This window comes from Wenzhouxiangella sp. XN24, from assembly GCF_011064545.1.
Classification (GTDB): Bacteria; Pseudomonadota; Gammaproteobacteria; order Steroidobacterales; family XN24; genus XN24.
The window spans coordinates 110,388-168,058 of the sequence record NZ_JAAMFG010000037.1 but is presented as its reverse complement, the minus strand read 5'-3'; the positions used below and the strand labels follow the sequence as shown (position 1 = coordinate 168,058).

51 protein-coding genes and 1 pseudogene (2 of these 52 cut by a window edge) are annotated in these 57,671 nt (G+C 66.4%); 34 read left to right on the top strand and 18 right to left on the bottom strand.

Annotated features, from left to right (window positions below):
• The 11 genes from G6032_RS15295 to G6032_RS15245 all read left to right on the top strand — a co-directional run.
• Positions 1–231 carry the end of a PAS domain-containing protein gene (locus G6032_RS15295; protein ID WP_165283031.1) on the top strand. The gene continues 1,959 nt to the left of window position 1, outside the view, so only the last 231 of its 2,190 coding nucleotides appear in the window; its start codon lies off the left edge, out of view; its stop codon occupies positions 229–231.
• A gap of 16 nt (positions 232–247) precedes the next feature.
• Complete coding sequence (locus G6032_RS15290) at positions 248–2,065, top strand: putative nucleotidyltransferase substrate binding domain-containing protein (protein ID WP_165283030.1); 1,818 nt, start codon at positions 248–250, stop codon at positions 2,063–2,065.
• Positions 2,066–2,085: 20 nt separating this feature from the next.
• Positions 2,086–3,591 (top strand): FKBP-type peptidyl-prolyl cis-trans isomerase, encoded by a 1,506-nt coding sequence (locus G6032_RS15285; protein WP_165283029.1) that lies wholly within the window; start codon positions 2,086–2,088, stop codon positions 3,589–3,591.
• A gap of 75 nt (positions 3,592–3,666) precedes the next feature.
• Positions 3,667–4,863, top strand: coding sequence for an OmpA family protein (locus G6032_RS15520; protein WP_206212019.1), 1,197 nt, complete (start codon positions 3,667–3,669; stop codon positions 4,861–4,863).
• A gap of 9 nt (positions 4,864–4,872) precedes the next feature.
• The gene (locus G6032_RS15275) at positions 4,873–5,715 is read left to right on the top strand and encodes an SDR family oxidoreductase (protein WP_165283028.1); all 843 of its coding nucleotides are present in this window, start codon (positions 4,873–4,875) and stop codon (positions 5,713–5,715) included.
• A 46-nt stretch (positions 5,716–5,761) separates the two neighbouring features.
• Positions 5,762–6,232 (top strand): DM13 domain-containing protein, encoded by a 471-nt coding sequence (locus G6032_RS15270; protein ID WP_165283027.1) that lies wholly within the window; start codon positions 5,762–5,764, stop codon positions 6,230–6,232.
• A 27-nt stretch (positions 6,233–6,259) separates the two neighbouring features.
• Entirely contained in the window at positions 6,260–7,333 is a 1,074-nt protein-coding gene (locus G6032_RS15265) for a calcium/sodium antiporter (protein ID WP_240902349.1), read from the top strand.
• A complete protein-coding gene (locus tag G6032_RS15260; protein ID WP_165283025.1) occupies positions 7,326–8,078 on the top strand; it encodes a class I SAM-dependent methyltransferase in 753 nt (250 codons plus the stop codon). Before G6032_RS15265 ends, G6032_RS15260 begins: the two co-directional genes overlap by 8 nt.
• 539 nt (positions 8,079–8,617) lie before the next feature.
• Complete coding sequence (locus tag G6032_RS15255; RefSeq protein ID WP_165283024.1) at positions 8,618–10,675, top strand: hypothetical protein; 2,058 nt, start codon at positions 8,618–8,620, stop codon at positions 10,673–10,675.
• Between the two features lie 240 nt (positions 10,676–10,915).
• Complete coding sequence (locus G6032_RS15250) at positions 10,916–11,848, top strand: glycosyltransferase (protein WP_165283023.1); 933 nt, start codon at positions 10,916–10,918, stop codon at positions 11,846–11,848.
• A 10-nt stretch (positions 11,849–11,858) separates the two neighbouring features.
• Entirely contained in the window at positions 11,859–12,548 is a 690-nt protein-coding gene (locus G6032_RS15245) for a sulfotransferase (RefSeq protein WP_165283022.1), read from the top strand.
• A gap of 57 nt (positions 12,549–12,605) precedes the next feature.
• On the opposite strand, the gene G6032_RS15240 is transcribed toward G6032_RS15245, so the two are convergent.
• The 3 genes from G6032_RS15240 to G6032_RS15230 form a co-directional block, all read right to left on the bottom strand.
• Positions 12,606–13,718, bottom strand: a complete 1,113-nt coding sequence (locus G6032_RS15240; RefSeq protein ID WP_165283021.1) for a polysialyltransferase family glycosyltransferase — start codon at positions 13,716–13,718, stop codon at positions 12,606–12,608.
• 205 nt (positions 13,719–13,923) lie between these two features.
• Positions 13,924–15,003, bottom strand: a complete 1,080-nt coding sequence (locus G6032_RS15235) for an SMP-30/gluconolactonase/LRE family protein (protein WP_165283020.1) — start codon at positions 15,001–15,003, stop codon at positions 13,924–13,926.
• 28 nt (positions 15,004–15,031) lie between these two features.
• Complete coding sequence (locus tag G6032_RS15230; protein ID WP_165283019.1) at positions 15,032–15,403, bottom strand: nuclear transport factor 2 family protein; 372 nt, start codon at positions 15,401–15,403, stop codon at positions 15,032–15,034.
• A 242-nt stretch (positions 15,404–15,645) separates the two neighbouring features.
• On the opposite strand from G6032_RS15230, the gene G6032_RS15225 reads away from it, so the two are divergent.
• The 12 genes from G6032_RS15225 to glmS all read left to right on the top strand — a co-directional run bounded on the left by G6032_RS15225 (position 15,646) and on the right by glmS (position 28,328).
• Positions 15,646–16,110, top strand: a complete 465-nt coding sequence (locus tag G6032_RS15225; RefSeq protein WP_165283018.1) for a cupin domain-containing protein — start codon at positions 15,646–15,648, stop codon at positions 16,108–16,110.
• Between the two features lie 94 nt (positions 16,111–16,204).
• Positions 16,205–16,528, top strand: a complete 324-nt coding sequence (locus G6032_RS15220) for a hypothetical protein (RefSeq protein WP_165283017.1) — start codon at positions 16,205–16,207, stop codon at positions 16,526–16,528.
• Positions 16,529–16,591: 63 nt separating this feature from the next.
• Entirely contained in the window at positions 16,592–19,135 is a 2,544-nt protein-coding gene (locus G6032_RS15215; protein ID WP_165283016.1) for a prolyl oligopeptidase family serine peptidase, read from the top strand.
• A gap of 57 nt (positions 19,136–19,192) precedes the next feature.
• The gene (locus G6032_RS15210; RefSeq protein ID WP_206212018.1) at positions 19,193–20,128 is read left to right on the top strand and encodes an alpha/beta hydrolase; all 936 of its coding nucleotides are present in this window, start codon (positions 19,193–19,195) and stop codon (positions 20,126–20,128) included.
• 18 nt (positions 20,129–20,146) lie between these two features.
• Positions 20,147–20,734, top strand: coding sequence for a class I SAM-dependent methyltransferase (locus G6032_RS15205; protein ID WP_165283015.1), 588 nt, complete (start codon positions 20,147–20,149; stop codon positions 20,732–20,734).
• Positions 20,735–20,764: 30 nt separating this feature from the next.
• On the top strand, positions 20,765–21,946 hold the full coding sequence (locus G6032_RS15200) for an NAD(P)/FAD-dependent oxidoreductase (RefSeq protein WP_165283014.1): 1,182 nt from the start codon (positions 20,765–20,767) through the stop codon (positions 21,944–21,946).
• Between the two features lie 80 nt (positions 21,947–22,026).
• Complete coding sequence (locus G6032_RS15195; RefSeq protein WP_165283013.1) at positions 22,027–23,220, top strand: erythromycin esterase family protein; 1,194 nt, start codon at positions 22,027–22,029, stop codon at positions 23,218–23,220.
• Positions 23,221–23,293: 73 nt separating this feature from the next.
• On the top strand, positions 23,294–23,449 hold the full coding sequence (locus G6032_RS15190) for a hypothetical protein (RefSeq protein ID WP_165283012.1): 156 nt from the start codon (positions 23,294–23,296) through the stop codon (positions 23,447–23,449).
• A gap of 39 nt (positions 23,450–23,488) precedes the next feature.
• Complete coding sequence (locus G6032_RS15185) at positions 23,489–24,502, top strand: YncE family protein (RefSeq protein ID WP_165283011.1); 1,014 nt, start codon at positions 23,489–23,491, stop codon at positions 24,500–24,502.
• Between the two features lie 7 nt (positions 24,503–24,509).
• Positions 24,510–24,953, top strand: coding sequence for a hypothetical protein (locus G6032_RS15180; protein ID WP_165283010.1), 444 nt, complete (start codon positions 24,510–24,512; stop codon positions 24,951–24,953).
• Positions 24,954–25,113: 160 nt separating this feature from the next.
• Positions 25,114–26,481 (top strand): bifunctional UDP-N-acetylglucosamine diphosphorylase/glucosamine-1-phosphate N-acetyltransferase GlmU, encoded by a 1,368-nt coding sequence (gene glmU / locus G6032_RS15175; RefSeq protein WP_206212016.1) that lies wholly within the window; start codon positions 25,114–25,116, stop codon positions 26,479–26,481.
• Positions 26,482–26,492: 11 nt separating this feature from the next.
• Positions 26,493–28,328, top strand: coding sequence for a glutamine--fructose-6-phosphate transaminase (isomerizing) (gene glmS / locus G6032_RS15170; RefSeq protein ID WP_165283009.1), 1,836 nt, complete (start codon positions 26,493–26,495; stop codon positions 28,326–28,328).
• 201 nt (positions 28,329–28,529) lie between these two features.
• Here the strand turns inward: glmS and G6032_RS15165 are convergent, their stop codons facing one another.
• The 8 genes and pseudogenes from G6032_RS15165 to G6032_RS15130 form a co-directional block, all read right to left on the bottom strand.
• Complete coding sequence (locus G6032_RS15165; RefSeq protein ID WP_165283008.1) at positions 28,530–28,784, bottom strand: type II toxin-antitoxin system ParD family antitoxin; 255 nt, start codon at positions 28,782–28,784, stop codon at positions 28,530–28,532.
• 126 nt (positions 28,785–28,910) lie between these two features.
• The gene (locus G6032_RS15160) at positions 28,911–29,144 is read right to left on the bottom strand and encodes a CopG family transcriptional regulator (RefSeq protein WP_165283007.1); all 234 of its coding nucleotides are present in this window, start codon (positions 29,142–29,144) and stop codon (positions 28,911–28,913) included.
• Complete coding sequence (locus G6032_RS15155; protein ID WP_165283006.1) at positions 29,134–29,397, bottom strand: BrnT family toxin; 264 nt, start codon at positions 29,395–29,397, stop codon at positions 29,134–29,136. The genes G6032_RS15160 and G6032_RS15155 overlap by 11 nt, the downstream gene beginning before the upstream one ends.
• Before the next feature lie 171 nt (positions 29,398–29,568).
• Positions 29,569–29,862 carry a type II toxin-antitoxin system RelE/ParE family toxin gene (locus G6032_RS15150; RefSeq protein ID WP_165283005.1) on the bottom strand — a complete coding sequence of 98 codons (294 nt, stop codon included), beginning with the start codon at positions 29,860–29,862 and terminating at the stop codon, positions 29,569–29,571.
• Positions 29,850–30,035 (bottom strand): hypothetical protein, encoded by a 186-nt coding sequence (locus tag G6032_RS15145; RefSeq protein WP_165283004.1) that lies wholly within the window; start codon positions 30,033–30,035, stop codon positions 29,850–29,852. The genes G6032_RS15150 and G6032_RS15145 overlap by 13 nt, the downstream gene beginning before the upstream one ends.
• A gap of 147 nt (positions 30,036–30,182) precedes the next feature.
• Positions 30,183–30,437, bottom strand: coding sequence for a BrnA antitoxin family protein (locus tag G6032_RS15140; protein ID WP_165283003.1), 255 nt, complete (start codon positions 30,435–30,437; stop codon positions 30,183–30,185).
• Positions 30,434–30,679: pseudogene (locus tag G6032_RS15135) on the bottom strand (BrnT family toxin); the annotation flags it as partial. The gene G6032_RS15140 and the pseudogene G6032_RS15135, both read right to left, overlap by 4 nt.
• 680 nt (positions 30,680–31,359) lie before the next feature.
• The gene (locus G6032_RS15130; protein ID WP_165283002.1) at positions 31,360–33,354 is read right to left on the bottom strand and encodes a tetratricopeptide repeat protein; all 1,995 of its coding nucleotides are present in this window, start codon (positions 33,352–33,354) and stop codon (positions 31,360–31,362) included.
• A 177-nt stretch (positions 33,355–33,531) separates the two neighbouring features.
• Between G6032_RS15130 and iadA the strand changes: the two genes are divergently transcribed.
• The 7 genes from iadA to G6032_RS15095 are packed head-to-tail and all read left to right on the top strand — an operon-like array spanning position 33,532 to position 43,572.
• Positions 33,532–34,668, top strand: coding sequence for a beta-aspartyl-peptidase (gene iadA, locus G6032_RS15125; protein ID WP_165283001.1), 1,137 nt, complete (start codon positions 33,532–33,534; stop codon positions 34,666–34,668).
• Positions 34,668–35,489, top strand: coding sequence for a cyanophycinase (locus tag G6032_RS15120; RefSeq protein ID WP_165283000.1), 822 nt, complete (start codon positions 34,668–34,670; stop codon positions 35,487–35,489). The genes iadA and G6032_RS15120 overlap by 1 nt, the downstream gene beginning before the upstream one ends.
• A gap of 4 nt (positions 35,490–35,493) precedes the next feature.
• The gene (gene cphA / locus G6032_RS15115; RefSeq protein WP_165282999.1) at positions 35,494–38,277 is read left to right on the top strand and encodes a cyanophycin synthetase; all 2,784 of its coding nucleotides are present in this window, start codon (positions 35,494–35,496) and stop codon (positions 38,275–38,277) included.
• A 15-nt stretch (positions 38,278–38,292) separates the two neighbouring features.
• Complete coding sequence (locus tag G6032_RS15110; RefSeq protein ID WP_165282998.1) at positions 38,293–40,044, top strand: Mur ligase family protein; 1,752 nt, start codon at positions 38,293–38,295, stop codon at positions 40,042–40,044.
• A complete protein-coding gene (locus G6032_RS15105; RefSeq protein ID WP_165282997.1) occupies positions 40,041–40,412 on the top strand; it encodes a Spx/MgsR family RNA polymerase-binding regulatory protein in 372 nt (123 codons plus the stop codon). Before G6032_RS15110 ends, G6032_RS15105 begins: the two co-directional genes overlap by 4 nt.
• 1 nt (position 40,413) lies before the next feature.
• Positions 40,414–40,974, top strand: coding sequence for an ECF-type sigma factor (locus G6032_RS15100; protein WP_165282996.1), 561 nt, complete (start codon positions 40,414–40,416; stop codon positions 40,972–40,974).
• A gap of 9 nt (positions 40,975–40,983) precedes the next feature.
• A complete protein-coding gene (locus G6032_RS15095; protein WP_165282995.1) occupies positions 40,984–43,572 on the top strand; it encodes a tetratricopeptide repeat protein in 2,589 nt (862 codons plus the stop codon).
• Between the two features lie 55 nt (positions 43,573–43,627).
• Here G6032_RS15095 and G6032_RS15090 read toward each other — a convergent pair whose 3' ends face one another.
• The 4 genes from G6032_RS15090 to G6032_RS15075 all read right to left on the bottom strand — a co-directional run bounded on the left by G6032_RS15090 (position 43,628) and on the right by G6032_RS15075 (position 49,571).
• A complete protein-coding gene (locus G6032_RS15090; protein WP_240902347.1) occupies positions 43,628–46,150 on the bottom strand; it encodes a putative Ig domain-containing protein in 2,523 nt (840 codons plus the stop codon).
• 215 nt (positions 46,151–46,365) lie between these two features.
• Positions 46,366–46,593 carry a hypothetical protein gene (locus tag G6032_RS15085; protein ID WP_165282993.1) on the bottom strand — a complete coding sequence of 76 codons (228 nt, stop codon included), beginning with the start codon at positions 46,591–46,593 and terminating at the stop codon, positions 46,366–46,368.
• Positions 46,594–46,724: 131 nt separating this feature from the next.
• Positions 46,725–48,617, bottom strand: coding sequence for a S9 family peptidase (locus G6032_RS15080; protein WP_165282992.1), 1,893 nt, complete (start codon positions 48,615–48,617; stop codon positions 46,725–46,727).
• A gap of 18 nt (positions 48,618–48,635) precedes the next feature.
• Complete coding sequence (locus tag G6032_RS15075) at positions 48,636–49,571, bottom strand: DMT family transporter (protein ID WP_165282991.1); 936 nt, start codon at positions 49,569–49,571, stop codon at positions 48,636–48,638.
• Positions 49,572–49,675: 104 nt separating this feature from the next.
• Here G6032_RS15075 and G6032_RS15070 point away from each other — a divergent pair, with 104 nt between their 5' ends.
• Both G6032_RS15070 and G6032_RS15065 read left to right on the top strand, forming a co-directional pair.
• A complete protein-coding gene (locus G6032_RS15070) occupies positions 49,676–50,506 on the top strand; it encodes a DUF6502 family protein (RefSeq protein ID WP_165282990.1) in 831 nt (276 codons plus the stop codon).
• Positions 50,503–52,074, top strand: a complete 1,572-nt coding sequence (locus tag G6032_RS15065; RefSeq protein ID WP_165282989.1) for a DUF5666 domain-containing protein — start codon at positions 50,503–50,505, stop codon at positions 52,072–52,074. The genes G6032_RS15070 and G6032_RS15065 overlap by 4 nt, the downstream gene beginning before the upstream one ends.
• 51 nt (positions 52,075–52,125) lie before the next feature.
• Here the strand turns inward: G6032_RS15065 and G6032_RS15060 are convergent, their stop codons facing one another.
• The 3 genes from G6032_RS15060 to G6032_RS15050 form a co-directional block, all read right to left on the bottom strand.
• Positions 52,126–53,163, bottom strand: a complete 1,038-nt coding sequence (locus tag G6032_RS15060; RefSeq protein WP_165282988.1) for a hypothetical protein — start codon at positions 53,161–53,163, stop codon at positions 52,126–52,128.
• Between the two features lie 139 nt (positions 53,164–53,302).
• Positions 53,303–54,073: an exodeoxyribonuclease III gene (gene xth, locus G6032_RS15055; RefSeq protein WP_165282987.1), complete on the bottom strand. Its 771-nt coding sequence runs from the start codon at positions 54,071–54,073 to the stop codon at positions 53,303–53,305.
• 4 nt (positions 54,074–54,077) lie between these two features.
• On the bottom strand, positions 54,078–56,114 hold the full coding sequence (locus tag G6032_RS15050) for a M3 family metallopeptidase (protein WP_165282986.1): 2,037 nt from the start codon (positions 56,112–56,114) through the stop codon (positions 54,078–54,080).
• 118 nt (positions 56,115–56,232) lie between these two features.
• On the opposite strand from G6032_RS15050, the gene gorA reads away from it, so the two are divergent.
• Entirely contained in the window at positions 56,233–57,597 is a 1,365-nt protein-coding gene (gorA, locus tag G6032_RS15045) for a glutathione-disulfide reductase (RefSeq protein WP_165282985.1), read from the top strand.
• A gap of 38 nt (positions 57,598–57,635) precedes the next feature.
• Positions 57,636–57,671 carry the start of a gamma carbonic anhydrase family protein gene (locus G6032_RS15040; protein ID WP_165283061.1) on the top strand. Its footprint extends 450 nt past the window's final position, so 36 of the gene's 486 nt are visible here — the first part of the coding sequence; the start codon lies at positions 57,636–57,638; the stop codon falls past the right edge of the window.

The following is a 57,671-nucleotide window of genomic DNA, read 5'->3' as shown; positions in this document are numbered from 1 at the left end:
CTGCTGCTGTCCGCCCTCGTCCACGAGAACCAGGACTCGCATCGCCTGGAAGCCATCGCCGAACGCTTCGGCCTGACGATCATCGGTCGCCATACCGCCATCGGCGACGCCATGGTGACCGCCGAAATCCTGGTCAAGCTCATCCCGCTGCTTGCCGAGAAAGGGATTCATACCCTGGGCCAGGCGCGTGCGGCGGCCCAGAAAACGTACTATGCCCGGGTCAATTACTGATATGGATACAAGCCCGATGCGGCCTGCAGATTCCTGTGCGTTCCTGGCCAATGTGGCCCCTTTTTCAGAGCTGCCAGGCGAAGAGATCGAGCGCCTGGTCGGCGCCGGCCAGGCCGTGAGCTTCCGCGCGGGCGAAGCCGTCGGTGAATTCAGCCAGCCGGGCGATCATGGGCTCTATGTCATCGTCGCAGGCGCGGCAGTGCTCAAGGCAGCCGACGGCCGTCCGCTGGAGCAGCGGGGGGAGGGCGAGTTGTTCGGCCACGCCGTGCGCTTCGACGGCGCAGCCTGCCACTACGCGGTCGAGGCCAGCGAAGACCTGGAGCTGCTCCACCTGCCCGCTGCCACGCTCGCCGACCTGGGACAGCGTCATCCCCGCTTCGCCAGGTTTTTCAGCGACGGGCCCGGCGCGCGCCTGCGCGAAGCCAGTGCTCATCGCCCGACCCGGCTGGGCGAGCTGCCCCTGCGCGCCCCGATCACCGGGGATCCGGGCGGCTCGATCAGCGAGACGGCCGCACTGATGAGCAGGCACCAGGTCAGCTGCGTGCCGCTGCTGCGAGACGGTGCCCTGGTCGGCATCGTCACCGACCGCGACCTGCGCAACCGGGTGCTGGGACGGGGCGTGGACCCCGCCCGACCGATCGCGGACGTGATGACTCCGGACCCGATCACGGTCATGACCAGCCACAGGATCGAGGACGCCCTGCTCGAGATGATGCGCCTGGGCATTCATCACCTGCCGGTGATCGGGGAAGATGGCCGGCTGGCCAGCGTGATCAGCTCCGGTGATCTCTTGCGCCAGCAGTCGCCGCACCCCTTGCGGCTGGTGCGCGACATCCAGCGCGCCGAAAGCGCCACGATGGTCGCCCAACTGGGCCGCCAGGGGCCCGGCATGCTCGCCGTCATGGCCCGCATGGGCAGCCAGGTGACCGAAGTCGGGCGGGTGGCCAGCATGATCACCGATGCCTGCACGCGCCGCCTGCTCGCGCTGGCCCAGGATCAACTGGGCGAGGCACCCATGGCCTGGACCTGGATGGCATTCGGCTCCCAGGCCCGGCTCGAGCAGGGCCTGGTCAGCGACCAGGACAACGGCCTGCTGCTGGCCGAATCTCCCGAAGGCGAGGCGGCCGAGTACTTCCGGAAACTGGCGGATTTCGTCTGCGACGGGCTCAATGAATGTGGTTATGTCTATTGCCCCGGCGGCGTGATGGCGAAGGGGGAATGGCGCATGGGTTACGCCGACTGGCGCAGGACGTTTTCGCGCTGGATATTGGAGCCGAAACCCAAGTCGGTGATGCAGTCGAGCATCTTTTTCGATATGCGCGGTGTGGCAGGTGACCTGGCCATGCCGCGACGCCTGCAATCCGAAGTCCTGCAGCAAGCCAGCCAGAGCAAGATATTCCGGCGCTTCCTGGCGGCCGAGTCCATGGGTCACCGACCCCCGCTGGGTCTTTTCCGGCAGTTCGTCCAGGAGCACGACGGCGAAAAAAGCCAGGGCCTGAACCTGAAGAAACGCGGCGTGATTCCAATCGTCGACCTGGCCCGGGTGCGCGCACTGGAGGGCGCGATCAGCGCGGTCCATACCGAGGAGCGCCTCCGCGCCGCCGGTGAGCAGGGCATCATGAACGAACGCGATGCGGATGACCTGATCCACGCCCTGCGCTTCATCGGCAACGTGCGCCTGCGCCACCAGGTCGCGCTTTACGATCGCGGCGAGAAGCCCAATCACCTTGTCGACCCGGACGAGCTGTCCGGCCTGCACCGGCGCTACCTGCGCTCGGCTTTCGGTATCGTGCGCACGGCCCAGGAAGCGCTTTCCAACCGTTACCAGGTCTGAATTTTTCAACAGGTAATCACATGGCTCTACGAAAAGCGCTTCTTGCACCGGCCTGCCTTGTTTTCCTGTGTCTTGGCTCGACCGGCACTGCACACGCGCAGCAACTGATCAGCACAGAATACGGTGACGTGCTGGTAATGACGTTCGAACAGTATCTGGACAAAGAGAATCGGCCTGTGTGCGCCAGTCTGCCGAGCGTCATCAGCTACAAGGCCTTCCAATCCCAGGACAACCAGAATTTCACCGAGCGGGAATATCGGATGCTCGCCGGTGATGCGCCGTTTCTTGCATTGCGGAGTCACAATTCCTGGTACAGCAGGGACCAGCGCAAGTACGTCAGCCTGGATGAGCTCTACGCGATCTACGGCTCTTTCGACAGCGGAAATTACGATCAGTTACCCGTGCTGTGCGGCGTTGTCACTGCTGAATCAAGGGTTGCATCGGCACGCGCAAATCCGGTCGCCAGCTGGAAGAACGGTGAGCGAAGCTGTAGTGGTGCCTTTTGCGGCCTGTCCGGAGGCGCCTATTTGCAGGCCATCTACGAAAACGACCTCGACATGATCAAGCGATTCGATGCATCCATCCAACGCACCCTCAGCCAGAAGCTCGGTGCGATCCTCTCGCTATCGGAGGACCTGGGAGAGAAACCCCAGGACTTCTCGCTGCTGCCCGCGTTGGCCAACGCCTACCTGGTCGGGTATGCCAAAGGTTTCGGCGCATCGTGCGGAGATGAACTGGTCAGGAAAGTCGTGACGAAGAAGACGCCGACCTACGACATGTTCGACCGCGACGGCCTCTATGAAGGGCAAGGCGGAGGCGAGGTCTATCGATTCACCTATGTCCTGAAGCCGGGCCTGGTTCCGCTTTGTGATGAGGTCTGCGACTCTCTCGGCGGCCGTGCCGAACGATCCGCCGTCAGGACTTTGAGTCATGGCGGCGCGACGAGGACGCTGAACGGCATAGACGAGCTCTTCTCGAGGCACGGATGTTCTTCCGAGGAAATCTCACGGTTCGAGCAGAACCTCGTTGCGATGACGCGACTTTACCTGGACGAGAAATACCGCTGGTTGCCGACACCTGCTGCGCCTGCGGTGGCTAAAGTCGCACCCGAAGACCCGGCCGTCGAGCGAAAGAAAGCGGCAGAGAATCGTGCGGCGGGGATGCGCTACCTCGAAGAGAACCGCGCGCTGGGCAACGTCTCGACGACATCGAGCGGGGTGCAGTACACCATCCTGGAGCGCGGCGAAGGCCGGCATCCGTCGCCGACGGACCGCGTGGTGTTGCGGGGTGTCGGGGAACTCATCGACGGCCGGCGCATGGATGACTCGTACACGGCAGGCACATCGGTCGACTCCATATCGAGCATGATGCCCGGCCTGCGAGAAGGACTGCAGTTGATCAAGCCAGGCGGAAAGATAAGGCTCGTCATTCCTCCGGAACTCGCCTTTGGCGACCGCGAAGTCGGGATGATCAAGCCGGGTTCAACCCTGGTGTACGAGCTCGAGCTCGTATCCATAGTCAAGTAAGGCCCGGTATCCTCGCGCGATATTGCGCAGCGAAGGGAGAACGGAATGAACCATATAGCGCGCCTTGGGGCTTGCTTGCTGTCCGTTGTCATCTCGACGCCATTGCCGGCTGTCGCGGACGAATCCGGGCAACGTGTCGACTACCTGGGCTTCGCCCAGGGCGCCCTTCCGGTCGCGCTGGAAAATGACGCCGCAGCGTTGAAGGTGGGCATGGAACAGGCACTGCTCGCCATCGACGGCAACGAAGGGGGCTACGGGTTGACGCCAAAGCCGGGGGATGCGGAGACGCGTATTTCCTTCGTTTACCAGCTCCCTGCCTCGACCACGTTCACGGAGTTCGCCGTCCCCAATGTGCTCGAGACGCCGAGTCCGTCGCAGACCTTCGTGAGGAACGTGGAGATCGCCGGCTCGGACAGCGGAGCCGAGGGAGATTTCGGTGTCCTGGCAACGGCGACACTGGAAACTCATGCTGCGAAAGGCCAGGTGACGTCCATCCCGGTTACTGACGAAAGGCCTGTCCGCTGGGTGCGAGTGACTTTGGCGGGCGGCATCGACATCCAGCGCGACAAGACCTTTCTCGAGTTCAGCGAAATCATCGGTTACGGGATGCAGGAAACCGTGCCGCAGTCCGATGCTTTCCATGGCAAATGGAAAGGCCGAGGCGTCCTGCTGGAACTCAAGCAAGAAGGTGCCCTTGTGTCCGGTTGCTACGACCGTGTCGGCGACCTGGAAGGCACGGTCAGCGGCAACCTGCTGCGCGCTACCGGCAAGACCCGCACGGGCGATATTCCGAGCACGTTCGTCCTGGCCGTGGGCGATAGCGGCAACATCAGCGGTGTCCGCTCCACCAACGGGGCGCCCTTCCGGCTCTACTCGGGTGACGCTGCGCCCGGCATCACGACCGAGTGCTCCGAGCAGGAGGTTCAGCCACTGGGTTGCGGCGCCATCATTCACGGCATCAATTTCGACTTCGACTCGGCGACCATCAGGCCGGAGTCAGAAGAACTCCTGGCGGCGCTGGCCACCGGGCTGAAGGACTCGGACGCGGCGGCGATCACCGTCATCGGTCACACCTCGAGCGAGGGTTCCGATACCTACAACGAAAAGCTGTCACAGAGGCGCGCCGAGGCGGTGGCGGCGGCGATCGTCGAGCGCGGCGTCGACGCCGGGAGTGTGTCGGCCGAGGGGCGCGGCGAGCAGCAGCCGATAGCGGACAATTCCACCGAGGCCGGACGTTCGCTCAACCGTCGCGTGGAAATCGGGTGCCGCTAGAGTTCGACCATGACTGATCCATCCGAAACCACAATCCTCGTCATCATCGGCCCCGGCTCGATGGGCACCGCGATCGCCCGGCGGGTCGGCGCCGGCAAGCACATCCTGGTCGCGGACCTGCGGGAGGAGAACGCGCAGGCCGCATCGCAGACGCTGCTGGACGCGGGGTTCCAGGTGAGCACGGCGACCGTGGACATCACGGACCCGCCGTCCGTGCGGGCGCTGGCGGAAAAGGCCGCCGGGATGGGTGCGGTCACCGGTCTGGTCCACGCGGCCGGCGCTTCGCCGTCGATGTCCCGCCCGGAGCTGGTCGTCCGCGTCGATCTCTACGGCACGGCCGTCGTCCTGGAAGCGTTCGGCGAAGTGGTGGCGCCGGGAGGCGCGGCGGTGGTCATCGCATCCCAGGCCGGGCACCGCCTGCCTGCGCTGACCCCCGAAGAGGACCAGGCCCTGGCCACGACGCCCGCCGAGGAGCTGTTGGGCCTTCCCCTGCTCCAGTCGGAGCGGCTCGGGGACACACTGCACGCTTACGAACTCTCCAACCATGGCAAGAGCCTGCGGGTCCAGGCCGAAGCGGTGCGCTGGGGGCTCCGAAGGGCGAGGGTCAACGCGATCAGCCCGGGTATCGTCATGACCCCGCTTTCCCGCGCCGAGCTGAGCGGTCCGCATGGCGACGGCTACCGGCGGATGATCGAGGGCTGTCCCGCCGGCCGTGCCGGCACCGCGGACGAGGTAGCCACCGTGGCGGCGCTGTTGATGGGGCCGGACGGGGCTTTCATCACGGGCAGCGATATCCTGATGGACGGCGGGGCCACGGCCGCTTTCTTTCATGGGGATCTGAACTTGCGTTGATCGTGCTGGTCTTCCTCATCCCGCAGCCGGAGTCTCCACATTGAAAATGCGCCATGTCATCTTGCTCCTCGCTTCACATGGTGCCGTCGCAGCGTTGGGTTTTGCTGCCGGCATCTATGCGCTGCCGATCCTTATCGCTCCGGATGCGCCGACCGTGGCGGAAGTGTCAACAGCGGCCCGGTCGGCGACCTACACTTCGGAGTTTCGCCGCGACCTGGAGGACAGTGACGCATTGCACTGGGGTGAGGGCCGAATCACGGTAAGCGAGCGCTCCGTTACGCATATGGGCAGGCTGGCGCCGGGCCCGGATTACAAGCTCTACCTGTCGCCCGAGTTCGTCGAGACGGAGGAAGCTTTCGAGCGCCTCAAGACCACCATGGCGCTGGTCGGCGACGTGAAGACTTTCAACAATTTCGTCGTGCCGGTGCCGCCCGGAGTGAACCCCTCCGAGTACACCACCGTCATCGTGTGGTGTGAAGCGTTCGGTGAGTTCATCACCTCCGCCAGGTACAAGTAGCTCGCGTCAAGCGTTGATATGGCGATCATGTTGTTCATCGCGGGCCTGGCTTTGCTGATCGCCGGTGCGGAAGCGCTGGTCCGCGGCGCCTCCCGCCTGGCGGCGGTGCTCGGCATCTCGCCCCTGGTGATCGGGTTGACCGTCGTCGCCTTCGGCACCAGTTCCCCGGAGCTCGCGGTCAGCATCAAGTCGGCGTTGTCCGGCCAGGCCAGCATCGCAGTAGGCAACGTGGTCGGAAGCAATATCTTCAACGTCCTCTTCATTCTCGGCCTCTCGGCGATGATCGTGCCGCTGGTTGTCTCGCAACAGCTGGTGCGCCTCGATGTGCCGCTGATGATCGCGCTCTCCGTTCTTGTCCTGGTCCTGTCGCTGGATGAGAACCTCAGTCGCGCCAATGGCCTCCTGCTGGTCGCGGGCCTCGTCGCTTACTTCTGGTTCCTGGTCTACCAGAGCCGCCGGGAAAGTGCCGGCGTGAGAGAGGAATACGCCAGGAACTTCGGCACTGAAGGATCGGCCGGAACCGGCCGACTGAAGGACATCGGCATGGTCGTCGGTGGCCTTGCACTGCTGGTGCTCGGCTCGCGCTGGCTGGTGGACGGCGCGGTGGACTTCGCCCGCTACCTTGGCGTGAGCGAACTGGTGGTCGGCCTGACGATCGTCGCGGCGGGTACGTCCCTTCCGGAAGTGGTCACTTCCGTCGTCGCGGCTTTGCGTGGAGAGCGCGACATCGCGGTGGGCAACGTGGTGGGCAGCAACCTTTTCAATCTCATGGGGGTGCTCGGCCTGGCCAGTGTCATCGCGCCCGCCGGCATGGCGGTGTCACCCTCGGTCGTCGGTTTCGATCTGCCGGTCATGATCGCGGTCGCGCTGGCCTGCCTGCCGATGTTTTTCACCCGTGGCGTCATCAGCCGGCCGGAAGGCACGCTGTTGCTCGGTTACTACGTGGCTTACACGCTCTACCTGGTCCTGGCGGTATCCCAGCATGACGCATTGCCGCGGTTCAGCCTGGCAATGGTGTATTTCGTGATTCCTTTGACTGTCGTGTTCCTGGTGATCACCGCGCTGCGGGAAATGCGTCGCAGGAGAAAAGGTCATGGATGATTTTCGACTCCTGGTCGACCTGCACAAGCCGGGCCATCGACAGGGCCCGGGCGGGGACGCCGAGACCGAGCGGGCGCTCGACCTCGCCGGCATCGACCGGTCTGCGCCACTGAAGATCGCGGACATCGGGTGCGGGACGGGCGCGTCCACCCTGCTGCTTGCGCGACTCCTGAATGCCCGGATCACGGCGGTGGACTTTCTGCAGGAGTTTCTCGACGTCCTGGAGGAGCAGGCCGAGAAGCTCGGCGTCGCCGACCGCGTCTCGACGCTGGCGTGCTCCATGGACGAACTGCCGTTCGCGGACGGGGAACTGGACGTCATCTGGTCCGAGGGCGCGATCTACAACATCGGGTTCGAAAAAGGTGTGGCAGGCTGGAAGCGTTTCCTGAAACCCGGTGGCCTGCTGGTGGCTTCCGAGATCACCTGGCTCACTGACACACGACCGGCGGAACTCCAGGAACACTGGGATCGCGAGTATCCCGAGATCGACCTGGCCTCAGCCAAGTTGAGGGTGCTGGAAGAGCACGGCTACACGCCGACCGGTTATTTCGTCCTTCCGGAGCGCTGCTGGCTGGACGAGTACTACCGGCCCATGCAGGCCAGGTTCCCCGGGTTCCTCGAGCGTCACGGCCACAGCGTCGAGGCGCGGGGCCTGGTGGAGGCGGAGCAAAAAGAGATCGCCCTCTACGAGACCTGCAAGGCTCACTTCAGCTATGGCGTGTATATCGCGAGAAAGGCGGGGTAGAAACCCGGCCTCGCAGGCCTTTCGACAGGGCGCCAACCCGCCGCAGTCGATTCCGGCCCGCCCCTCGATCAGTCCGGATGCCCGTCATCGAGGCGTAATAAAGGCCCGAATTCGACTCGCCAGGAGCCCCCGAAAGCCAGACAGGAATGCTTCTCATTCATGTCTTTACTGCGTAAATGTCCTAATTGTTCAAGTCTCTGATGCAGACCAATATCCAGCGTGAGCATTCCGTCGGGAACCTCTAGGTTGAGGTTATGCGGAATGCATATTTTGGGGAAGCGCTCTGAATCCCTTTGGAGGGAATAATGAAAAGTAAATGGTTACTGGCAGCGACACTGGTGTGTGCTGCTTCTTTCGGACTCGCCGGCTGTGAAGGCGATGACGGCGACACGGGGCCTGCCGGCCCTCCTGGGGCACCAGGCGCTCCGGGACCTGAAGGTCCTCCGGGCCCGGGTGTAGTCACGACACCCATCGAGTCCTGCGCCGTATGTCACGACGCCGGCTCCTTCGCTGATGCCACTGCGGGTCATGAATTCGACGTGCCGCAGGCCGCGGCGTTTTCTGATTTCGTCGTTACCGACGACGGCACCGACGTGGAAGTCACGTTCAGCGTGACGGTCGATGGCGAACCTGCAGACAGCGCGACGCTGTACCGGGCCTACGCCTGGGACGGCACGGATCGTACGGGTTTACGCTTTCCTCCGAGGGGCGATAACCCTGGGCTCGACCTCGTGACGTTCACCAACGACGGTGGCGGCGATTACACCGTCACCATCCCCGATGGCGTCGCACTGCTGCCCGGCAACCAGCGTTACCTGATGATTCTCCGCGTCGGGGACAACGACCTCGAGGTCGTGGCCCTGGGTGACTACCCGGATGCCATTCCGCTCGCCGGGCTGGCCAGCAACCAGGCCTGTGTCGACTGCCACGGCGCCAGCGGTGAAGTCGGACGGTTCGCCCCGGACAATCGCGGCGGCCATTACTCCGCCCCGATGACCGTGGACGCCTGCGTGGTCTGCCACACGGGCGGTACGCCGGGCGAGGGTCCGTCATACGGCCAGATCGCCGAGATCATCCACGGCATCCACAACTCGGCCAACTTCCCGGATGGCGAGTTCGTGTCGCGGCGCGACACCGTCTACGACGTCGGCTATCCGACGTATATGACGAACTGCAGCGTCTGCCATCGCGATGACGTCGTCCCGGCCGCAGACGGCGCCACCGCCCTCGAGGCGGCGAACGCCATGCCCGTCTCGGGCCCGGGCTGCTTGAGCTGCCATGGCTCTCTGGAAAGCTTCGGCTTCACGGCGGGTCTTGAGTTCCACCTCAACATCCCGGATCCGACAGCACCGACCGCTTGCTCTGCTTGCCACGACGGCAGCACTGCAGGCGCGACCGTCGCGGATTATCACGACGGCCTCGAAACCGGTCGCGGCGGCATCATCTTCGGTGGTGAGGACACGTCCGTCACCGAAGGCAACAAGTTCGTCTGGACGATCGACGGGATCGTCGATGACGGTACCGACCTGGCGATCTCCTGGTCGGCCACCTACGACGGCGTCGCGGTCAATCCGTGTAACGCCACCGTGGGTGATACCGCCCCGGTGTTCCATGCCGACGGCGAAGGCAACCTGAGCATGCTGCGCAGCTACTTCCAGGGCGATGACCCCATCATCGGGCTGGCGAATGCTCCGGGGCAGGCTGCAGCCGTGGGGGTCACCACCGACAACACGACCTGCTCCGGCAACGTCGCCACGACCACCATCCCGGTGGACGATGTCGACGCCGAGCGCGGTATTGTTGCCCTGCAGGGCAAGCCGCGTGTGGTCAACGTCGTCGACCCGACCGACACCATGCGCGTCCGCGCCTTCACGCCGACCCGCGAGTGGGTCGTCGGTGATGGCGAGCTGCCGGTGGACACGCGCCGCGCTGTCGTCGACAGCGGCGAGTGCCTGAAGTGCCATGTCGGTTCCATGTACCAGCACGGCGGCAACCGGGTCGACAACGTCGAGATGTGCAACCTCTGCCACAACCCGGCGTCCAACGACCAGTATGTTCGTGTCGGCCAGGGTGTCGATGCCTCCGAGGCCTATGACGGCCAGGTTGGCGAGACGTTCGAGATGAAGACCATGCTGCACGCGATCCATTCGGCCGGCGCCACTGGCAAGCCGTACGTCATCTACCGGAACCGCGGCATCTATGCCTGGGCCGATAGTGCGGATCAGCTTCCCAACTGGCCGGGCGACGGACGTTCCATCGTGTTCGGATCCGACGACGTCGAGCAGAACCACACTTTCTCATCGCCGACCTATCCGCGGGCGCTCAACGCCTGCCTGGCCTGCCATGTGGAAGACTTCGCGGTGCTGCCCGATCCGACGCAGGCGATGGCCACTACGGTCGGCGCCGGCGGCGATGACGACTACACCAACCTGCAGGACGACATCCTCGAGGGTGTCAATTCTGCGGCCTGCATGAGCTGCCATGCCTCCTCCGACCCCGCGGTCGACGGTGCGCTGAGGGGCCATGCGGAACAGAACGGTTGGACCCCGCAGGAATTCCCTGAGGGTCGTCAGACGATCATCGACGCGATCGACTAAGCCCAAGGTGGTCGGGTGAGCCATCTGGCCCACCCTTTACCACCGAACCAACAGCGGCCGGGAGAGCAATCTCCCGGCCGTTTTTTATTGCTTCGCGGTTGAGCGGTGTTCCCTGGAGCGGCGGCGACGGTCCCGCGGGCTTGGGCTTTCCATCACGGCAAGTGACAATAGGCCCGATGGAGCACTCCCCGCCATGAGTCCTGATCACGTGCTTACCGGCACTTCACCGGGCGGGCGGCCATGAGCAGCGCACCGCGCGAGTCGCTCGCCGATCGTGTCGTGCTCCTGTTCATGCGCCTCGCTGCCAGCGGCTGGGTGCCGGCCCGCTGGTTCCTCCGGAGCATTCCGCCGGAGTCCGGGCGCAGGGCCGCCACCGGCCAGCTGGAGATCGAGATCGTGAGCCATTGCTGGGGCTATGCGCACATGCAGGCCTACCAGCTCAGCTCGCTGGTCCTGCATCCGCCGCAGCGCTGCCGGGTGACGATGACCGTCTATTACTCTCCGGAAGACGCCGCCACCGTCGCGTTGCTCGATCACTTCTCTGCCATCGAGGTGCCCGGCGTGACCTGGAACTGGCAGGCACTCGACAAATTCCACCTGTTCCGGCGCGCCATCGGCCGCAACCACGCCGCGCGCAACACCGGCGCCGACTGGATTTGGTTCACGGACTGCGACGTGGTGTTCGGCGCCGGCTGCCTCGACGGCCTGGCCGATGCCTTGCAGGGACGGCGCGACACCCTGGTGTTCCCGCGTACCGAGCATTGTTCCGCCGTGCTCGAACCCGGGGACGCGGTGCTGGAAGCCGGCAAGGGCGAGCCGGGGCTGCTCGACATCGATCCCGCTGCGTTCGCACCGCAACAGCGCGACCGCGCCACCGGGCCGCTGCAGATCGCGCACGGCGACGTGGCGCGCGCCTGTGGCTATTGTGCGCAGCTCGGGGTTTACCAGAAGCCGGTAGCGCACTGGGCCAAGGCGCACGAGGATCGGGCTTTCCGCTGGCTGCTGCGCACCCGAGGGGAGCCCGTCGACGTGCCGGGGGTGTACCGTATACGCCATGTCAGCAAGGGGCGTTACCAGCAGGACAGCTGGACGGCGCGCCTCAGGACCTGGATCCGGCGTATCCAGCTGCGCATGCGCGAGGGGAAGGGCAATGAACGATCGGGGAGCAGGTGAGATCAGGCGCATGACACCCCACACGAGACCTACGGACACGCTGCCGAGAGTCGTGCAGATCGGCTTTCACAAGTGCGGCACGCGCAGCCTCGAGCAATTGTTTCGCGGCGCCGGTCACCCGGTGGTGAAGTACAGGCTTCGCCGGCCGTTGCGGCGCAGCCGCAATGCCGCGCTGCTCATGCAGCAGAACCTCGAGGCCAGGCGCAAGATTTTCGCCGGGATGGAAGATCACGTGTTTTTCGCCGACCTGATCTACCAGACGGAGCGCGACAGCTTCGAGCCCATCCGGCACTTCCGGGAGATCATGCGCGACTACCCGGACACCCTCCTGTTGCTCAACGTCCGCAACCGCGAGGACTGGATCCGCTCACGCCTGAAACATGGGCATGGCGAGTTTGCCCAGCGCGTCATGAAGCAGCGGGGAATCGCCTCCACGGAGGAACTGGCCGAAACCTGGCGCCGGGAATGGGACACCCACCTGGCGGAAGTCCGGGCGTTCATGGCCGACCGCCCCGAACAGTTCATCGAGTTCGACATCGACACGGGTTCGGTCGAGGCGCTCGTCGAGCGGCTCTCAGCCTATGGACTCCGAGCCGAGCACTGGGGCGACATCGGGCGGACGCGCGGCATCCGGCGCCATCCCCTGGTAGCGAAGCTGAAGCGGCTCTGGGCGCACGCGCGCTGGCGTCCATCGGACTGAAGCGGGCCAATGGCCCTCGAGCGGGCATTCGAGTCGCCAGCGAGCCTCCGGGTTCGACTACCGGCCCGGCGCCTCGTCAGACAACTCGCTTTCCAGCGCCTCGTAGGACAGCTGCTCGATACCCATCTTGCGGAACAGCGACTGCAGCTCGCCGCGGTAGTGCTCGATCGTGGGGTGCGGCACCTCGATCGCGATCGCGCGCTGCGTCGGCTGCAGCCATTTCACGGTGAACAGCGAGGAGCTGATGTCGGCGAGGAACACGCAGTCCTCGCGAAGAAAAGGCAGCAGCAATTCGAAGCCGACGCGGTTGTCGAGATGCACTGCGCGCGGATATCTCTTGCGCAACTCGTCCAGCAGTTGCGAGCGGGGATGAGCCTTGATGGCGATGCGCTCGGGCGCGCAGCGTGCGCCGAGCATCCGCATCATCCTCTCCGTGTGCGCCCAGGTGTCCGCATAGTGCTGCTCGTGCGTCAGCAGCAGGACGAAGTCGATCTCGCCGAGGGTCGTCCGGTCGATGCCCGTTACCTCCGCCAGCGCCCGCGACATGTGCTCGAACTCGGGCGTGTCGAAGTAGCGGCTGTCGAAGGGCCGCACGGTCTTGCCCATCTCCCGGTAGACGGGGTGGACGAGCTCCGGAAACACGGCGTAGACCGCGGAAATCCATCCGGAGGTCCCGAGGATCACGGGGTTCTTCCACCAGGTGCCGTAGTAGAGCTTTTTCAGCAGCGCGTCGCCGTACTTGTGCTGGAAACTGTGCATGCGCCGCGACCCGAGATACGTATGCAGGCCGTCGTCGAGGTAGATTCCTTCCACGGCCGGGTCATGCCGGCGGGCGACGTGCATGGCGTACTGGAACTCGACGTGCCGGTCGCTGCCGGTGAAAATCTTGGCCGCCGGGCGCTTTGCGAGATAGTCGTGCAGCACTTTCATGCGCTTCTTGCGCTGGCGCGCCTTGCTGCCCTGGCCACGGCCCGGACCGCTCTCGAGCGTGAGCACGTCGCAAAAGACCTGCCCGTCCCGGCTGATCACCTCGCCGAGCAGCTTCGCGTTGCTCTCGATGCGGGAGGAGATCACGGCAATGCTGCGCACGTCTTTGTGACGGATCGCCATGTTGACGGCGAGCAGGAAATGCAGCGGCGAGGATATGAAGTAGTAGTGGTAGCCCGACACGGTCCGACTCGTCTGCCAGCCTCGGCGTGATGTTACGGGACTTTACACCTTAGCGGGACCCGGGCGAGATCATGGTGTCCTCGACCGTGCAGCAGCTTTCAGGCGGCTCGGGCTGCGTCTTCGAGGACCGCGGGGAGCACCAGCTCAAGGGCGTGCCGGATCCGTGGCGCCTCTACGCCGTGGCGGACTGAAACGACGCGCCCCGTCACTCCTGGCCGGCCTCCAGTTTCACGAGCGTGTCGCCGAGGCCGGTGAGGTAAACGGGGCCGCCTTCGGACGTCAGGATCAGTCCGGTGAGCAATCCCGGCAGCGGCGACCACATGTCCGGCCCGAACAGTTCCAGCTGCGGCTCGCCGCTCTCCGTGCGGCGCTGCCATTCGGCCAGCAGCTGCTGGTGTGCCGCGGTTTGCGGGTAGTAGGCGGTCGACCATTCGCCGGATTCAGGATCGACGACCAGCAGCGCGTTGGCGATCGGTGAGGCGACCCACAGCCGCCCGGCGGCATCGACCTCGATATTGTCCGGTGTCGGCAACTCGGCGACCACGCGACGACCCGTAAGCTCGCCGGTCGCCACGTCCATGCGGTAACCGAGGATGCGATCGGCCATGGTTTCCGCCACGTACAGCTCGCCGCGCACTTCGTCGATCGCCAGGCCATTGGCGAATTCCAGCCCGGAGATCTTCAGTTCGGCCGTCGCGCCTGACCCGTCGCCGCCGGCCGGCGCCAGTCGGAAGACAGCACCGTCGGACGGCTTCATGTCCACGGCCGCGAACATCCTCGCTTCGGAGTCCGGGCCGTTGTTCTCCGTCGACTGGCTGAACCAGAGGGCGCCGCTGCTGTCGCGCCGGGCCGAATTGGCGCCGAACTCGTGCTGGAAGACCCGCTCGACGGACTCGTTGCCGGTGTGGACGCGGTAAATCGCCCCGGTGAATATGTCGGCCACGAGCACGTGGATCCCGTCCGGCTCGAACGCCACCCCGTTCGGCCCCGCGCTTCGAGTCGGCGGCTCGTGCACGTATCCCGCTGCACCGAAATCGCCAAACGGTCGCGTGGTGCCGTCGGCCCGCAACGCAACAAGACCATGCACCTGGTCGGCGATCAGCAGCGTGCCGTCGGGCAGCGCCACGCCGTCTTCCGGGCGCTGCAGGGAGCGATCTGCAGGGAAAAACGAAGCCTGCTCCGTCGTCCAGGCCGGTGGTTGCTCGAATGCTTCTGCCGAGGCGGGAATCCATGCGGCGAGGGCCAGGCAGCCCAATGCGGAGAGAAGAACTGTGTGCCTGATCATCATAAGGGCTCCAGCTGAATTGCAGTGTTTACTCTGGGTGCAGGTAAAACACTTTGCTCATGATCTGCCAGCGACCATCGATCTTCACCAGCGTGAAGAAGTCGGTGAAGCGATGGCCGGTCCAGTTGTCGATCTCGATGCGCACGGTCGCGGCGGTGCCTTCGATGTCGATGCGGGGTTCGCCGGCCTCGACATCCGCCGCCGGGCCGTTGTCGTCGTGCCACTCGTAGAACATGCCGATGGGTCCCGCGAACAGGTCCGGGCCGACGTAGCCGCAGATCGTGGCCAGTTCATGGAAGATGGGGCGCAGGTGATCGCTGCTGCCGTTGCGCGCGCCCTCGATGTAGGTCTGCATGATTGCGCCGATCTGTTGGGCATCATCTCCTGCCGAAGTGCTCATTCGAATCTCCTTTCCAGGAAAAGTAGTGGGTCAGGCGGATCGAATTGGCTTCACAGCAGCGCGCTGATTTCGCCGCGTATCGCCGATACCGGCTCGTGTATCTTTCTTGTCCGAACGAATTCACGGGAAGATACCAGAAAACCGTCGCAGGAACGTGGCGCCCCGAACGACTCACGCGCCTGTGGCGAGAGCGGCCATGTGCTATACCCGGAACAACTATGCGCTGACATCGGAGTTATCAAATGCCATGGCATAAGAAAATCACCGCAGCGTTTCTTACCGCCTTTTGCTGCACCACGTTGTTGACGGCGGCCCCGTCGATGGGCGAGGCGCCCGTGAGCTGGTCTTACGAGGATCCGGATCTGCAGTGGGGTCCCTGCCCGGAGTTCATGCCGGACGGCTGCGCGATCGCGGTGCTGCATGGCGATCCATCCAGCAAGAACGCGGATATCTTTTTCAAGGTTCCGGCGGGTGCGGTCGTCCCGCGCCACACGCATACTTCGGCCGAACGCATGGTGCTCGTCTCCGGCGCGCTTCGCGTGACTTACGACGGATACGACCCGGTGGACATGAAACCCGGCATCTACGCCTATGGTCCGCCTGAGATGCCCCACAAAGCATTGTGCACGGGCGCAGAGGCGTGCGTGCTGGCGATCGCCTTCGAGGAGCCTATCGATGCGTTTCCGCATCCGCCGGGTGACAGCTGAAGTACCTCCCCAGGCAGGGGAGCGACTGACCGTACAACCCCGGAGGCGTTAATATCGAGGTCGGGATGGCGGCATAACAGGCTGGGTGGGCGTCATGTCGGAACACAAGTTCGAATACGGTCCGGTCGCAAGGGGCACTTACATGGCCCTTGTCTGGCTGGTGATCCTCACGGCGATCGTATTCCCAGAGCTGTTGCTCTGGCACCTGCTGCTGATTTTATTTCTCGGCCTTGGGTTGCGTCCCCTGCTGGAAAAGACCGGCTTGTACGACCTGTACGCGCACGTGACGGTCTCGATTGCGGAACGATTGGACCGGAAGTTCGTCGAAGAACGGCGCCGGGAAATCGAGCGCAACAGGCGGCGTAAAATGTACCGCCGCTTCGGCAAAGACGATCCTCGTCTGCCGAAAAACTGGTGACCCGGCTCGCGTAGCTCGCCTCGTCCCGTTCACCTGTCGTTGCCTGTGCCCGGAAACTCGCCTATGAAAAGCTTTCGCTGTGTCTGCTCTGTTTTGATGGTGCTGGTCGTTCCGCCTCTGTGGGCCGAGGCGCCCGCGGAGCAGGACGAGGGCATCCTGGTCCCGGTGGAACAGGTGCTGGAACTCGGGCCATTGCCGCTCTCGGCCGGCCTGCTCGGGGATTCCGACAAGACCGATGCACTGCAGCGCGCCATCGTCGCGCAGGCGGCGCAGGGCCCGATGCCGCGCGCCGGCGCCGGGGTGCCGGTTTTCGGGCAATCGTTGTCCTGGCAGGCGCGCTCGCCGGCGTCGGCGGCCGACTCGGAGACGGCGACCGATCCGGAGACCGCGGCGTTGTGGCTCTGGTCCTGGCAGCTGGATGCGGATCGCTTCGTGAAGGGGCACCTGAAGATCGAGGGCCTGGAGGGCACGGCGCTGTTCAATGGCGTGACGCCCGTGACCGGCGACGATGAGAAGGGACACGAGCTGGCGCTGCGCAATGGCACGCACACGCTCTGGCTGTTGCACCGCGGGCCGAAGGGCGAAGACCCGCCGGCACTGAGCTGGCACGGCAAGACCGCGGTCGACCGCGTCCAGGCGCACACCCGGCCCGAGCGGCGCGTCTCGCCGGAGCGCCTGACAAATGCCGAGACGGTGGCCAGCATGGCCATCTCGCCGGATGGCCGGTTTCTCGCGCTGGCCTTCGACGGCCGTAGCGACGCCGCGGACCTCGACGTACGCCGCATGGCGATCCGCGACCTGGAGGAAGGGGGCATCGTGCGCCAGTGGACGGGCGAACGGCCCAAGGCGCTGGCCTGGAGCCCCGACGGCCGTTTCCTCGCCATCCAGGAAGACAAGAATCTCTGGCTGCATGGCTGGCCCGACGGCGAGGCCCGATTGTTGCTGGCCAACCACGAGAACCTCGGCAGTTTCCGCTGGCATCCGGACAGCGGCTCGATCATTTTTTCCTGGACCGAGCCGTTCAAGGCCGAGGACGTGAAGGCAAGACGCATGCGCGCCCTGGACGACCGCTGGAAGACGTTTCGCGACAACAGCCAGCTCTACCAGGTCGATGTCGCCAGCGGGATGATCCGCCCCCTGACGACCGGCGAGCGCTCCGTCAACCTGCTCGACATTCATCCGGACGGCGACCGGCTGCTCGCCTGGGAGCGGTTTCCGGACCACGCGGAACCGCCGCACAGCCTGACGCGCCTTTTCGAGATCAGCCTGGCAGACCTCGAGCAGCGCGAGATCGGCCGCTACCGCGTGCTGAACGGCGCCCTGTTTGCAGCCGAAGGCTACTGGCTGATGTCCGGCCCGGGGCTGCCCATCGGCGACGGCATCGCTTTCGAGGCGGACCGGTTGCCGAACGAAATGGACACGCAGCTCTATCGCTTGTCCGTCGATGGCAAGACCGCGCGCAGCATGAGCCGGGGCCTGGATCCGTCGATCGACGGGATCCACCGGCTGCCCGGCGGGGACCTGCTGGTGTCGGTGACGGACCGCGACTACAAGTCCTTGCTGCGCTTCGACGCCGACCGCGAGCGCTTCACGCCGCTTGAGACGGGCGTGGAGGTCATGGAGTCGTTCGCCGCCTCGGAGGGGCGCCGGCCGGTGGTCGCGGTGCGCGGCACCGACGCGGACCGGCCACAGCGCGTGCACCTCGTCGACGTGAGCCGCAACCGGAACCGCACGCTGATCGACACCCAGCCCCTCGAGTATCCCGACGTCCAGCTCGGCCGCGTCGCGCCGTGGACGTTCACCAACACGGCCGGGGACGAGATCGACGGGCGCTACTACCTGCCGCCGGATTTCGATCCGCAGCGCAAGTACCCGCTGATCGTCTACTACTACGGCGGCACGCGGCCCGTGAACAGGCAGTTCACCGGGCGCTATCCGTTCAATCTGTGGGCCGCGCAGGGCTACGTGATCTACGTGCTGCAGCCACGCGGCGCCACCGGCTACGGCCAGGCGTTTTCCGCCTTCCACGTCAACACCTGGGGCGAGTACACGGCGGACGACATCATCGAGGGCACGAAGAAATTTGTCGCCGCGCACGACTTCGTGGACGGCGAGCGCATCGGCAACATCGGCGCCAGCTACGGTGGCTTCATGACAATGCAACTGGCCACGTTGACCGACCTGTACGCCGCGTCGATCTCGCACGCCGGGATCAGCGCGCTGACCGGGTACTGGGGCCAGGGCTGGTGGGGCTACAGCTACAGCGGCCTCGCCAGCCACGGCTCCTTCCCCTGGAACAACCCCGAACTCTACGTGGGGCAGAGCCCCGTCTACAGCGCGGACAAGGTCACGACGCCGCTGTTGCTGCTCACCGGCGACTCCGATACCAACGTCCCGCCGGGCGAGAGCCACAACATGTACACGGCGCTCAAGCTGCTGGGCCGCGAGGTGGAGCTCATCGAGATCCCCGGCCAGGACCACTGGATCCTGGATCGCGAGAAGCGCTACGTCTGGTGGGACACCATGCTGGCCTGGTTCGACTACTGGTTGAAGGACCAGCCGGAGTGGTGGCATCACCTCTACCCGGAGACGGCGGAGCAGGAGTAGGTGCCACGTCTTCGGCCGCCCTGCCCATCGTCGGTCACCGCGCCGGTTGCGGCATCGGTGACGATACGGCGAGGCCTGGCCTGGCTGGTGGTCGGCGTGACATTGCTCATCGGCGCATGTACACAGGTGCCCATGCGCACAACGGATGATCCCGTGGTCAGCTGGTCGGATATCACGGCCCAGCCGCTGCCGCCGCCCGGGCGACGCATCGCTTACGGCAGCGACCCGGAACAGTTCGGCGAGCTGCGGCTGCCTTCCGCCGACGGGCCGCACCCCGTCGTCGTGGTGTTGCATGGCGGTTGCTGGCAGTCCGCCTACGATCTCGAGCACATCAGCCACGTGAGCGCAGCACTGGCGCGCAGCGGCCTCGCGGTGTGGACCGTCGAGTATCGGCGCATAGGCCATGCCGGCGGCGGCTGGACGGGGACTTTCGACGACGTCGTTCGCGGCACAAACCATCTGCGGGTGCTGGCGGAAGAAAACGCGCTCGACCTGGACCGCGGCGTGGCGCTGCTCGGCCACTCCGCCGGCGGGCACCTGGCGCTGTGGCTGGCGTCGCGGCGAACTGTGCCGCCGGCGGAGCAAGTCGAAGCCGGGTCGTTCGACGTCGGGCTTGCACTCGCCGTCCGCGGCGTCGTGTCGCTCGCCGGGATCACGGACCTCAGGGACTACGCCGCGGGCGACGGGAGTTGCAACGCTTCGGTCGAACCGCTGCTGGGCGGGGCCTTCGAGGCCGTGCCCGCACGTTATGCCGCCGCCAGCCCGATCGAGCAGGTGCCGCTCGGCGTGCCCGCGCGGTTGCTGCACGGGCGCCTCGATTCGATCGTGCCGCTGGCGCAGAGCGAGCGCTTCGCTGCGCAGGCCCGCGCGGCCGGCGACGCCGCAGTCGTCGAAGTGATCGAAGGGGCGGGCCATTTCGATCTCATCGCGCCGTTTGCGCCGGCCTGGCCGAGCGTCGAGGCCGCGGTGCACGAACTCTTTTCTGCCCCTTAGCGATACAGGCGGATTGGCATGTGGGACGAACGTTACCGGCGCGAGGACTATGTCTACGGCAAGGCGCCGAACGATTTTCTCGCCTCTCACGTCGATGAACTGCGACCCGGCAACGTCTTGTGCCTGGCCGAGGGCGAGGGCCGCAACGCGGTGTTCCTGGCGGCGCGCGGTTTCGCCGTGACGGCCGTCGATGCGTCGGCCGTGGGGCTCGAGAAAGCGGCAAGGCTGGCGGCGGAGCACGACGTCGAGGTCGAGACCATCTGCGCCGACCTCGCGGACTATGACCTCGGCGCGGCGCGCTGGGACAACATCGTGTCGATCTACTGCCATGTCCTGTCGCCCTTGCGCGCCGAGCTGCATCGGCGCGTCGTGGCGGCCCTGCGTCCCGGGGGCGTCTTCCTGCTGGAGGGCTACACGCCGCGGCAGCTGGAATTCAACAGCGGCGGGCCGCGTGACCCGGACCGGCTGATGAGCAGCGCCGTCCTCGCGCGCGAGCTAAAGGGACTGGAGTTCCGCCGCCTGGAGGAGCTGGAACGCGATATCCACGAGGGCAGCCATCACAGCGGCCGGAGCGCAGTGGTGCAGGTCGTTGCGACGAAACCCTGAGCGTCACGCGTCGTCCCGGGACGGATGCGAATGAGCGAGGTTGATTACGACGTCGTGATCATCGGCGCCGGCGCCGCCGGGCTGATGTGCGCGATCGCGGCGGGTGAGCGGGAGCGGCGCGTGCTGGTCCTGGACCACGCCAACAAGGTCGGCAAGAAGATCCTCATGTCCGGCGGCGGACGCTGCAACTTCACCAATCTCCATTCCACGCCCGACAACTTCATCTCCGCCAACCCGCACTTCGCCAGGTCGGCGCTGGCGCGCTACACGCCGGCCGACTTCGTGGCACTGGTGGACAAGCACGCGGTGCCCTGGCACGAGAAGAAGCTCGGCCAGCTGTTTTGCGACCGCAGTTCCAAGGACATCGTGCGCCTGCTGCTCGACGAGTGCGCCGCCGTCGGCGCCATCGTCCGCACCCATTCCCCGGTGGAGGTCCTGGAGGTCGGCGCGCCCCATCGGCTCCAGGCGCCGCAGGGCGAGATCAGCTGCGAGTCGCTCGTCATCGCCACCGGGGGTTACTCGATTCCGTCGCTGGGCGCCACCGGCTTCGGTTTCGACCTGGCGCGATCCCTCGAACTGCCGGTCCTGCCGACGAGGGCGGCCCTCGTTCCCGTGACGCTCGCGCGCCACGACCTGGAGCGGCTCGCGGATCTCTCCGGCGTGTCGCTGGACACGGTGACGAGCGCCGGCGGGGCGGCCTTTCGCGAGAACATCCTGTTCACCCATCGCGGTCTCAGCGGGCCGGCCGTGCTGCAGGCGTCCTCGTACTGGCACGAAGGGGAGCCGCTGGCCATCGACCTGCTCCCCGACGTGGAGGTCGCGGCGCTGATCGAGAACGCCCGGCGCGAGCGACCGAAGCTGGAGTTGAAGAGCCTGCTCGGCGAGCGCTGGACGCGCCGGGTCGCCCAGCGCTGGTGCGAGCTGTGGCTGGAGAACAAGCCGCTCGACCAGCTCGGGCCGGCCGATCTCGAGCGGGTGGCGGCGGCCTGCAAGCCGTGGGTCGTGCAGCCCGTCGGGACGGAAGGCTACCGCACCGCCGAGGTGACGCTCGGGGGGCTCGACACGAACGCCCTGTCCTCCAAGACGATGGGCTGTCGTGACTATCCGGGCCTGTTCTTCATCGGCGAGGTGGTGGACGTCACCGGCCACCTCGGCGGGCACAACTTCCAGTGGGCCTGGGCCTCGGGGCACGCTGCGGGACAATACGTGTGAACGCGGCGGATGCTAGATTCATGGTGCGCCGCCTACGGAAACGAAAACAGCCCGGGACCAGGATGACCAAGCCGAGTGGAATGACGAGAACCCGACACATCATCATCGCCTTGCTCGCCGTGTTGGGCGCGGCCTGCGCCTCGCCCGGGGTCGTCGAGGCGCCTGCGGGTCAGCCAGCGCCAGCCGGCCAGCCGGAACCTGCGGCCTCCGCGGCGTGGCTGGAGACGCTGGCCACGGCCGTCGGCGATCGCCGGCTCTTGCAGCTGGGCGAGAGCGGGCACGGCATGGCCGAGACCTACAAGGTCAAGACCGACATCGTGCGCCACATGCACGAGCGTCATGGCTTCGACATCCTCGCCGTGGAAGGCGGGCTCGCCGAGTGCTGGGTCGCCGCGCAGACGTTGGCGTCGTCGCCGCCCGCGGACGGCATGGAGGACTGCCTGTGGGGCGCGTGGGCCAGCGCGGAGGCGGAAGCCCTGTTTGCCTACCTGCGCAGCCGGGCGACGAGCGACAGGCCGCTGCGACTGGTGGGGGTGGACAACAGCCCGACCAGCCGGGCGTTCTCCCGCTGGCTCGCGACACGTCCGGAGCTGCCCGACGCCCTGTTGCGGGCCGAGCTGGATTTTCTCAAGGTGTTCCAACAGGGCGAACGGGACGAGCCGCTGGCGGTGATCCGGGCCCGCGCGGTGGAGAACTTTCGCCGGGCCTACGTCCAGATCGACGATCCGATGCTGGCGATGATCATCGAGGATCGCCTGGCGACGCTGGATTTCGATCCGGACACCTTCGACCTGGAGGTCCATGAACGCAACCGCGAGCGGCGCATGGCCGTGAACCTGTTACGGCACATGGACCGCAACCCGGGCGCACGCGTGATCTATTGGGCCCACAACGCCCACGTGGCGCGCAGTTACAGCGAGTTCGTCGGCGGGATTGCGCGGCAGGGTGAATTCATCCACGGCGCGCTGGGCGCAGAGAGTTATGTCGTAGGCATCTACCCGCTCGCCGGCCGCGGCTACGCCTGGTTCATCAACCAGGACTACGACATCCTGCCGCCCGAGCCGGGCTCGCTCGAGGCGCGCATGGCGGCGCTGCCCGGCGATCCGGTGTTCCTCGACCTCGACCGGGCCGTTGCCGCGGGGATGCGCTGGGTCGCGCAGCCGGTCATGAGCTACGAATGGGGTTTGAACGAGCAACTGATCGTGCCGCGCGAGATGTACGACGGCCTGTTGCTGCTGCGGGAAGTGTCGCCGATCACTCGCGAGGCGCCGTGAGTCCGGCGCAAGCGAACCGAAAATGGCTTACCCTGTGCGCTCATTCAGCAGTTCCCATGGAGAAAGCCGCACGATGGCCAAACCGAATTACGCGTTCGCCAAGCGCCAGCGAGACCTGGCAAAAAAGAAGAAGAAAGAAGACAAGAAACTCCGCAAGGCCGCGGCTGCCGACGATGGCCCCGCGGAGCCCGTGGCGGACAGTCCGGACGACACGACGGCGCTTTCCTGAACGCTGGCGGTCCGCCAACACTGGATGCAGGTGATCGATATGAAGCCCCGGATCCTGTTCGCGATCATGGCCTTGTTGCTGGGCGGCGCTGCAGCCCATGCGGACGTCTTGCTGGTGGGCAACAAGAGCGCCCATACCCTCTGGGCGCTGGATCTCGCCACGGGCGAGCGGCGCGCCGAGTTCGAGACAGGGGTCGGGCCGCACGAGGTGGAGGTCTCTCCCGACGGGCGGTTCGCCGTGGTGAGCAATTACGGCGCGCGGGATGAGGTCGGCAACACCCTGACGGTGCTCGACTGGCCGGCCGGCGAGGTGACGGCGACGATCGACCTCGGCGAGAACACGCGGCCGCACGGCATGGCGTTCCTGCCCGACGGAAGCCTGGTGGTGACCACCGAGGGTAGCGACCGGCTGCTGGTCGTGGACGTCGCGAGCGGCGCCGTCACGCAGCGCATCGATGTCGGCGAGGGGGTGGCGCACATGGTGGCGGCGTCGCCGGAAGGGCGTTTCGCCTGGGTAACGAACATATCCGCCGGAACGCTCGAGAAAGTCGACCTTGCGGCCGGCGAAGTCGTCGGTACGACCGTCACCGGGGCCGGCGCGGAAGGTGTCGGTGTGGCCCGCGGCGGACAGGAAGTCTGGGTGACCAACCGGGCCGACGATACGGTGAGCGTGATCGACGCGGACAGCCTCGAGACCATTGCCTTGCTGGAGTCCGCAGGGTTCCCGATTCGCGTGGACATGACCGCCGACGGCCGGCACGCGCTCGTGACCAATGCGCGCGCGGCCACGCTGTCGGTCTTCGATATCGAGCAGCGCACGCTCGCGGCGACCGTGCAGATCGCCGACCCCGATGCGGTCTACCAGGAAACCCTGCTGGGGAACGCGGCTTTGCCGATCGGTATCGCGAGCCATCCGCGAGGCGAATGGGTGTACGTCGCGGTGAGCGGGGCGAACGAGGTCGCGGTCATCGACCGGTCGAACTGGGAGATCGTGGCGCGCTGGCCCACCGGTCGCGAGCCGGACGCGCTCGGGATCGTGCTCACGGCGCCCTGACTTCGCCATGCGGACCTCGTACCGCCACAAGCAGTTCGGTACCGCGCTGGTGGTCCTCAACAGCGCGCTGATCCTGCTGGTGTTCTGGCTGACAGCCCAGGCTGGGCCCCATCCGGTGCTGTTGATGGTCCTGGCCCTGCTCGCTTTCCTGCTGGTCATCTTTTCGTCCTTGACCGTGATGATCACGGCCTCGTCGCTCGTGTTCTGGTTCGGGCCGGGGGTGATGCGCAAGACGGTGCCGCTGGCGAGCATCGAGAGCGCCGTGCCGGTGCGCAATCCCTGGTATGCAGGATTCGGCATCCGTTACCTGGTGCCGGGGATCCTGTACAACGTGTCGGGCTTGTCCGCCGTGGAGATCGTTTTGCGTGACGGCAAGCGCTTCCGGCTGGGCACCGACGAGCCGGAAAAGCTCGCCGCAGCCTTGCGAAAGGCGATGGAACGCGTCCTGTGAATAAGTTACCCACATTCGACGAACGCCGGATCGAAGCTGTGGATAAGTACCGTGCCGAGTTCTCGGCTCCGCGCCCCCGGGCTTCCCGGCCGGACACGGGTCGCGCAGGGCGGGCACCCGCTGTAACCTTTCCCGACTTTTCTCGAGGGATCCCCTGATCATGGCATTGCATGTCGTCATCCTGGCCGCGGGCCAGGGCACGCGGATGAAATCCGCGCTCCCCAAGGTGCTCCAGCCGCTCGCCGGCCGGCCGCTGCTGGCCCATGTGCTCGGTCGCGCGCTCGGACTGGGGGCCCACGCTACCCATGTCGTCTACGGCCACGGCGGCGATGCCGTGCCGCAGGCGTTTCCGGAGGCCGACGTGCGCTGGGTACTGCAGGCGGAACGGCTCGGGACGGGCCACGCGGTGGCGCAGGCCATGCCGGGAATTCCCGATGATGCCGTGGTCCTCGTGCTTTACGGGGACGTGCCGCTGATCGAGGCCTCCACCCTGAAGCCCCTGGTGACCGCCGCTCGGGAGGGCAAGCTGGCCCTGCTGGGCGTGAAGCTGGACGACCCCACCGGCTATGGGCGGATCGTCCGGGATGCCGGCGGCAAGGTCGTGCGGATCGTGGAAGAAAAAGACGCCTCCGCGGCGGAAAGGGCGGTCGCCGAGGTCAACACCGGCATCATGGCGGCGCCGGCCGGGCGGTTGCGCGCCTGGCTGGGGGGACTGTCGAACCGGAATGCCCAGGGCGAGTACTACCTGACCGACGTCGTCGGCCTGGCGGTCGCCGAGGGCATGACGGTCGAGGCGCTGCAGGCGCCGACCGTCGCCGAAGTGCTGGGGATCAACGACCGCGCCCAGCTGGCCGGCCTGGAAACCACGCTCCGGCGGCGGATCGCCGCCGACCTGATGACGGCAGGGGTGACGCTCGCAGACCCGGCGCGGATCGATGTGCGTGGCCGGGTGGATGCCGGCAGGGATGTCTTCATCGACATCAATGCCGTGTTCGAAGGCGTGGTCGAACTGGGCGACAACGTCTCGATCGGTCCGAACGTGTTCATTCGCGACAGCCGCCTCGGGCCAGGGTGCGTGGTCCAGCCGAACACCGTCATCGAGGGCGCCGACGTCGGTCCCGGCTGCGAGCTGGGCCCATTTGCGAGGTTCCGCCCCGGTGCTGAGCTCGCCGACGGGGTTCGCGTCGGCAACTTCGTCGAGATCAAGAACAGCCGAATCGGCCCGGCCAGCAAGGTCAACCACCTCAGTTATATCGGTGATGCCGAGATTGGGACGCGCGTCAACGTCGGCGCGGGCACGATCACGTGCAATTACGACGGCGCCAACAAGCACCGCACCGTGATCGGCGACGACGTGTTCGTCGGCTCGAACACGGCGCTCGTGGCCCCCGTAAATATTGGCGCGGGCGCCACGATCGGGGCGGGCTCGACGGTGTCCAAGGATGCGCCGCCTGCGGAGCTGACCGTGGCGCGCAGCAAGCAGGTGACGGTGCGCGGCTGGAAACGACCGGTGAAGAAGCCGGGTTGAGGAACGACTGAATGTGCGGAATCGTGGGCGGGATCGCCGAACGGGACGTGGTGCCTATCCTGATGGAGGGCCTGCGCCGGCTTGAGTATCGCGGCTACGACTCGGCCGGGCTGGCCGTGGAAGTGGGCGGTGGCTCCATCGAGCGGCGCCGTACGGAAGGCAAGGTGCAACGTCTGGGCGACGCGCTGAGCGAGTCGCCGTTGTCCGGCCACTGCGGCATCGCCCACACCCGCTGGGCCACCCACGGCGTGCCGAGCGAGCGCAACGCGCATCCCCAGGTATCCGGCCCCGGCGTCGCCCTGGTCCACAACGGCATCATCGAGAACCACGAATCGCTGCGGCGTGAATTGCAGTCGCGCGGCTACGAGTTCGTCTCGGAGACCGACACCGAGGTGGTCGCGCACCGGATTCGCAGTTACCTGGACGAGTCTCCTGACCTGCTGGCGGCCGTGCGGCGCACGGTGGGCGATCTCGAGGGCGCCTATGCGCTGGCGGTGATGAGTTCGGACGACCCGGACAAGATCGTCGTGGCGCGCGCCGGCTGTCCCGTCGTGATCGGGCTGGGCATCGGAGAGAACTTCGTCGCCTCGGATGTCGCCGCGCTGCTGCCGGTGACCCGGCGGTTCATCTTCCTTGAAGAAGGGGATCTTGCGCTGGTGACCCGCGGCGCCGTGGAGACCTGGGATGCGGCCGGCGAAGCCGTGCAGCGTGTCGCGAAGGAAAGCGCGTTGTCGGCGGACGCGATGGAGCGCGGCCAGTACCGCCACTTCATGCAGAAGGAAATCCACGAGCAGCCGCGTGCCGTGGCCGAGACGCTCAGCGAACGGATCGGCGCCGGCAAGGTGCTCGAGGCCGCCTTCGGTCCCGGGGCGCCCGCGGTGTTCGACGCGACGCGCGCGGTGCAGATCGTGGCGTGCGGCACGAGTTACCACGCCGGCCTGGTGGCGCGCTATTTCATCGAGCGCTACGCGCGGATCCCCTGCATGGTGGAGATCGCCAGCGAGTACCGTTACCGCCAGCCGGTGGTGCCGGAGGGGACGTTGTTCGTGGCGATCTCACAGTCCGGCGAGACGCTCGATACGCTGGAGGCGCTGCGTGCCGCGAAACAGCTCGGCTATCTCGCGACGCTCGGCATCTGCAACGTACCGGAGAGCGCGCTGGTGCGCGAGTCGGCGCTGACGCTGATGACCCGGGCGGGGCCCGAGATCGGCGTCGCCTCGACCAAGGCGTTCACGACGCAGCTGGCTGCGTTGTCGCTCCTCGGTCTCGTGCTGGCGCGCCGCTCACCCGGCGGCACCGAGCTCGAGAGCGACCTGGTGCGCCAGCTCGCGGGCGTGCCGGCCCTGCTGGAGCGGATCCTGGAGATGGAAGCGGGGATCGAGGTGCTGGCCGAGCGTTTCGCCGACAAGCACCACGCACTGTTCCTCGGCCGTGGGATCCAGTTCCCGGTGGCGCTCGAGGGCGCGCTGAAGCTCAAGGAGATCTCCTACATCCACGCCGAGGCCTATCCCGCCGGCGAACTCAAGCACGGGCCGCTGGCGCTGGTCGATGCGGAGATGCCGGTCATTGTCGTCGCGCCGAACAACGAGCTTGTGGAAAAGCTCAAGGCGAACATGCAGGAAGTCAGCGCTCGCGGCGGTGAACTGTTCGTGTTCGCGGACCCGGAGACGGGCATCCAGGACGGTCCGGGCGTCACCGTGATGGAGATGCCGGCCCATATCGAGGACTTCCAGGCGCCGATCGCCTACACGGTGCCGCTGCAGTTACTCGCCTACCACGTGGCCCTGCTCAAGGGGACCGATGTAGACCAGCCGCGGAACCTCGCCAAGTCGGTGACGGTGGAGTAGTCGTGCCGTGGGGATGATTGTGTCACCGAACAATAAAGTTCTTTCCAAGTCGTCGGTGTTCGCGACAAAAATAGTCGCAAACAGGGAAACAAAGTCGATAACTTGCTGATGTCGACCTCCTCCGGCTTGTCACAGGCCTCCCCCGACGGTCGCCAGCAGGCGCTTCCGATTCCGCCTTCGGCGTGACGCGCAGCCTAAGCACTAATTCGGCGCCTTCACCCGCCTTCGGCCAGCCGCCTTGACAGCCGCTAGATCGAGCGGCTTGGATCTACCGCTTGACTCACCCTCAGCCAGGGCTCGCCGCAACGTGACGAGACGTTCTTGGGCCTGCTGGTCTCGCCGGATGACATGGCGGATATACTCACTATCATTGCCGAAGTGCCCGCTTTCAATCTGGCCCTTCACCCAGTCGTCTTGTTGTTTAGTCAGCGTGATGGTTTTGCGGTGCATGCTCATAGGCGGTGCTCCTGAAACGGCAAAAGTATGGCATTGTCATACTCCCCTCTCGCGCCTGATCAACACCCTCACCTCTTGTCGCCCAACGACCAGAATCAGCCGCGCTGTTCACTGCGCCGGCTGCATTCATTTGTTAGAAGCCGACTGCTCAAGACGCTCGGCCAACCAGACCTTGATGATTGACTGGCGCGTTACGCCCAGCCGACTGGCCTCTTTGTCGAGGGACTCGATCATCCACGTGGGGAAGTCGACGTTCACTCTCTTTTGGGCCTGCAGGGGCCGGCGCGCCTTGGAAAGATCCAGGGCGCGGGCAACGCTCTTGCCGTTGTCGAAGTCGGCATCAAATTTCTTAGCCTTCATAAATGGCCACCTCCTCGGAACGAGAACGGCGCACGGAAATAATTCTGATGTTCTCACTGCGATAAGTGATCACGGCTGACCAGTGCTTCCCGTCGATACGCCCAATCACCAATAACCGCGGTTCATCAACCGTAACAGCCGGGATCTCGATTAAGTCCGGGTCACTCCAGAGCACCTGCGCTTGGACAAAGTCGATACCGTGCTTTTCGAGGTTCGCACGGCTTTTGCTCTCGTCGAACTCAAACGCCAGCATGGTATAAAAACTATACCTTTACGGGTCACGGCGCAAGAGCCACCGGGGCCCGGCCTGGAGGCTTCTAACGCTCACGCTGAGCCGCGTTTGACGGCGACCGACCGGAGCGATAGCGAAGGGAGGGAGCGATCAAACGTCGGTCTCCAGCGTGAAGTAAGATGTCTTGGCTCATCAGATTTGGTACTTGCTGATATCGAGCGCACCATGAAAGACGCCGAGCACATCAATACCGCCGTCGTCCTTCACCAGGTAGGCGATCCGATAATGCCCATATAGCAGCACACGCACATGCCGGTCGGAAGCCCAATGTCGCGAACCCATTTCCGGAAACTCCGACAATCCCTGCGCCCTGTCGTAGATCCCCTGCACCGTGGCCGCCGCAGCTGGAGGATTGTCGGCCGCAATGTAATCGTAGATGTCGCGCAGCCAGCGCTGGGCTTCCTCAGTCCAGACTACTGTTGCCATTGCCTGATTCGGCGCCCCATCTCCTCGTTGGAAACGATACGGCCAGCATCCGAATCAGCGAGTCCACGCTGAATCATCAAGTGAAACGCAAGTTCGCGAACAATTTCCTCGCCGGTACTATCGTCCGGCTGCTGCTGAATCAAGTTCGCGAGCTCATCTTTTGCGGTAGACATAGACCACCTCCTGCTAGGCGAGTCTGCCACAACAACGGCAGCACGGTCATGGGCATCTAACGCCCTGGATAATCCGCGATGAAGTCTGGCGCGGACCGTGTGTATGCACGGGCCGTGACGGTCGGCATCGTCAGGTTCATCCAACAGTTAGCTGGCATGCTTCAGCTCTTCACGGACAACCCGGCGCAACGTCTCCTCCAATGGCTCGCGAGCCTGTCCCATGTAGTCCCGCAATGCACGATTGATCAGCGTCTGGTAATTGCCGCCACCCGCCTCATCAACCTGGCCCTTGAACCAGTCGATAACATCCTGGTCGAGGCGGATTGTGATTCGGGTCTTGCCCGGCGGTGTTCTCACCACCGGACCACGCTTGCCCTTAACGAAGTCGTACTCTTTCCTCATCGGCCTTCCTCGTACTGTCGGCGTTCGCCTCTTGACGCCTTGCGTGACGAAATGATCCGAATCCATTCGCGGCGATGGGTGAATACCGTCACCAGAACACGGCCATTCGGATCCATGCCCAGCGACACGAAGCGGTCTTCGTCTTCCGAGTCGGGATCAGGAATCGTGACCGCAGAGTCATCGGACAACGCGATTACAGCGTCAGCGAAGTCGACGCCGTGCTTTGCGGCGTTCCGCCTCGCCTTGGCCGGATCCTACTCGTAGTCCATTGCGACAGAGTGTATGTACGCGCGTGCACTGAGTCAAGGCGAGGCGGCCGGGCAATCCTGCCAGCTAACGACCAAGTTAAGCGGGTACGCCGGCGCCAGCCGGTGTATTCCGCTGAAACGCATAGTTAGGCCGAGCCACGATGGCGACCCGGAAGGAAAGATATCGCTCTGGCGAGCAACCAAATAGCCAACCCGACAGACAAGTACAAGAAAGCGTTTAGGCCGGCGGCGAGAAGGACGAATTGAACAGAGCACCAGGACAGCGCGCCTGGGCAGGTTTCAGCGGCCATCAGCACGATGGCGGGTGGACAAAGCACCATGGAGGCGGCTTGAAGAGGCGGGTGCCATGAATTCGGAGAAACCGAAAACACCGCGATAAGCGCTACCGTGACCGCAAAGCCGATAGTAGCCCAACCCAGTAACCATTTTTTCAGCGAGATTCTAGCCATCGTGGCCTAACAATATGTTCTTGCCATCGTGTCGATAGAACACGCGGCACGGTGACGCAACAATTTGCCGGTCTCAAGGGCCCTTCAGCTACGGTCTACCTCTACTGATACACGGCGCGAAGCGAGAACTCCGGGCGCAGGCGCACCGGAAAAGTGCGGGGCACTGCCGGCCCGCGCCTGCGGGCCGCCATCCGCCGCCGTCCCTTAAGCGCCCGCGGCGCGCCGCGCCGCCAACTCGTCCCGCATGCGCCGACGCTCAGCCTCCCAGTACGCCTCGATCGCCCGGAAGCGCGGATCATCCCGCACGGCGTCCCACAGCGGATTCAGGGCGAATTCGGCGGCGGATGGCCAGACCCCGGCTTCCTGCGCTCGTTCGAGGAGATCGAGGGCAGCCTCGTCCTGGCCGCGCATCAGGGCGAGGCGCGAGCGCTGGAACAGGCGCCAGCCTTCGCTGCCGCGAGGGACCGCCCGTTCAATACTTTGCTCGGCCGCCTCGATGAGGGCGTCCGCCGGCTGGCCGGCGAGGCTCAGCACGCCGGCCGCGGTCACGGGCCAGAGCCCGAGCACGAATGCGCGATGCTCCTCGACGAGATGCGCGGCCGCGGCAAAATCGCGGTTCAAGAAGTGGAAGCTGATCATGCAGCCCGTACCGAAGGACGGGTGTTGCACTGTGGACTCCAACCGCTTCGCCGCCGCTTCAAACTGTGCGAGGTCTCGTGCTTCCAATGCCAGGCTCATGAGCACGCATTCGAGGCGCTCGGGGTGCGGCGTGATGTGCTGAAAGGCCCTGCGGAAAGCCGCCTCCGCGGCATCGTAATCGGCAAGCCACATATACACGCTGGCCAGGCTGTTCAGCAGGCCGGGATCGCCCGGCTCCAGGGCCACCGCGCGCTCGAGCTTTTCCAGCGCCTCGAGCAGTTCTCCGCGCCCGGCCAACAGCACGCCCTGCGGGTGCAGCACCTCCGCAGAACCCGGTTCCAGATCCGCCGCCAGGCGGAACTGCTCCAGCGCAGCGTCGTGCTGGCCCCGCAGTTGAAAGGCCCGGCCCAGTGCCACGTAGCCAGCGGCCCGGTCGGGCGCCACGCGGATCGCGCGTCGCGCCGCTTCGACACCTCGCTCCCAGTGCTCGCTGGCAGACTGTTCGCTTCCCGGGATCGATGACCGGATCAGGTGAACGCGGGTCATCAGCGCCCAGGCTTCGGCATACTCCGGGTCGAGCTCGAGCGCGAGGCCCAGGTAACCCTCTCCCTCGTCCACGGCTGCCGCGATTTCGGCCGGCGTGCTCAACACGCGACGCTCCAGCGCCCTTGCCCGCAGCAGGTACTCGTAGGCCGCGGTGCTGCTCGTGCCCTGCTGCGCCAGCAGCTGCCGGTCGCGATCCGTGAGCTGCAACTCCAGCTGCTGCGCGATCCGTTGCGCGATCTCGGTCTGGACGCTGAAGATGTCGGCCAGCTCCCGGTCGAAGCTGTCGGCCCAGAGATGCGCGTCGTCGGCCGCGCGGATCAGCTGGCCCGTGATGCGGACCCGGTCGCCTGCTCGCCGCACACTGCCTTCCAGGACATGATCCACGCCCAGTTCAGCCGCGATGGCCGGCAGGCTCAGCTCGCTGTCCTTGTATCGCATTACCGAGGTGCGGCTGATGACGCGCAGCCCGCTGACGCCGGCCAGGCGGGTCAGGATGTCCTCGGTCATGCCGTCGGCGAAAAACTCCTGCTCGGGGTCGGTGGACATGTTGGCGAAGGGCAGCACGGCGACCGAGGGACGCCGGTCGGCGGCCGCAGGCGCGGCGGGCTCGGCCGGGGCTGCGCCCGCCGCTGCGCCCGCCGCTGCTTCGGGCGCCGGCAAGCGCGGATCCTCGGAGACAAGCCGGTCAAGGGCGAGAAAACCGATGGCGAGCACCGCCACCACGACGGTCGCCCAATTCAGCCGATGCCCCGTGCCCGCCGAGGATTCTGGTTTCCCGGAACCGCCGGTGTCACGTTCCAGCCCTTCGGGCGTCAGCTCGTAGATCCACGCCAGGCCCAGGGCGGGGATAAATCCGATCACCAGCAGGACGACCAGGCCCCGCAGGAATCCGTCCGGTACCTCGAAGATCGGCAGCACCGTCTCGGCCACCTCGATCACGAGCCAGGCCGATACCACGTAGAGCATGGCTACGCGGAAGACTTTGCGACGCTTCAGTTCGGCAAGCAGGCTCACGAGCTCCATCCTCCGCAATCCAGCCGATCGCCGGCAGGGTCGCGGACCCGGCGGCAGGCGTCAGGATAACCGCGAGCCCCCCAAATTTGGATACTTTGGCGGTCGATCATCCGCGGGGATGACCAAATGACCATCCGACGCTAAGCTACATCGTTTCATCCGCAAGGACGCCAGCCGGTGCTCACGCTGCTCAAGAACGCCCACGTCTTTGCGCCGGAAAATCGCGGCATCCAGCACCTGCTGATCGCCGGCGGGCGCGTCGCCTGGCTGGGCGCCGACCTGGACGAATTGGGCGCCTTGAAAGCGGTCGAGATCGTCGACCTGCAGGGCCTGCGGCTGATCCCCGGCCTGGTCGACGGGCATGCCCACTTGACCGGCGGCGGCGGGGAGGCCGGCTTCGGCAGCCGGGTCGCGCCGGTGCAGCACGCGCATTTTCTCGACGCCGGCATCACCACCGTGGTCGGCGTGCTCGGCACCGACGACACCACTCGCGATACCCGCTCGCTGGTCGCCCAGGCCCTGAGCCTGCGCGAACTGGGGGTCAACGCCTGGTGCCATACCGGCGGCTACCATGTCCCGCCGGTGACCTTCACCGGCAGCGTGCGCGACGACATCGTCTTTCTCGACCCGGTCATCGGCGTCGGCGAGGTGGCGCTTTCCGACCACCGGTCCAGCCAGCCGACCCTGGTCGAGATCCTGCGCATCGCCAGCGACGCCCATGTGGCCGGCCTGATCACCGGGAAGGCCGGGATCCTGCACCTGCACCTCGGCGACGGCGAGCGCGGGCTGGACCTGGTGCGCCGCGCGCTGGCCGAGACCGAGTTGCCGGCCCGGGTGTTCAACCCGACCCACGTCAATCGCAACAAGGCCCTGTTCGAGGAGGCCGTCGACCTGGCCAGGGCCGGCTGCACGGTGGACATCACCGCCTTTCCGGTTGACGGCGAACCGTTGGACGACGAATGGCCGGCGGACGTCGCCCTGTTGCGCTACCTGGACTCGGGCGCACCGTCGGAGCGGATCACCCTCAGTTCCGACGGCGGCGGCTGCCTGCCGGTATTCGATGCCCAGGGTGAAATGCAGCACTTCGACATCGGTCGCCCGGCCACGCTGACCGAGACGCTGACGCGGTTGGTCGCCGGCGGCCAGTCGCTGGACCGTGTGCTGCCGGCCTTCACCCTCAACCCGGCCCGACTGCTGCGCTGCCACGATCGCGGCCGCATCGCAGTCGGCGCGGCCGCCGACCTGGTCGTGCTGAACGACGCTCATGGCATCGACAGGGTCATGAGCCAGGGAACCTGGAGAACCACCCGCTGATGTGCCCCTCAGGAGAACGCAACAACAAGAATCGCGGCTACATCATCCCGATCGGTGGCGCCGAGGATAAGTTTCACAACCCGGAGATCCTGGATCGCTTCATCACCGAGTGCGGCGGCAAGACCGCCCGCATCGCGATCATCCCGACCGCCTCCGAGCTGGCTGAGACCGGGCCGACCTACGAGAAGCTGTTTCGCAAGATCGGCATCAAGCATGCGGCTGTGCTGCCGATCGTCACCCGCAAGGACGCCAACGATCCCGAACACCTCGCCTACATCAACAAGTCCGACGGCGTGTTCATGACCGGCGGCAACCAGTTGCGGCTGTCGACCACGCTGGGGGGCACCGAGACGGCCATCGCCATCCGCCGCCGCAATGCCGCAGGGATGCACGTAGCCGGGACATCCGCTGGCGCAGCCTTCATGCCTGAACACATGATCGCCGGCGGCCGCGAGGGCTCGACGCCGACCCCCAACAAGGTCACCCTCGCCCCGGGCCTGGGCCTGACCAACAGCTTCATCATCGACCAGCATTTCCGTCAGCGCGATCGCCTCGGGCGCCTGCTGACCGCCCTGGCCTACAACCCCTTTGCAGTCGGCATCGGACTGGACGAGGACACCGCTGCGTTCATCCGTCCCGGCGACGATCTCGAGGTCGTCGGCAGCGGCGGCATCACCCTGGTCGATCCCAGCGAGCTCAGTTATTCCTCCATGGACCGCGCCCGCGAAGGCGAGCCGGTCAGCCTGGTCGGCGTCAAGCTGCATATCCTCATCGCCGGGGGTCGTTTCGAAATCCTGACAAGGACCGCAAAAGCGGAATGACCCGATGAAAATCCTCAGCACCAATATTTATGTCGGCCCGAACCTTTACGCGAACTTCCCGGTCATTCGCTACATCCTCGATCTCGGCGAGCTGGAGCACTGGCCCTCCGTCCGGCTCGGTGACGCCTTTATCGACGGCCTGCGCCAACGCCTGCCCGGCCTCGACGACCACGGCTGCTCCTACCGCGAGCCCGGCGGGTTCATACGTCGCCTGCGCGAGGACGAGGGCACCTGGCTCGGGCACGTGCTGGAGCACGTCGTGCTGGAGTTGCAGAACATCGCCGGCGCCGACGTGAGCTTCGGCAAGACCCGCTCGATCGAGGGCAAGCCGGGCCACTACACGGTGGTGTTCGAGTACGAGGACGAGGCCGTCGGCTGCGCGGCCGGCGAACTCGCCCTCGAGCTGCTGTACAGCCTGCTGCCCGAGGCGCTGCGCCCCGCGGGTGCGCCGGGGCCGGACTGGGATTTCGAGGAGGCGCGCGATCGCTTCATCCGTGACGCCCAGCGCCGCGCCTTCGGCCCCAGCACGGCCTCGCTGGTGCGCGCCGCCGAGGAACGCGGGATTCCCTGGATACGCCTTAATCGCCAGAGCCTGGTCCAGTTCGGCCATGGCCGCGTCCAGCAGCGCATCCAGGCGACCACCACCAGCCTGACCAGCAACATCGCGGTCGAACTGGCCTCGGACAAGGAAGAAACCAACCAGATCCTGCGCGACCTGGGCTTGCCGGTGCCCCGGCAGCGCCTGGTCCAGGGCGTTCGCGATGCCGTGAGGGCCGCCCATGGCATCGGCTTTCCCGTGGTCCTGAAACCGCTGGCCGGGAATCACGGCCGCGGCGTCTCGATCGGGCTGACGACCGACGAGGAGGTGGAGGCGGCCTTCGCCAAGGCGGCCGAGTACGGGCGCAACGTGGTGGTGGAAAGCTACATCGAGGGCTTCGATCACCGCCTGCTGGTGATCAACGGCGAGCTGGTGGCCGCAGCCAAGCGCATCCCGGGCCATGTCGTGGGCGACGGCCGTCACACGATTGCCGAGCTGGTCGACATCGCCAACCAGGATCCCCGGCGCGGCATCGGCCACGAAAAGGTGCTCACCCGCATCGAGCTCGATGCCCAGGCCGAGCGCCTCCTAGCCCGCAGGGGATACGACTTCGGCACCGTGCCGCCGGATGGCGAGATCGTGTACCTGCGCTCCACCGCCAACCTGTCGACCGGCGGCACGGCCATCGACGTGACCGACGAGATTCACCCCGACAACCGCGACATGGCGATCCGCGCGATCCAGGCCATCGGCCTGGATATCGGCGGGGTCGATTTCCTCACCGCCGACATCACCGGCTCCTATCGCGAAGTGGGCGGCGGCATCTGCGAGATCAACGCCGGCCCGGGCTTTCGCATGCATGTCGCGCCGAGCGAGGGCGAGCCCCGCGACGTCGCCGGCCCCGTCCTCGACATGCTGTTCCCGGACGACGCGCCACGCACGATTCCCATCGCGGCCATCACCGGCACCAACGGCAAGACCACGACCGCACGCATGCTGGCCCATATCCTCAAGATGCGCGGCTACACGGTGGGACTCACGTCCACCGACGGCATCTACATCGACGGCCAGCTGACCGTGTCCGGCGACATGACCGGGCCGGTGTCGGCGCGCATGATCCTGCGCGACCCCTCTGTCGACGCCGCCGTGCTGGAGACCGCACGCGGCGGGATGGTGCGCAGCGGCATGGGCGTCATGTCCTGTAACGTCGCGTGCTGCCTGAACGTGTCCGGCGACCACCTCGGCCTGGGCGGCATCGACACGATCGAACAGCTGGCCGAAATCAAGCGCATCCCGATCGAAGTGGCGACCGACGCCGCCGTGCTCAACGCCGACGACCGGCTGTGCCTCGGAATGGCCGACTACACCGAGGCCAGCCGCCTCTGCTACGTCACCATGAAACCGGGGCATCCGCTGGTGAAGGAGCATGTGCGCGCCGGCGGGCAGGCCTTCGTGCTGGAAGAAGGCATGAACGGCCACATGATCACCATCTACGACCAGGGCAAGCACATGCCCCTGCTGTGGACGCACCTGGTGCCCGCCACCCTGCAGGGTCGCGCCCTGCACAACGTGCAGAACGCCATGTTTGCCGCGGCGCTGGCCTACAACATGCACCTCAGCCTGGACGACATCCGCCAGGGCCTGCGCACCTTCGACGCCACCTACTTCCAGGCGCCGGGCCGCATGAACGTGTTCGACGATCATCCGTTCAAGGTGATCATGGACTATGCCCACAACCCGGCCGCAGTGCGGGCCATGTGCAGCGTGGTTGACCACTTCGAGGTCGAGGGACGGCGCCTGGTGGTAGTGAGTGCGCCGGGCGACCGGCGCGACCAGGACATCCTGGAGATCGCCGACGTTGTCGCCGGCCATTTCGATCACTTCATCTGTCGCTGCGACGACCATCGCCGCGGCCGGGGACCGGACGAAGTGGCCCAAATGCTCAAGGCCAGGCTGATCGAAAAGGGCGTCAGCGAAGACCGGATCGACGTCATTCCGGACGAATCGGCGTCCATCGAGCATGCGCTGAACATGGCGGCGCCGGGCGACCTGGTGCTGGTGCTGGCCGACAAGGTCAAGCGCAGCTGGAAGCAGATCGTCCAGTTCAAACCCCACCTGGGGCATGCCCCGGCGGTCCGGCGTCCCGAGACCATCGTGGTGCCCGACATCGAAGGCTTCAGCCTCGATGCAAACATCGCCCTGGTCAGCGACGAACGCGGGGTGCGTATCGCCCGGGAAGACGCTGACTAAGCGGGAGCCGTGTCCATGGAACTGCTGGACTGCCGACGCCTCACCGGGCCCAACCTGCTCTGGGATCGTCCTTCCGTGGTGATGGACATCGCCTGCGAACCCGGGGAGGCCCTCGAAATCCGGCCCAGGCTGGAGGCCGAGGTCCTGCGCCTGCACCAGTGCCTGGGCTGGGGCGCATGCGACTTCAGCGCCCGGGCCAGGATCGGCGGCCTCAGCCTTGCCTTCGACGGGCCGATCGACCGCCTGTATGCAGGCATCGCCCTGGCGGAGGCTGCCTGGCAGCGCTGCGCCGGTGCCGCGGATTCCCGCGGAAGCGTGATCGATGGCGTGATCGATGGCGCGGTCGAGGAAGCGACCGATCGCGTGGCCAATCACGCGATCGATGACGCGATCGCGGCCATCCGTGAACGCGCCGCCGAGGAGGGCAATCCGGCGTTGCTGGCCCTGCAGGCGGCCGCAGGTGAACACCAGGCCCCGTTCCTCTGGGACGATGACGCGGTCTCGATCGGTTTTGGCGCCTCGGCCAGGACGTGGCCATCGCGGTGCCTGCCACAGGTCGATGAAATCGACTGGGCGGCGCCACGCCGCATCCCGATCGCCCTGGTCACCGGCACCAACGGCAAGACCACCACCGCGCGCATGTGCGCCCACATCCTGCGCGCGGCCGGCCACAGGGCCGGCTCGTGTTCCACCGAGGGCATCTGGATCGACGACCAGGTCCTGGATAGCGGCGACTACGCCGGCCCCGGCGGCGCGCGGGCCATCCTGCGGCACCCCGAGGCCAGCGCCGCCGTGCTGGAGACGGCCCGCGGGGGGCTGCTGCGGCGCGGCCTGGCGGTCGAGGAGGCCGACGTCGCCCTGGTCACCAATATCGCCGCGGACCACCTGGGTGATTTCGGCTCCCGCAGCCTCGACGAACTGCTCCAGATCAAGTGGGTCATCAGCCGCGCGGTGCGCCGCGGCGGCACCCTGGTCCTGAACGCCGACGACGAACGGCTGGTCGCGCAGGCCCGCGACTATGCGGGACGGATCGCCTGGTTCAGCCTGGACCCGGACCGGCGGGACATCGAGTTCAGGCCGGACGACGGCTGGCTGATACGCGAACGCGACGGCCGCCGGGAGCGGTTATGCAGGATCGACGAGATTCCGTTGGCCCTGGACGGCGCCGCCCGCCACAACGTCGCCAACGCCCTGGCCGCCGCCGCCGTCTGCAGCCAGCTTGGCGTCGGCACCGAGGCCATCGCCGCGGGCCTGACCCGCATGCGCCATGAAGACAATCCGGGGCGGGGCAATTTCTACACGGTCGAGGGCGCGCGCGTGATCGTGGATTTCGCCCACAACCCGCACGCCATGGCCGCCATCGCGGAGCTGGTCTCGGCCCTGCCGGCCGAACGACGGCTGCTGGCCTTCGCCCAGGCGGGCGACCGCACTGACGAACTGCTGCGCGAGTACGCACGCCATGCCTGGGCCCTGGGTCCCGAGCGCATCATCATCTCCGAACTGGCGAAGTACGCCCGCGGCCGTGCGCCCGGCGAGGTCTACGGCATCCTGCGCGATGAACTCATCCGCTGCGGCTGCCCGCCCGACGCCATCATCCATGTCGATACCGAGCCTCAGGCGCTGGACAACGCGCTGGCCTGGGCGCGGCCCGGCGACCTGCTGGTCATGCTGGTGCTGGCCGACGCCGCGGCGGTGCGCGCCCGGCTCGCAGGCCTGGAACCGCAGGGGCGCACGTCAAGCCAGCCACTGTCCGGCGGGGCCCCATGAGCGCGCCGGATGCCCTCCTCTACGGACTGGACACCTGCGATACCTGTCGCAAGGCGCGCAACTGGCTCAAGCGCTTCGACATCGCACACGAGTTCGTGGACTACCGTGCCAACCGCCTGGCGCCGGAAACCCTCAGGGACTGGGCCGCCCAACTGGGCGGTTGGGACAAGCTGGTCAACCGTGCCTCGACCACCTGGCGCCAGCTGCCCGAGCCGCGCAAGTCGCCCGGGAGTGATCCGGAGTGGACGCTCCTGATCAGGGAGCACCCTGCGCTGGTGAAACGGCCGGTGCTGGTGACCGCGGACGGGGCCGTCAGCGTCGGCTTCAGCGATAATGCCTGGAAGCTGCGCTTCGGGATGAAAAAATGAGATGAAGCCGGAACAAGCGAATGTCACGCGTCTGCTGCGTGCCTGGAGCGACGGGGATGCGGGCGCCCTCGACACGCTCACGCCGCTCGTCTACGAAGAGTTACGGCGCCTGGCCCGACGTGCGTTTCGCGGCGAGCGGCCGGGTCACACGCTCCAGCCCACCGCCTTGGTCAACGAGGCTTTCGTGCGCCTGGCTGGAAGCGACGTCGCCTGGCAGGATCGCAAGCACTTCTTCGCCCTGGCGGCGCGCATGATGCGCCGGATTCTCGTGTCGCATGCCACGGCCCGCAGCGCGTCCAAGCGGGGCGGCGGGGAGATTCGCGTGACGCTCGATGAGAGCGCAGTAGGCGGGGCGGTCCCGGACGACCGGCTGCTCGACCTCGATGCCGCGGTGTCGCGCCTTGCGACGCTCGATCCGCGCCAGGCCGACCTGGTGGAGCTGAACGTGTTCTCGGGCCTGACCTTCGAAGAAATGGCGTCGGTCACGGGCCTCTCCACGAGCACCATCGACCGTGAACTGCGGCTGGCCCGGGCGTGGATCAAGCGCGAGCTCACAGGCTGAGGTGGTCGCGTGAACCCCGAGTTATGGTTACGGCTCAAGCCCCGCTTTGAAGAGGCTGCGGCGCTGTCGGGCATTGCGCGGGCGAGCTACCTGGCGAGCCTGCGCGACGAGGATCCCGAGGTGGCGGAAGAACTCGAGTCCCTGCTGCTGGCCGAGGCCTCGCCGGGCGAACCAGCCGACCTGGTGGTCGCAGCGGCGGCTGCGCTCGCCGAGTCGACCGCCGGCGCCGGAGTCGTCGGTGCCCGCCTTGGGGCGTGGCGGATCACCGGGTACCTGGCGAGCGGAGGCATGGGCGATGTGTACCTTGCCGACCGCGACGACGGCGAGTTCGATCAGCGCGCGGCCGTCAAGCTGTTGTCCGCCGGGTTCCGCTCTCCAGGCCTGCTCGCCCGCTTCCGCATGGAACGACAGATTCTCGCCGGGCTCGACCACCCGAACATCGCGCACGTGCTCGATGGCGGCAGCACCGGGGACGGTGTCGTATGGCTCGCCATGGAATTCGTCGACGGCGAGCCCATCGACGCCTGGTGCCGGGCGCGCGAACTCGGGGTCACCGCCCGGCTGCGACTGTTCCTGGACGTGTGCGCGGCGGTGGAATACGCGCATCGCAACCTGGTCGTGCATCGCGACATCAAGCCGTCCAACATTCTCGTCACCGCTGACGGTACCGCCAAGCTGCTCGATTTCGGCATCGCGCGGCTGCTCGACGAGGCCGCCATGGAAGCGGAGGCGAGCATGACACGGCAGCTGATGACCCCGGCGTACGCAAGCCCGGAGCAGATCGTCGGCGGGCCCATCACTACCGCAAGCGACATCTATGCGCTCGGCGTGCTGCTGTATGAGCTGTTGACGGGCCGCCTGCCGCACGATTTCACGGGGCTGCGGCCGAGCGAGATCGAAACGGTGATCCTGCAGACGGCGCCGCTGCGGCCCAGTCTTGCGGTCTCGAGCGGCAGCGGAGCGTCCGAGACGAGCTGGTCCCGCGATCTCGACAGCGTGGTGCTGAAGGCGCTGCGCGCGGACCCGGCACAACGCTATCTGAGCGTGGAGCAGCTGTCCGCCGACCTGGTGCGCTACCTGGAGCGCCGCCCGGTGCTGGCGAAATCGCAGCGCTGGCACTACCTGGCCGGAAAATTCATTCACCGCCACGCGCGTGCGGTCGCGCTGGCGGCCTTCGTGGCGGTCGCTGCGGTCGGTGGCGTCTTGTACCACCTGGACAGTATCACGACGGAGCGCGACCGGGTGCGTGTGGAAGCCGCGAAGAGCACGGCTGTCGCCGCGTTCCTGCGGGACGTGTTTCGCGCCCCGGATCCGGAGCGTGCGCGCGGCGAGTCGATCAGCGCCAAGGACCTGCTCGACGCAGGCCGGCAGCGGTTGCAGGGGGATCTCGAGGACGATCCCGCGACGCGCGCCATGCTGCTCAGGACGGTGGGGGATGTCTACGGGAACCTCGGCCTGTACGACGAAGCCATCGAGAGTCTCTCCACGGCGGTTGCCCTGGATCGGGCGTCGCAGGACACGGCCGGACTGGCGGCCAGCCTCGATGCCCTGGGGAGTGTTTACGCTGCCCGTGGCATGCTCGAGGAAGCGTGGCCGCTGGTGGAAGAGGCGATGGCGCTGGCGCGCAAGCACTATGGCCCGCGTCATATCGAGATTGCGCGCCTGTCCAACAATACGGGCCACATGGCGATGCTGCGAGGGGACTATCCGGCCGCGCAGGCCATGTACGAGGCGGCGATCGAGATTCACCATGCGCTCGACGATACGTCGCACTGGAACTACGCGGACACGCTGCATGACCTCGGCCAGCTCGATCAACTCCTCGGCGACCTGGCCTCTGCAGAAGCCAGGATTCGTGAGGCAATCGCCATCGCGCGCGGTCTGTTCGCGCCGGATGGGGCCGTGTTGAGCACGTACATCCATAACCTGGCAACGGTGCTGCTCGAACTCGGCAAACATGAGGAGGCCGAAGCGTTGTTCCTGGAGGCCATTGAGCGAGAGCGGCAATTGCTGGGAGAGGACCATCCGGACCGTGACAACGCGATGCTCAACCTCGGTGCCCTGTACCAACAGGTTGGCCGTTACGAGGAGGCGGAGCGACTGCTGCGGGCGGCGCTGGACCATGCGACGCGCGTCCGTGGCGAACGGCATCAATTCGTCGCCTACAACGCCGTCCAACTGGCCAGGCTGTTGGCGGACCGTGGGGACTTCGGCGCTGCCGGCCAGCTCTTCGACGACGCGCTGGACATCTATGCGGAGTCGCTTTCGCGGGAGCATCCCTACGTGGCGTCGGCGAACGTGGGCTACGCCGCGATGCTGATCCGTGCGGGCGACGCGGTCCAGGGCGAGTTGCGGGCGCGGGAAGGCCTGGATATCGCCGGCAAGACGCTGCCGGAGGGCCACTGGCTGATCGAAAGCGCGCGTAGCGTGCTGGGGTTCGCCCTGCTGCGACAGGGGCGGCTCGCCGAAGCCGAGCCGCTGCTCTTGGACAGCTGGCGGGCGCTCGAGGCGACGCGGCCGGGAGACGAGGCGACGGTACGGGCGTTCGAGGTACTGTCTGAGTTGCAGGCCCTGCAGGAGCGGGGCGTCGTGCCGTGAGGGTGGTGAGGGGCGGCTGCCGACAGCGCGCCCCTCACCCAGCCAGTGCAGGGCGCTACAGGCCCAGCAGCCCGTCCGCGATGGCCTCGCCGATCCCGACAAGGGCCTCGCCGGCGTCCAGCACGTTGAAGCTCACCCCGACCTCCTCCTGGTTGAGGACGATGAACATCGTCAGTGCGCCGAGCGATATGCGGTAGCCCATGCCATCGAAGGAGGGAATGTCGGCGAGACCGCTGTCCACCTCCTCCTTGACGCCGCGGATCACCTCCCGCGGCCGGAACGAATCCACCACCGCCTGCCCGCTCACGACCCTGGCGCTCGCCTGGGGCAGGCGGTCGACGTTGTCCGCGGCGTCCCGGATCTGGTTGGCGGTGTCTGCCGGGATGACCTGCCGGGTGAATGTCCTGTCGTACAGGGTGATTCGCCTTTCGCCGATGCCGAAGCCGAAGTCGAGGACTTCGGTGTAGAGCAGTCGAAGGGAAAAGGTCCTGCGATCGTAGACCTCCAGCAGGGCCGTCTTGAGCGCGGCGCGCAGTGCATCATCGTCGCCCTCCTGCGCCTGGCGCTTGAGTTCTTCCATGGCCTCCCGGTAGGGCACGATCGCGTCGTTGGCGATTGCCCGGGCGTGGCCGCCGACGCGATCGCCGATCGCCGTCTCGTTGACGAAGGACGATGCACACACCCCGAGGAAGCAGGCGTTCCTGAGGGCTGAAACGGTGCCGCTGTCTACCGAGTCACGCACCCTGCCGGGAATCGCGTTGATCACCCCGACGGCCGTGTCGGTGATGCCTGGCAAAGAGCTGCGCAGTCCCCCAAGGCTGACCTCGAACTCGTAGTCGGCGATCGCGTTCTCCAGTGCTTGCACGGATTCTTCCAGCGCCTGCAGTTCCCGGTCCAGGGCATCGCTCACCGCGTTGCCGATGCCTCCGGCGAAGTCCGTGTTCACGTCGATACGCGCCGTCACCGACTGGTTGCCGAACTCCGCGACCAGCGAGAGGTCGCTGTCCGGGCCGCCCGGGCGGGCGGTGAGCGTCACGGCCTCCTTGTCGATGCGCATCGAGCCCGACATCTGGATCGGCGGCAGGGTGCTGCGGTAACCACCCCGCAGTTCGACCTCGAAGTCACCGTCACCGTTGATCAGCCACTCGCCCGTGATCTCGGTCTGCGGCACGATGGGGAACCAGTCGGGAACCCAGGAGACGTCGGGCTCGATGACGGTCTGCATCGCCATGCTCTGCCGATCGAAGCCCACGTCCAGCGTCGCGCTGGTCTCTGCCAGGTCGAAGCTGAAGACGCCCACGCCGAGGGCGGCGAGCGCAAAGCTGGCGTCACCGTTCAGGCCCGCCCGGAACTCCACCGCCGAGTCGAACGGCGCGTCCCAGTCGATATCCTGGAACTGCGGGTTGCGGACCACGCGGCTACCGGAGATCTCGAAGAAGTCGAACACCCGGGTACCGAGGGAAGTGGAACCGAGCAACAGTTGGTGGCCGTTGAAGGTATCCAGTGCCGGATAGGGCAGCTGCGGGACGAAGGGGATGAGCCCCCTGCGGGATTCGCCGACGCCCAAAGATCCCAGCAGTGGCTGTGAGCCGAAATAGTATTGCAGTGGGTCCAGAGGATCGACGATCAGGATGATTTCGCCCCCGAGCGGCGGTTCCAGCGTGACGGTGCGGGTGGCCGCCGGATTCCTTCGGTCACCGATGCTCAGGGTCAGGTTGCTGGCGACGCGGTAGACGAAGTACTGGTTGTCGTCGACCAGCCTGATGCCCAGGTCGGGATCGGCGTTCAGGTCACGGCCGCTGGTGACGCCGATGATCGCCCTGGCGTTGCCCTGGACCGCCAGGAAGTCGGACAGCAACTCTGGCACATCGCCTTCTCCGAGCAGGCCGACGAGATCGTCGTTCGCGTTGAATTCCAGCAACAGGTCGGCGTTCTCGAAGCGCTGCACGAAGGTGCCGAGGTTCAGCGCCAGCGGGCCGATCGACCGGTAGCCGTCGGCGTTGGGTTCGACCACGCCTTCCGGGCTGAAGGCGGCCTGCTTGAGGGCCGCCGGCACCACCGCCAGCGAGAATCCGGGCAGCGAGTCCGAGAGCGTCCCGTCGGAGACGGAGATCAGTATGTCGTCGAAACTGCCCACGTCGTTCTGCAGGGGCAAGCCGGAGAGTTCGCCGGTTTGGGCGTTGAAGTTCGCCCATCCAGGCAGGTTGAGGATCGAGAACTGCAGCGCATCACCCTCGGGATCGGATGCCCCGGGCGTGAAGGTAAAGGCCTCACCCACGCGAACCACCGGGGCGGGCGTCCCCGCGATCGACGGCGCCGTGTTCGGTGCTGCCGGCGGTGGCGGGGGCGGTGGCGTTATCGGCGGCGTCGTCGGTGGGGTAGTTGGTGGTGGTGGAGGCGCCGGCGGCGGGGGCGCCGGCGGCGGCGGTGTCGGAGGTGGGGTCACGCCGGGATTCGATCCGCCACCGCTGTTCGGTGGTGCGGTCGCGCCGCCACCGCTATCGCCGCCACCCCCGCAGCCGGCGAGCAGAAGAATGCTCACGAGCAGTGCGACGCCCGTGCAACGCTTGGTTTCCATGCAACTTCCCCCGTGTTCGCCTGGTTTGGGACCAGTACCCTGGAGGGCGCCGATAAAGTCGGCAGGTCCCTCTTGGGGGTAAGCACGAAAACGGGGAAAACTTGCCCACGAGGCTCGGTTCGTGGGGAAGCGGGTGCGTTACCGCAACCGGCGCTTCATCCACGCCTCGAGCCGCGAGTGAAGCGCGACGGGCTACGCCGGGTCGGGGAAACAGGTCACCCCTTCCACTCTTCTTCCCTAAACTCCCTTGGGTGATGTTCCTTAAGGATTTTTCGGACTTCGGCTTCCGTCGCCGCCGTGGTGATGACCCGGATCTCTTTCTTCTCTTCGTTGGCGAGAATTTTCTCCCGCGGGAATCCGGCGATGGTCGCGGTCGTTAGCTCATGCTTGACGGCCTTCAGGGCGTCTTCGGATTCAAAGGATGCGAACAGCAACTTCTGCATGTCATGTCCTCCCGATGTATTCAGGAATCGAACGGGCCAGGTGACTACCTTGAACTTAGCAGTCCGCAACCGGTACCGCACGACGGGGCAACAAGCAGGGGAGAATCATGACCACTCCCAAGGCAGGCGCGTCACTTCAACCAGCGGTCCATCCACGCCTCCAGCCGTGTGTAGAGCTCCACGCGCGACGCCGGATCGCGGAAGCGGTGTGGTTGCCCGGGAAAGCTGCGGCTTTCGAACACCTTGTCGTGGCGCGCCAGGGCCTCGACCACCAGTTCGAACTGGCGGAAGGGCGCGCGTGCATCCGCTTCGCCGTGCATGAGCAGGATCGGCGTCTCGACCTGCTCGATGCGCGCGAGCGAGTTGCTGCGGCCATAGGCATCGGGGCGTTCCTCGGGAGAACCACCATGGCCGGCGCGGGTGAACATCCGGCCCAGCCGGTCGGCCGTCTCGTAGGCGTCGGCCCAGTCGTAGATGCCCGCCATGGGCACGGCTGCGTCGAAGGCCTCGGGCGCACGGGTGACCGCGGCCAGGCTCATGATGCCCCCGTAGCTGTAGCCGTAGATGCCCACCTTGCCGCTGGACCAGGGCTGCGCGCGGATGAAATCGGCAGCGGCCGCGGCATCCTGCGCCTGGCCGTTCGCCCAGTCATGGACGGCCATGTCCTGGAAGGCCCGGCCGAAACCCGAACCCCCGCGGTAGTTGATGGCCATGACGACATAACCCTGCTGGGCCAGGCGTTGCTCCACGAGGTTCAGGCCGTTGTAGTAGGAATTGGTGCCGCCGCCATGAACCTGCACGAGCGCGGGATACCTGGTCCCGGGCGAGAAGCCCGGCGGAGTGAATACGAAGGCCTGGATGTAGTGCCCGTCGCGGCTGCGATAGCTGATCACCTCGGGCGCCTTCACGCCGTCCCAGTCGGTCGCGACCGACGTCAGCTGCGCGGCGACGCCGCCGGCCTGCGGCAGCCAGTCCACTTCGCGGCCGCGCGTCGGCGTGGAGCGCACGAAGATGAACTCACCGGCGTCCGCCGTGGCGTCGAAGCCGTTGACCAGGCCGCCCATGTTGCTCAGCCGCGTGGCGACGCCACCGGCGGCCGGCACGCGCCACAGGTCCACCTCGCCGCGCGCATGACGCGGGAAGAACAGTTCCGAGCCGTCCCCGGACCATCGCGGCTGGTCGATGTCCATCGCGTGAACCTGCATCCCGACCCGGCGCTCGTCGCCGGAGGCGGCCTCGATCACGTACAGGTCGGACAGGTCCCCGTACCAGATTTCGTCCTTGGCGATGCCGAAAACGGCGATATGGGAACCGTCGGGCGACCAGGCGGGTGTCCCGCTGCCCATCACGTCCTCGGATAACTGGCGCGCCTCCCCGGACTCGACATCCACGATCCAGAGATCATCGCTCCAGTAATCGGCCGTGTTCGAATAGTAGGCAATCGTCTTGCCGTCCGGCGACCATGCGTGTCCCAGCCGGATCTCCGCGGGCGCCATGGATTCCCGGGTCAGCTGCCGGGGCTCGCCGGAGCCGTCGCTGGCGACCAGCCAGAGATCCTGGTGCCCGGAGCGAGAACTGTAGAACGCGATGTGCCTGCCGTCGGGAGAGGGTCGCGGGGCCCTGGCGTCGTGTTCGTCGTTCGTCAGGCGCACGGGCTTGTCCCCGGCGAGGCCGATGACCCAGACGTCGCCGTCGCTGACGTAGACGATTCGCCGGCCGTCGGCGAACCATCGCGGAGACGTGCCGTTCACCCATGGCGACAGGTCACCCGTGTCGCGTGACAGCAGGTGAATGCCCTGCCTGTCCGGCGTGTCCACCGCCACGGCGACGTAAGCCCCGTCGGGCGATATGCGCGCATCCATCACGCCGTCGTGTCCCGTGGCCCGGCAGACGACGGTGCGGCAGATGTTCTCCCAGCTCAGGGCGGCCGGCTCGGCACTCGCCGTCATCGGCATCAGGACGGCTGCCACGCACAGCATTGGCAACAGGCGCGGACGGCGGGACAGGGATCGGGTCAAGCGCATTTCGATGGACTCCAGGGATCAGAATTTCGCCCGGACCCGCGCGCCCGTGAGCGCGCGGCGCCGGCTTTCGCGCCAGATGATCAGGGCATTCGAGGCGATCACGATGGCGGCGCCCGCCAGCACGGAGGGCAACGGCCAGTCGTTCCAGATCAGCCAGCCGAACAGGGTGGCCCAGACGATGCCGCTGTAGTTGAACACCGTCACGATCGCCGCCGGCGCATTGCGAAACGCGGTGGACAGCAACCACTGGGCCAGCGCGCCGGACAGGCCCACGCCGAACAGCAGCGGCACCTCGGCCAGGGTCGGCGTCACGGCGACGAACGGCAAGGGCAGCGCCATCACCAGCGTGCCGATGACCATGAAATAGAAGGTGACCGTCTCGGGACTTTCGAAGCGGCCCAGGTATCGCAGGATGATCTGCAGCGTGGCGTGCATGAAGGCCGCGGTCAGCGCGACGGCCACGCCGAGCATGTTGGCCTGGCCCGCAGGGCCCGCCATCACCACCACCCCGGCGAAACCGATCACCACGGCCGACCAGCGCCAGGGTCCGACCCGCTCACCGAGGAAGAACACCCCCAGCACCGGGATGAACAACGACGCGGTGAACAGCAGTACGGTGGTTTCCGCCATGGGCATGAGCGAAAAGGCGGCGAAGGTCGTCACCAGGGAGCCGGCCCCGAGCACCGCGCGCAATCCCACCAGCGACGGCTTGCTGCGGATCACCAGGATTTCGCGGCGCCCCAGCACGAACACCATGAAGAGGAAGGGCAGGCTGGCGATCAGGTTCCGGTAGAAGGCGATCTCGATGACGGAATGGTTCTCGCTCAGGAGCTTGGCGAACACGTTCATGACCGTGAACATGAAAAAGGCCGCCAAAGCCGCGATCATGCCGCGCACGACATGTTCTTCCGGGCGCCCGTCGCCGCTCGCGGGTTCCGGGTCTGATGTGCTCAAGGCGCGCCCCCTTGCGCTTTCGTTCCGGACAGGCATAATGGCCCCGAGTTGTAAATGGGGCAAAACGCCCCAAATACAAAATTCGAGGCAAATCGACGCAGGCCATGGATAACGATAACTTCAAGACTGCAGTGATTGCTGCGCTACGGCAACTGATCCGCCCGATCGCGCGGTTGATGCTGTACGCCGGCGTGCCCTGGCGGGAGTTCGCCGAGCACGTAAAGCAGGAGTTCGTCGCCGTGGCCACGGCCGAGTTCGGCGTGAACGGGCGGCCGACGAACGTGTCGCGCGTGTCGCTGTTGACCGGGATCGCGCGCAAGGAAGTACGCAGGTTACGGGAACTGTCCGAAGCTGAAAAGGCCACCGACGCCAATCCGCGCACTACCACCGGCGCCACCCGCTTGCTGGGAACCTGGCACCAGGACAACACCTATGCAGGCACCGACGGCCAGGCGCTCGAGTTGCCGTTGAAAGGACCGGCGCCGTCTTTCGAGGCCCTGCATCGGCAGTGCGGCTGCGACATTCCGGAAACGACGATGTTGAAGGAACTGGTCCGCGCCGGGGCGGTGCGGATCGAGGATGACCGGGTGCGCGCCTTGACGCGCTATTACATGCCGTCCGCGCTCGATGCCGAATCGGTGCTACGTGCCGGCAGCGTGCTCGAGGATCTCGGCGAAACGGTCACTTTCAACCTGAGAAACCGCCCGAAGGGCCGGACCCGCTTCGAAGCGCGGGCCACCAATGACGCCGTGCGCGCCGACCAGGCCGCGGCATTCGACCTGTTTGTCCGGGAGCGCGCCATGGCGTTCCTGGAAGAAATCGACGGATGGCTCGCTCATCACCAGGCCACTGGGGACGAGCCCGCGGTCCGAATGGGAATCGGGGTTTTCCGGATTCACGAAAACAGTTCTACAGATCGAGGGGATTCGAAGTGAAACTGAGAGAGATACTGGGCATCGCCGCGCTCGGGCTGCTGTTGGCAGCCTGCGGCGGCGGCAGCGACTCGTCCGGTACGCCGGGGGGCGCAACCGGAGGTGGCGGTTCGGGCGGAGGGACCGGCGGCGGCACGGGCGGCGGAACCGGTGGTGGTTCGGGCGGCGGCTCCGGCGATGTTCCTCCCGTGTTCGGCATCGACGCCGGCGGACTGGCTTACGGAGTGATCACGTCCTTCGGGAGTGTCGTCGTCAACGGCGTCCGCTACGACACGACGTCTGCGGACATCCTGGTTGCGGGCGTTCCTGCTTCGGCGAGCGACCTGCGTGTCGGCGACGTGGTGGAGCTCGAAGGTGATCGCGATGAGGACGGTGTAAACGGTACCGCCCGCACCATTCGCACGGACAGCGTCGTCGAGGGCCCGGTGGAGTCGATCGACGTGGCAGCCGGCGTGCTCGTCGTGCTGGGCCAGGCGATCGATGTCAGCACCAACACGTCTTTCGGCGATGGTTTCCTCCCGCGCAACCTGGAAGGCGTGGCCAACGGCATGCGCGTCGAAGTAGACGGCCTGATCAGCGCGGACGGGCGTATCCAGGCGACCCGGATCGAGCGCGATGAAGACGACGGCGATTTCGAGGTCCGGGGACTCGTGGCGGATCTCGACACGGCGGCCTCGACCTTCCGGATCAACGACCTGCTCGTCGATTACAGCGCCGCCCAACTCGATGATTTCCCGGCCGGCGGGCTCAGCGACGGCGACCTGGTGGACGTCGAGGGCGACTTGTTCCAGAACAGCGTGCTGCAGGCCGGCGAAGTCGATTTCGAGGGCAACTTCCTGCGCCGCTTCTGCAGCGACGACGACGATTGCGGCGTCGAAGTGGAGGGCTACATCTCCAGGTTCGCTTCCCCGTCGGACTTCGATGTCGGGGGCATCCGCGTCCTGACCGACGCCGACACGGTGTACGAGGATGGTACCGTGGCCGACCTGGCACTCGACCGCAAGGTCGAGGTCTTCGGCGTGGTGGCAGCGGACGGCACGCTCACCGCCCTGAAGATAGAGTTCGATGACGAAGACAGTCCGATCGAGATCAACGCCACCGTCTCGGGAGTCGACGGGCCGAACAGCGTGATCACCCTGTTGGGCATCCGGGTCCAGCTGGATGCGCAGACCAAGCTGGAAGACTTCAGCAGCGCGATGGCCTTTCCTTTCCGCCCGGAAGACATCCAGGTGGGGGACCGCCTGGCTATCGCGGCGCACCCGATCGACTCGGCGGTCGCCGACGTGCTCGCCACGAGGATCGAGCGCGAGGACGATGACGATGGCGGGGTGGACCTGACGGCTTTCGTCAGCGAGATCGCCGCACCGAACTTCACGATGCTCGGGGTGACCATCCAGACGGATGCGGACACGGAGTTCCAGGGCCGCACTGGCGACGTCACCTCGGCCCAGTTTTTCAGCGAGTTACAGCTTGACGACCTCGTGGAAGTCGAAGGCGCACAGCTCGCCGAGACGGTGATTGCGGCGGAAGAGGTCGAGATGGAGAACGCCGGGGGCGACGACGACGACTGAGGATCCGCTGGAGGCTCCGGGCCGGAGCCGGTCGGGTGGAACCGGCCGGCCTCAGGCCGCTTCGGCGCGGAAGCTCTTGAGCTGGTCGGCGACCATGTTGCGAATCTTCTCGAGCGCGTTCTGCTCGGCGAGTTCGCAAGGGGGGCGCCGGCGGAGCAGCGGCCAGCGCTCGCCCTCCAGGACGCGCTCGAGATAGAAGAGATTGCGCTCGATCGCGACCATGTACGGGTTGCGCCCTTCGAACACCGCGTCCATGTAGCGGTAGGCGCCTTCGAAAGAGCGTTCGAGCCGGGGTTCGCAGACCTGGCGGAAGAATGCCGGGGTCTGTCGCAGCAGGTCGAGTCCCGAGCGATACCGGGTGATGATGCGCCCGGAGGGGTCGCGCCAGACCGCGATGCCGCCCAGCACGAACTCCGGGTAGAGCCGGTCACGGCATTTTTCCAGGTAGCAGCGGTCGGCCATCTGTGCGAGCAGGTCGGCCGTGCCCATCATGTGGCCGAGCTTGCGGTCCTTCTCCGTGACGACGCGGATCTGGTCGAGGCGCACCTCGTAACCGGTGTAGTGCACCACCTGGCGGGCGATGCCGGAGGCCGCGCCGAGACCGATCTGGTTCAGGTAGCGGTCGAGAAACTGGGCGCTGCGGCTGACGTGTGAGCGGGTGAATTCCGCGCCATTGCGGTGCACTTCGTCGCCCGTGTGCCGGATATAGCCGCTGTCGTGGAACAGCGAAGTGATCACGCCGAGGATGGCGCGGGGGGCGCCGAGCCGGTCGGCCGACGCCACCGACGCCTCGTGGCCCTGGATGAGGCGGGCCAGCGCGAGGGTCATGTCGAGCGTGTGCTGGATGTCGTGATAGACGGTGTCGCAGCCGAGGTAGCCTTGCATGCGCCCCCGGAACAGGTCGTCGAAATCCTCGAACGCCTGGCGCAGCACGCGCAACGGCATGCCGGGATAAAGGCGCGTGAAGCTGTCGTGGATCGTCTCCCACACCGGCTCCCAGGTCGTCACGAGCACCGAGTTGGTGACGTCGTGATCGCTCCGCCGGTCACGGAGCATCAGCACGCGGCCCTTGTTTTCCGTGGCTTCCATTTTCTGAGTCTATTAGACCGCTGGTCCTTATGCTATGTCGGCGGGGGCGTTCTGTGATGGTCGTCACATCGGCCCACCGAGGGCTCATCCGGCACCATTTCGCCCCGGAGTTGCAGCCTGGATTCGCCTTGCGGGCCTTCTACGGCATCTCGAAATCGGCGACGGCGGGCGCGTGATCCGAGGGGCGCTCGTTCCGCCGCGGCTCGATATCCACCCACGAGGCCCGGCATGCGGGTGCGAGCGTCTCGCTCGCCAGCACGAGGTCGATGCGCAGCCCCCGCTTGCGGCGGAACCCGCCGGCGCGGTAATCCCACCAGCTGTAGATGCCGTCTTCCTGGTCGAACAGCCGGAAGGTGTCCACGAAGCCGAGAGCGAGGATCCGCTCCAGCGCCTCGCGTTCCGGCTCGCTGCAAAGCACCTTGCCGGCCCATTCCGCCGGATCGTGCACGTCCCGGTCGTCGGGTGCGATGTTGAAATCGCCCATCACGACGACCCGCGAGTGACGTGCCAGCTCCTCTTCGAGGGTCGCGCGCAGCTTGTCCAGCCAGCCGAGCTTGTAGAGGTATTTTTCGCTGTCCACGGACTGGCCGTTGGGCACGTAGAGGTTCAACACCCGCACGCCGTCGACCGTGGCGCCCAGCACGCGCCGTTGCGGGTCCTCGTGGGCGTTCAGGCCCGTGACGACGTCGCTCTGTGGCGCCCGGGACAGCAATGCGACGCCGTTGTAGGTGGGCTGGCCGCTGAAACTGACCTCGTAGCCGGCCTCCCGGATCGCGTCGATCGGGAAGGCCGTGTCGATGAGCTTGGTTTCCTGCAGCCCGAGCACGTCGGGCGAATGCGCGGCGAGCCAGTCGAGCACCTGCGGCAGGCGCACCTTGAGGGAGTTCACGTTCCAGCTGGCGATGCGCACGGGCTCAGGCCGCCGACAGCGTGTCGGTACCGATGCCGGAAAGCCGCAGCAGGGGCTCCGGCTCCGGCGGGCGGCCGCGGAACGCGATGAAGGCCTCGAGGGCATCGACGCTGCCGCCGACCTCGAGGATGCATTCGCGGAAACGGCGCCCGGCCTCCGGGTCCATCACGCCGCGTTCCTCGAACAGGCTGAAGGCGTCCGCGGAAAGCACTTCGGCCCACTTGTAGCTGTAGTACCCGGCCGCGTAGCCGCCGCCGAAAATATGCGAAAAGCCGTGCGCGAAGCGGTTGAACCCGGGATAGGGCACGACCGCGATCTCGCGCCGCACCGCCTCCAGCTCGGCGACCACCCCCGCGGCATCCACGGGGGCGCGTCCATGCAGCCGGATGTCGAACAGCGCGAACTCGACCTGGCGCAGCATCTGCATGGCCGACTGGAAATTGCGGCTCGCGATCAGCCGTTCGAGCATCTCGCGGGGCAAGGGCGCGCCGCTTTCGAAGTGCCCGGAGAGCCGCTCGATGACCGTCGGATGCCAGGCGAAATTCTCCAGGAACTGGCTCGGCAGCTCGACCGCGTCCCAGGCGACGCCGTTGATCCCTGCGGCGCTCGGCCAGTCCACCCGGGTCAGCAGGTGGTGCAGGCAGTGTCCGAATTCATGGAACAGCGTCACCACGTCGTCGTGGCTGAGCAGCCCCGGCCGCGTGCCGGTCGGCGGCATGAAGTTGCACACCAGGAAGGCGACGGGCAGCGCCTCGATGCCCGCCAGTCGCGCCCGGCCGACGCATTCGTCCATCCACGCGCCGCCCCGCTTCTGCTCGCGCGCGTACAGGTCCGTGTACAGGTGCCCGAGCACGCTGCCGTCGGCGTTCTCGATGCGGAAGAATTCGACGTCGTCGTGCCAGGTGTCGACCTTGCCGCCGGGCACGATGCGGATGTCGAACAGTTCGCCCGCCGTCTCGAACAGGCCCTGCATCACGCGATCCGCCGGAAAATAGGGCCGCAGTTCTTCGTCGGAGACCTCGTAGGCATGCTCGCGCAGGCGCTCCGACCAGAAGGCGATATCCCAGGCCTCCAGCGGCTGCCCGGCGAACTGCCGGATGGCCTCCATCTCGGCGAGGGCCGCCTTGCGGCTGCGTCGCGCCAGGTCCTCGAGAAAGGTCCGCACCTCGGCCACGGAGGGCGCCATCTTGGTAGCGAGCGACAGCTCGGCGTAATCCTCGAAACCCAGGATTCGCGCGGCCTCGTGGCGCAGGCGCAGGATCTCCTCCATGACGGGTCCGTTGTCGAAGCGCCCGGCGGTCGGGCCGCACTCCGATGCCCGCGTCACCCATGCCGTATAGAACTCGCGGCGCAGTTCCCGGTCGGTGGCGTGGCTCATCACCGCGTGGTACGCGGGAAAATCGAGCGTCAGCGCCCAGCCGTCGAGGCCCCGACTCTGCGCCGCCTCCCGTGCGCGGGTGCGCGCGTCCTCGGGCAAGCCGTCGAGCCTGGCGGGATCATGGACTTCCAGCCGCCACGCCTGGGTGGCGTCGAGAAGGTGCTCCTCGAAACGGGCGCCGAGCATGGAAAGCTCCTGCATGATGGCGCGAAAGCGGGCACGCTCGGCAGGCGGCAGGGCGACGCCGGCGAGACGGAAATCACGCAACGCATCCTCGAGAATCTTGCGCTGCCCGGGCGCGAGTTCCGGGCCCTGCTCCGCGAGCACGCGTTCATAGGCACGAAACAGGCCCTCGTGCTGGCCCAGTTCACTGCCGAAATCCGAGAGTATCGGCAGGCAGGCGTTGTAGGCTTCGCGCAGCGCCGCCGTGTTGTGCACGGCGTTCAGGTGGCCGACGGGCGCCCAGGCGCGGGCGAGGCGATGCTCCATCGCCTCCAGCGGCATGACGAGGTTGTCCCAGCGAGGCGGCTGGGCGGCTGCGAGGATCTCCTCGACCTGCGCGCGGCTCCTCTCGATCACGGTCCGGATGGCCGGTTCGACATGTGCGGGCCGGATCCTGGAGAAAGCCGGCAAGCCGGTCTCGTGCAACAGCGGATTGTCCATGGATGCTCCGTGGGCGCTTCCTGCGGCGCCGGATTTTAGCACGGTCGACCGGGGCGCCGGCCGTGACCGGCCGGTGGCCGGGGCGTTTACAATGGGTTCGTTTTCTCGGGAGTACCAGATGTCCGACAATCCGGAATTCGACTTGTTCGTCATCGGCGGCGGCAGCGGCGGGCTCGCCGCGGCCCAGCGCGCCGCAGATTACGGCGCACGGGCGGCGGTGGCCGAACTCGGGGCGCTCGGCGGCACCTGCGTCAACGTGGGCTGCGTTCCCAAGAAGCTCATGTGGAACGCGGCGGGGATCGCCCAGGCCATCGCGGACGCGCCCGGCTACGGTTTCAGCGTGGGTCTCGAAGGACATGACTGGGGCGCGCTGAAAAAGCGCCGCGATGCGTATATCGAGCGCCTCAACGGCATCTACGCAGGCAATCTCGACAAGCGCGACGTGACACTGCTGCGCGGCCGGGCCTCCTTCGATGCCGAGGGTGGCGTGGAGGTCGATGGCCGGAGCTACGTCGCGAAGCACGTCATCATCGCCACCGGCGGACGCCCGATCGTGCCGGATATCGAGGGAGCCGAACTCGGCATCACGTCGGACGAGTTCTTCGCGCTGGATGCGCGGCCTGCGCGGGTGCTGGTGGTCGGCAGCGGCTACGTCGCCGTCGAGATCGGCGGGGTGTTCCGGGCGCTCGGTTCGGAGGTCACGATCGCCGTGCGCCACGATGGCGTGTTGCGCGACTTCGACCCGATGCTCCGCGAGACGCTCATGGACCAGATGCGCCGCGACGGCATCGGGATCGAGACCGGGGCGGTGCCGGCCGCGGTCTGTCGCAAGGACGACGGCCTGGAGCTGCTGACGGTCGACGGGCGTCGCTTTGGCGGCTTCGACGCCCTGCTGTGGGCGGTGGGGCGCCTGCCGAATGTCGCGGAACTCGGGCTGGAGCGTGTCGGCGTGCGCACGGACGAATTCGGTTTCATCCCGGTGGACGAGTGGCAGGCCACGAATGTCGAAGGCATTCATGCGATCGGCGACGTGACGGGGCGCGTCGCCCTGACGCCGGTGGCGATCGCCGCCGGGCGGCGGCTCGCCGACCGGCTGTTCGGCGGCATGAAGGATCGCCGGCTGGATTACGACTGCATCCCGACCGTGATCTTCAGCCATCCCCCGATCGGGACGGTGGGCCTGTCGGAGCCGGAGGCGCACGCGCTGCACGGCGATGCCCTGCGGGTTTTCGAGGGCCGGTTCACGCCGATGTACCACGCGCTCACGGAGCACAAGGTGCCGGCGGCGGTCAAGCTGATCACCGTCGGAGACGACGAGCGCATCGTCGGCTGTCACGTGATCGGACATGGCGCCGACGAAATGCTGCAGGGCTTCGCGGTCGCCATCCGCATGGGCGCTACGAAGCGCGACTTCGACGATACCGTGGCGATTCACCCCACGACGGCCGAGGAACTCGTGACGCTGCGTGGCCCGCGCTCGTGAACGTCCGCCCCTTCGGCAATGATCGGCCACAGATCGGGATGCGTGCCTGGGTGGACCCGGCCGCCGTCGTCATC

Bases quoted from the DNA above. Each gene is read 5' to 3' on its own strand.
- glmU (WP_206212016.1), top strand. From the start codon at position 25,114: ATGGCATTGCATGTCGTCATCCTGGCCGCGGGCCAGGGCACGCGGATG.
- G6032_RS15220 (WP_165283017.1), top strand. From the start codon at position 16,205: ATGTCGGAACACAAGTTCGAATACGGTCCGGTCGCAAGGGGCACTTAC.
- G6032_RS15215 (WP_165283016.1), top strand. From the start codon at position 16,592: ATGAAAAGCTTTCGCTGTGTCTGCTCTGTTTTGATGGTGCTGGTCGTT.
- G6032_RS15080 (WP_165282992.1), bottom strand. From the start codon at position 48,617: ATGCGCTTGACCCGATCCCTGTCCCGCCGTCCGCGCCTGTTGCCAATG.
- G6032_RS15190 (WP_165283012.1), top strand. From the start codon at position 23,294: ATGGCCAAACCGAATTACGCGTTCGCCAAGCGCCAGCGAGACCTGGCA.
- G6032_RS15160 (WP_165283007.1), bottom strand. From the start codon at position 29,144: ATGAAGGCTAAGAAATTTGATGCCGACTTCGACAACGGCAAGAGCGTT.
- G6032_RS15230 (WP_165283019.1), bottom strand. From the start codon at position 15,403: ATGAGCACTTCGGCAGGAGATGATGCCCAACAGATCGGCGCAATCATG.
- G6032_RS15110 (WP_165282998.1), top strand. From the start codon at position 38,293: ATGGAACTGCTGGACTGCCGACGCCTCACCGGGCCCAACCTGCTCTGG.
- G6032_RS15050 (WP_165282986.1), bottom strand. From the start codon at position 56,114: ATGGACAATCCGCTGTTGCACGAGACCGGCTTGCCGGCTTTCTCCAGG.
- G6032_RS15165 (WP_165283008.1), bottom strand. From the start codon at position 28,784: ATGAGCATGCACCGCAAAACCATCACGCTGACTAAACAACAAGACGAC.
- G6032_RS15070 (WP_165282990.1), top strand. From the start codon at position 49,676: ATGGATAACGATAACTTCAAGACTGCAGTGATTGCTGCGCTACGGCAA.
- G6032_RS15200 (WP_165283014.1), top strand. From the start codon at position 20,765: ATGAGCGAGGTTGATTACGACGTCGTGATCATCGGCGCCGGCGCCGCC.
- G6032_RS15100 (WP_165282996.1), top strand. From the start codon at position 40,414: ATGAAGCCGGAACAAGCGAATGTCACGCGTCTGCTGCGTGCCTGGAGC.
- G6032_RS15090 (WP_240902347.1), bottom strand. From the start codon at position 46,150: ATGGAAACCAAGCGTTGCACGGGCGTCGCACTGCTCGTGAGCATTCTT.
- G6032_RS15120 (WP_165283000.1), top strand. From the start codon at position 34,668: ATGTGCCCCTCAGGAGAACGCAACAACAAGAATCGCGGCTACATCATC.
- G6032_RS15140 (WP_165283003.1), bottom strand. From the start codon at position 30,437: ATGAGGAAAGAGTACGACTTCGTTAAGGGCAAGCGTGGTCCGGTGGTG.
- G6032_RS15235 (WP_165283020.1), bottom strand. From the start codon at position 15,003: ATGATCAGGCACACAGTTCTTCTCTCCGCATTGGGCTGCCTGGCCCTC.
- G6032_RS15285 (WP_165283029.1), top strand. From the start codon at position 2,086: ATGGCTCTACGAAAAGCGCTTCTTGCACCGGCCTGCCTTGTTTTCCTG.
- G6032_RS15270 (WP_165283027.1), top strand. From the start codon at position 5,762: ATGCGCCATGTCATCTTGCTCCTCGCTTCACATGGTGCCGTCGCAGCG.
- G6032_RS15060 (WP_165282988.1), bottom strand. From the start codon at position 53,163: ATGGAAGCCACGGAAAACAAGGGCCGCGTGCTGATGCTCCGTGACCGG.
- gorA (WP_165282985.1), top strand. From the start codon at position 56,233: ATGTCCGACAATCCGGAATTCGACTTGTTCGTCATCGGCGGCGGCAGC.
- G6032_RS15150 (WP_165283005.1), bottom strand. From the start codon at position 29,862: ATGGCAACAGTAGTCTGGACTGAGGAAGCCCAGCGCTGGCTGCGCGAC.
- glmS (WP_165283009.1), top strand. From the start codon at position 26,493: ATGTGCGGAATCGTGGGCGGGATCGCCGAACGGGACGTGGTGCCTATC.
- G6032_RS15260 (WP_165283025.1), top strand. From the start codon at position 7,326: ATGGATGATTTTCGACTCCTGGTCGACCTGCACAAGCCGGGCCATCGA.
- G6032_RS15225 (WP_165283018.1), top strand. From the start codon at position 15,646: ATGCCATGGCATAAGAAAATCACCGCAGCGTTTCTTACCGCCTTTTGC.
- G6032_RS15185 (WP_165283011.1), top strand. From the start codon at position 23,489: ATGAAGCCCCGGATCCTGTTCGCGATCATGGCCTTGTTGCTGGGCGGC.
- cphA (WP_165282999.1), top strand. From the start codon at position 35,494: ATGAAAATCCTCAGCACCAATATTTATGTCGGCCCGAACCTTTACGCG.
- G6032_RS15245 (WP_165283022.1), top strand. From the start codon at position 11,859: ATGACACCCCACACGAGACCTACGGACACGCTGCCGAGAGTCGTGCAG.
- G6032_RS15180 (WP_165283010.1), top strand. From the start codon at position 24,510: ATGCGGACCTCGTACCGCCACAAGCAGTTCGGTACCGCGCTGGTGGTC.
- G6032_RS15195 (WP_165283013.1), top strand. From the start codon at position 22,027: ATGACGAGAACCCGACACATCATCATCGCCTTGCTCGCCGTGTTGGGC.
- G6032_RS15290 (WP_165283030.1), top strand. From the start codon at position 248: ATGCGGCCTGCAGATTCCTGTGCGTTCCTGGCCAATGTGGCCCCTTTT.
- G6032_RS15085 (WP_165282993.1), bottom strand. From the start codon at position 46,593: ATGCAGAAGTTGCTGTTCGCATCCTTTGAATCCGAAGACGCCCTGAAG.
- G6032_RS15205 (WP_165283015.1), top strand. From the start codon at position 20,147: ATGTGGGACGAACGTTACCGGCGCGAGGACTATGTCTACGGCAAGGCG.
- G6032_RS15265 (WP_240902349.1), top strand. From the start codon at position 6,260: ATGTTGTTCATCGCGGGCCTGGCTTTGCTGATCGCCGGTGCGGAAGCG.
- G6032_RS15145 (WP_165283004.1), bottom strand. From the start codon at position 30,035: ATGTCTACCGCAAAAGATGAGCTCGCGAACTTGATTCAGCAGCAGCCG.
- G6032_RS15250 (WP_165283023.1), top strand. From the start codon at position 10,916: ATGAGCAGCGCACCGCGCGAGTCGCTCGCCGATCGTGTCGTGCTCCTG.
- G6032_RS15275 (WP_165283028.1), top strand. From the start codon at position 4,873: ATGACTGATCCATCCGAAACCACAATCCTCGTCATCATCGGCCCCGGC.
- G6032_RS15155 (WP_165283006.1), bottom strand. From the start codon at position 29,397: ATGCTGGCGTTTGAGTTCGACGAGAGCAAAAGCCGTGCGAACCTCGAA.
- G6032_RS15105 (WP_165282997.1), top strand. From the start codon at position 40,041: ATGAGCGCGCCGGATGCCCTCCTCTACGGACTGGACACCTGCGATACC.